Origin of the sequence: Pseudomonas nicosulfuronedens (assembly GCF_005877905.1) — a bacterium.
In the GTDB taxonomy this organism is placed as follows: Bacteria; Pseudomonadota; Gammaproteobacteria; order Pseudomonadales; family Pseudomonadaceae; genus Pseudomonas; species Pseudomonas nicosulfuronedens.
On sequence record NZ_SWDV01000047.1, the window covers coordinates 1 to 56557 of the forward strand.

Here is a 56557-nt window from a genome sequence, read left to right on the forward strand (position 1 = left end):
ACCGCCGGCGCCAACATGGACATCAGCGTCGCCAAGCGCTTCACCACCGCCGTCGGCGAAGGCATCAGCCTGTTCGCCAGGAAACTGGGCATGAAGCTCTTCGCCAACCAGGGCCCGGTGACGATCCAGGCGCAGAACGACGGCCTGGCAATGCTCGCTCGTCACGGGCTGGACATCGTCAGCACCGAAGACGAAATCCGCATCACCGCCAAACGCAAGATCACCCTCAATGCCGGCGGTACCTGCATCACCCTCGACCCGTACAGCATCGAACTGGGGACCCAGGGCGACTTCACCATCAAGGCCTCGCACTTCGACATGCGCGGGCCGGCGCGCATGCTCGCCACCCACCCGGACTACCCCAAGCTTGAGTCCACCCAGCGCATCAAGGTCCGCATCTCACGCGCCCCCACCGCCCCGCAATCGACCTGGGCGGGCATGCCTTACACCTTGTATGCCGACGGAGCCCCCCTGGAGAGCGGTGTACTGGACAAGACCGGCTTCCTCGCCTTCGACCATCAGGTCATCACCGGGCAGTACCGCCTGGAGCTGGCCAACGGCGTCAGTTACCGGATTCCAGTGCCCGAGGAGTACAGCAACCCGGAGCAGGGGCATCTGGCCAGTCGCGGCCTGCAAAATCACTCGTCTCAGCCAGCTTATCCCGAGGCAGGGCCAGCTTCGCTGCACACCGACCATCGAAATGACTATGCCGCGCTACTGAAGGACATCGCCAAACGAGCAGGAGAGCAATCATGATCCGGCGCGAAATCGTTACCCCACTGTCACTGCAGCACACCCAAGAGGTGATGTGCATCTCGCCCTGGTTTGTATGCAACACCGAATACATCCCGCGCCTGGCGACCTACAAACCGCTGATCAATGGCGAGGAAGCCTTCCGCGAGGTGCATGAAGCCATCGAAAAGGCGACGAAGACGGTGGATATCATCTGCTGGGGCTTCCAGCCGTCGATGTACTTCATTCGCGATGGCAAGTCTCCGAGCATCGGCGAGTTGCTGATGGCCAAGGCGCAGGACAAGGACAACCCGGTGCGTGTGCGAATCCTGGGATGGGAACTGCCCTCCAACTCCACCGGATATGTGGGCGAAGCCAACCTACCGGGCAAATTCCCGTATCTGTGGAACCGCGCAGGGCAGACCGCCACGAATGAACAATACGCCTATGATCGTCAGTGGTTCGTCGACTGTTCCGCAGCAGATGGTCGAGGAGTGAACTGGCCCAGGAATCGTCCCGTGTTCGTCAGTCGAGGCTTCGGCGCCATACAGCGAGCCGAAATCGCTTACCAGGCTGCGCTGCATAGCCTCGACCCGGACCTGAGTGCCGAGACGATCAGCCTCCTCGCGGCTTTGGTTACCCATCACCAGAAGACAGTGATCGTCGACTTTGAACTCCCCGAGCGCGCAGTGGGCTTCGTCATGGGCCATAACATGCTCGATGAATACTGGGACACCGACGCGCACTCTGCCTGGGGTCGTACGCCTTCCGACAAGCCCGCACCCAATCGCGGCCCTCGTGGTCGTCTGCCACGCCAGGATATTTCCAGCCGCGTCACCGGGCCGATACTGCGCGACCTGCACCACAACTTTGCTGAGGCCTGGCGGCGTGAAACAGACGAGGACCTTTTCGCCCAGCGCCAGGCGGCAACCGTCGCCAAACAACTGGCCCCCTGTAAAGAAGACCCGCTACTGATGGCTCAACTCCTGCGTACCCAGGCCCAGGAAGGCCGGCGCGATATCGAGCAGGTTTATCTGCAAGCCATCAATAACGCCACCCAGTTCATCTACATCGAAAACCAGTACTTCCGCTGGCCGCCTCTGGCCGATGCCATCCTCGAGGCCGCCAAGGTGCAGACCAACAACGGCCGCGAGCCCGGCGAGCACGGTGCGCTGCATCTGTTCGTGATCACCAATGACACCAACGATGGCATGGGGTCGGGCACCGTCAACACCCAACGCATGCTCGAGCGCTTGGGGCGCGAGGAAACCATTCCGGAGGTCACCAAGTTGCGCCGCGTCAAACAGGCCGAGGAGCGTGCCGCCGAATTGGAGCCAGCCTGGCACAACCGGCTCGAGCAGAAAGCCCTGGAGGCCGTCACCTCCCTGTCCGACGCACTTGGTGGCACCGCCTTGGGCGACAAAGCCAGGAGCGCACAGGAACAGGCCGAAGAAGCCGCACGGCAACGCGCAGCCGATCTCAAGGCGGAAATCGAACAGATCGAAAAGAACCCCGTCAACCGCCCACCGGAGCGCCCCGGCCTGAAAGTTCACGTCTGCTCGCTGGTGTCCGAGGACTCGCCCGCCGACGCCTGGGTGCCGGTGTACATCCACTCCAAGCTGATGATCGTCGACGACGTCTTCACCACCCACGGCTCGGCCAATATCAACACCCGCAGCATGCAGGTGGACAGCGAAATGAATATCGCCCACGAAAGGGCCGAGATCACCCAGGCCATGCGCCGACGGCTGTGGAATCTACATACCGCAGGGAAGGGCGCGCAGGATGATCCGAAGAAGGCGTTCCAAGAATGGGAGAGGATCATCAAAAACAATAAGGACTTTAAAAGCGATCAGAGGAATGGTGTGCCCGATGCCCCTATCGTCGAGTTCTATTACGACCAAGCCATCCTCAAGGACCTGGATTGATGCGTTGTCTACTGCTCCTCGCCAGCCTGCTGCTCCTCGCCGGCTGTGATGCCGGCAGCGCCGTCACTCCTCCGGAAAAGGAAATCACCGTGGACCCACTACCTCAGATTCGCGCCAACCTGGCTTTCACCTGCAAACACGAAGAGTTCCCCACGCCGACGGCGGACAGCGACCTGCTGTTCCACTATGCCCGCTGGTTGCAGAAGAACAACCAGCTTAAGGAGGACCTGACTGTGGATGTGCAGATCGAGCGGCTCTACCGCATTGCCGCCGAACACGGCCACGCCAAGGCCAATATCAACCTGCAGAACGGCTCCATGCAGGGCAAGTTCCGCGTGCGCAGCGCCGAGCACCTGCGCCTGACTGAAGAGTTGATCAAGGCCAAGGTCGCCACGGGTTACACCATCATCGCCATCTCACTGCAACAGGGGGCGCTGGGGCTGAAGGCAGACAAGGACATGGCCTTGCGGTACTACCGCAAGGCAGCCGATATGGGCAGTCCCGAGGGACAAGCTTATGTAGCTGACAAGTTGGCACCCACCGATAGGGCCCCAGATATTGCCCGACAGATGCGCCGCTGTGCCGCCGAGCAAGGCAACGGATCGGCCGCGAGCGACTTGGGAGTAAATCTTAAAAACAATAAAAGATTTCAGGAGGCTCTAGAGGCATTCCAACTCGGAGTGGCGGCGGGCGACGAAGGCTCGGCTTCCTTTCTGAATAGTGGATTTCGTAATCCCCTGCCTACCGACAGACTGAATTACCTCGGTCAACAGGAAGACCTCGAACGCGCCGACCGCTACGAAAAAATCTGGAGCATCCTCGCGGATTATTCCTACGCCTCTCCCAAAGTCCCCGAAATCAACGACATTCTCCCGCTGCCCCCGGCCAAGTTGCCGCCGTGGGACGGCAAACTGAAATGGCTGGAAGAACGCAAGGCCAATATCCCACCGCCCAAACCCAGCGAAGCGCTGATCCAGCAAATGGCCAAGGACAAACACCTCGACCCGGCCACCGGCCGCCCCACGCCCGAGTCGCCCCACTTCGTCCACCTCCCTTCATACCCCGTCCCGCCCATCTGCGTCAGCGGTGAAGCCTGCCCGCGCGACGGCTACTGGCAGGCCATGGACGTGTCCTTCTCTTGGATCACCGTCAAAGGCAAATCCCTTCAACGCTTCCAGCACGGCGACACCCTGCCGACGCTGGTGCTGGAGCGACGCGAAACCCGCCTGTGGCCGCTGCCGGACAAGGTCACCGTCGGCCCGAAACACGTCAGATGGATACTGCTCGGTGATGCCTAGGTACTGGATGCTGACTGGCTGGGTACTGCTGCTGTCCGCCTGCGACAGCGGCAGTGCATTGCCACTCCCCAAAGCGACCGTTGCGGTGGACCCGCTCCCCCAGATTCGCGCCAACCTGGCCTTCACCTGCAAACACGAAGAATTTCCCAAGCCCACGGCGGACACCGACACTTTGTTCCACTACGCCCGCTGGCTGGAAAAGAACAACCAGCTCAAGCGGGACCCAACGGTATATGCCGAGATCGAGCGGCTGTACCGCGTCGCCGCCGAAAACGGCCATGCCAAGGCCAATATCAACCTGCAGAACGGCAGCATGCGCGGTGACCACTACCACCTCACGGGCGAGGAACATCTGCGATTCAGTCAGCAACTGATAAAAGCCGGTGTAGCCACTGGTTATTACTTCGTGGCTATTTTCCTGAATCAGGGTGCCGCCGGTTTGCGGGAAGATCAGGAAATGGCCCTGCGCTACTACCGCAAGGCCGCCGATGAAGGCAGCGCCAATGCCCAGGCCTATGTGGCCGACAAGTTGGCGCCAAGCGATAGAGCCCCGGATATTGCCCGACAAATGCGCCGTTGTGCGGCCGAACAGGGGCAAGGCAATGCCGCCTCCGATCTTGGCTTCGATTTGAAGAATGAACAGCAGTATCAGAAAGCACTTGAGGCGTTCCAGCTTGGAGTTGTAGCCGGTAATGAAACTTCAGCCTATGCATTGGAACTAAGCTTCCGAAATTCAAGCACATCCCTACGCCAGCCCAAAGATCTTGAGCGCGCCGATCGGTATAAAACTATCTGGCGCATCCTCGCGCGATACTCCTACGCCTCCCCCAAAGTCCCCGAGATCAACGATATCGTCCCGCTGCCGCCAGCCAAGCTGCCGCCGTGGGACGGCAAGCTGCAATGGGTGGAAGAGCGCAAGGCCAATGTCCCGCCGCCCAAACCCAGCGAAGCGCTGATCGAACAACTGGCCAAGGCCAAGCAACTCAACCCCGCCACCGGGCGCCCCCTGCCTGAGTCGCCGAACTTCATGCGCCAGGCCTCCGACCTCACCTGCGAAAGCGATCAGGCTTGTCCGCTGGCGGGTTACTGGGTGGCGCAGAGTTACTGGAGCCAGGAAGTCCGCTACTTCAAACAGGGCGATATCCTGCCTCGCTGCTGGGGCAAGGACTTCGTACCGCGCATCTGGCCACTGCCGGACAAGATGGTGGACCGCGAATGGATCATCAAATGGGGCTATATCGGTGAGGCCTAGGTCCTCTCTGTTCGCGTGGCTGACCGTGGTCCTGCTGGGGTTGTTACTGCTGGGATGCAGCAACAGCCCCCAGCGCGTCGCACTACTGCCTTTGGACCGACTCGCTCAGATCCGTGCCGATTTGGCCTTCACCTGCCGCCATGAACGCTACCCCGAGCCCACGGCGGACACCGACACCCTGTTCCACTACGCCCGCTGGCTGGAAAAGAACAACCAGCTCAAGCGGGACCCGACGGTATATGCCGAGATCGAGCGGCTATACCGCGTCGCCGCCGAAAACGGTCACGCCAAGGCCAATATCAACCTGCAGAACGGCAGCATGCGCGGTGACCACTACCACCTCTCGGGCGAGGAGCATCTGCGATTCAGTCAGCAACTGATAAAAGCCGGTGTAGCCACTGGTTATTACTTCGTGGCTATTTTCCTGAATCAAGGCGCCGCTGGTTTGCGGCAAGACCAGGAAATGGCCCTGCGGTACTACCGCAAGGCGGCCGATGAAGGGAGCGCCAACGCCCAGGCCTATGTGGCTGAGAAGTTGGCGCCAAGCGATAGAGCCCCGGATGTTGCCCGCCAGATGCGTCGTTGTGCCGCCGAACAGGGCAATGGGCCTGCTGCTAGCGACCTCGGAGTAGATCTTAAAAATGAAAAAAGATTTGAGGAGGCTGTAGAGGCTTTCCAACTTGGAGTGGCAGCAGGAGATGAAACTTCCGCAGGTTGGTTGGGTGACGCTTTTCGTAATCCACCGCCTACCGACACTTTGAATTACCTTGGGTTAAAGGAAGACGCCGAACGCGCCGACCGCTACGAAAAAATCTGGAGCATCCTGGCCGACTACTCCTACGCTTCGCCTAAAGTCCCCGAGATCAACGACATAGTGCCGCTGCCGCCGGCCAAGCTGCCGCCGTGGGACGGCAAGCTGCAATGGGTGGAAGAGCGCAAGGCGAATGTCCCGCCGCCCAAACCCAGCGAAGCGCTGATCCAGCAACTGGCCAAGGACAAACACCTCGACTCGGCCACCGGCCGCCCCACGCGCGAGTCGCCCCACTTCGTCCACCTCCCTTCATACCCCGTCCCGCCCATCTGCGTCAGCGGCGAAGCCTGCCCGCGCGACGGCTACTGGCAGGCGATGGACGTGTCCTTCTCCTGGATCACCGTCAAAGGCCAACCCCTTCAGCGCTTCCAGCAAGGCGACACCCTGCCGACGCTGGTGCTGGAGCGACGCGAAACCCGCCTGTGGCCGCTGCCGGACAAGATCACCGTTGGCCCCAAGCACCTCAGGTGGGACAATACGCGGCGTTACCTGGCTGCTGGATGGTGGGGTACTGCTGCTATCCATCTGTAACAGTGGCACTGGGTCCGCGGGAACCACGGGTGGCCGGGCAGGGCGGTTTTCCGTACCATTGCCGCCCCTTCGAAGTCCCCGTTCCGAGTAGAAAAATGAAACCCGCCCGCTTGCGTGCCGATGTCCTGGCCGGACTCACCACGTCCTTCGCGCTGGTGCCCGAGTGCATCGCCTTTGCCCTGGTCGCCCACCTCAATCCGCTGATGGGCCTCTATGGCGCCTTCATCCTCTGCACCCTGACCGCGCTGTTCGGCGGCCGTCCCGGCATGGTGTCCGGTGCTGCCGGCTCGATGGCGGTGGTGATCGTTGCGCTGGTGGTGCAGCACGGTGTGCAGTACCTGTTGGCCACGGTGCTGCTGGGCGGGGTGGTGATGATGCTGTTCGGCCTGTTGCGCCTCGGCAAGCTGGTGCGGATGGTGCCGCACCCGGTGATGCTGGGTTTCGTCAACGGCCTGGCCATCGTCATCGCCATGGCTCAGCTCGAACACTTCAAGGACGGCGAGCACTGGCTCAGTGGCAACCCGCTGTACGTGATGGTGGGATTGGTGGCGCTGACCATGGCGGTGGTCTACGGGCTGCCGAAGCTGACCCGTGCGGTGCCGCCGGCGCTAGTGGCGATCCTCGGCGTCGGCCTCGCGGTGTACCTGCTCGGCCTGCCGACGCGCACCCTGGGCGATATGGCGCATATCGCCGGCGGCTTGCCGCCGTTCGCGCTGCCGGACATTCCCTGGAACCTGGAAACCCTGCGGATCATCGCGCCCTACGCCTTCCTCATGGCCATGGTCGGCATCCTGGAAACCCTGCTGACGCTCAACCTCACCGACGAGATCACCGAGACCCGTGGATTCCCGGACCGCGAGTGCGTGGCGCTGGGTGGTGCCAACATCGTCTCCGGGCTGTTCGGCGGCATGGGCGGCTGCGCGATGATCGGGCAGACGGTGATCAACCTCAGCTCCGGCGGCCGGGGGCGGCTCTCCGGCGTGGTCGCCGGGGTGATGATCCTGCTCTTTGTGCTGTTCCTCTCGCCGCTGATCGAGCGCATCCCGCTGGCGGCGCTGGTGGGGGTGATGTTCGTGGTGTCGCAGCAGACCTTCGCCTGGGCTTCGCTGCGGGTGCTGAACAAGGTGCCGCTGAGCGATGTGCTGGTGATCATCGCGGTGACCGCCATCACGGTCGCCACCGATCTGGCCACGGCGGTGTTCTGCGGCATCATCCTGGCGGCGCTGGACTTCGCCTGGAAGCATGCTCGCGAACTGTATGCGGACATCCATGACGAAGCTGACGGCAGCAAGCTGTACCGTGTGCATGGCACGCTGTTCTTCGCTTCCACCACGCCGTTTCTCAATCAGTTCGACCCGGCGAACGATCCGCTGCAGGTGACCCTGGACTGCGCGCACCTGAGCTTCGTCGACTACTCGGCCATCGCCGCGCTGATGACCCTGCGCGAGCGCTACAGCAAAGCCGGTAAGCATCTGCGCGTGGTGCATCTGTCCGAGCGTTGCAAGCAGTTGCTCAAGCGGGCGGGGATGCAGCACGCCTGAGCCTCGGCGCCCCCAGCGCAGCGTAGGGCGAATAACCTGGATCAGGTGATCCGCCGGCTGTCATCCGGCGGATAACGCTGGCGCGTCATGCGCCCTACGGAGCTGACTCTGGCGCCTTGACCTGTCGGAGCGATGCCCATCATTTCGTAGGCGGCGCTGACCGCATGGGTATCGCTGCGCTCCACCCATCCTGCTGTGCGTTCAGGCTTTGCCAGACGCCTTCCAGTGAATCGGCGTCCAGCAGCAACTGTCGGGCGGCACAGCGAATGCGCCGGGCCTGTTCTTCGGTTACGTTGCAGGAGCCCAGTTCGCGCAGCAGTTCGGCGGCAACTTCGTTGTTGAAGGAGCTGGTACGTACGGCGCGCAGGATACGGCTGTCGGCGTGTTGCATGAGGTTCTCCCGGGGAAACGAAAAAGCGGCGCAGCGCCCGGAGGCGCTGCGCCGGTCGATGCCTGAGGCTCAGAATTTCACCTTGATGCCAAGGATGCCTTCGTAGCTGCGGCCTTCACCATCGAAGGACTTCTGATATCCCAGCGATCCGGTGACGCTGGTCCGCTCGTTGAGCTGGTAGTCCACGCCCAGGTTCAGTTCGCCCCAGGTGCCATCCATGTCGGTGCCGAAGGGGATGTAGCCGTTGGCCGAGGAGAACTCGGTCTTGGCCTTGCCCTTGAACTCGTGCCAGACGCTCGGCCGGACCCAGGCGTTGGTGCGGTGGATGCGTCCCTGGTCGTCTTCGCGGAACCAGTCCTTGTCGAGCCGCACGCCGAGCCGGCCGGTGAGGGAGTCGACATCCTCGAAACGCACACCGGATGCGTCGTCGTGGCTGTCATCGAGCTTCAGCTTGCTGACGATCAACTGGGCCTGCGGCTCCAGGTGCAGGGTCTTGTCACGGTTGACCTTGAACGGATAGCCGGCCTCGAGCGAGGCGGTGACGCCGTGGCCACGGGTTTTCATCGATCCGGCGTCGTTGCCGCGGGCCTGCAGGTCGAAGCGGTTGAATTGCAGCACGCCATCGAGGTACCAGCCTTTGGGGCCGAAGTGTGTCCAGTAGCCACCGATTCCATAGGAGCGCAGGGTGTCGTCGCCGGCGTCCTGGCCATCGGTATGGTCGACGCTGCCCTTGATGCGCCCGGCCTGCAGCGAAAGACCGGCCTGGTCGGTGCTGCCGTCGGTGTCTTCGTTGCGGTAGAGATCGGCGCCGACCTGGAAGGCCTGGATGCGGTAGTCGTAGTCGGCGCCGCTGGACAGGCTGTCCTTGCCTTTCTGGTGGATCAGCCGGCCCCAGCCCAGGGAGGGGCCGTAGGTGTCGGTTTCTTCGCTGGGCAGCGGGTCGGTGGCATTGCGCCGCTCCTCGCCAACGCGCTCATGCAGGGTGTCGACCAGGGCACGGCTGTAGTTCAGCGCCATGGCGGGGAGCGCGCTGTACAGCGAGGTTTCGGCCCGGTAGTTGGGGACCTGCGGCGTCGGTGCCGGAGCGGTCGGCGTGACAGGGGCGAGAGGAGCGACCGGATTGCTCGGGTCGACAGGCGCGACGGGACCAACCGGATCAACCGGATCAACCGGATCAACCGGGCGGCCGGGATCGACAGGATCGACAGGGCTGACCGGATTCACCGGAGTTGCGTCCTTCGTCGAACGCAGGTACCAGGCCTCGCCGTTGCTGTCATCGAGGCTCGAGCGGTGCAGGGTGTACTCGTACGGACCGGCCTTGACCCGGTTGAGCAGCCGGAAGGCGTCGGCCTCAGTGGTGCCGCCATTCACCGCGTCCACAACCTTGATGCCGCTACCCTCGGTCAGCGCTCCGGGGCCGCCGGCATTCTTGATCCGCAGATTGCTGTCGCCAGTGGCCTTGCCGCCGTCGATCACCAGTTGATCGGAAGGCGAGTCGTCCTTGTAGAGGTAGGTATTCAGCGCGAGGGTGCCGTTGTCGCCGTGGTAGTCATTGACGCTCAGCCGCTTGTAGCCGCCCTCGGCACTGAAGTCGATCAGGCTGGCGTCGTTGCGCAGCACGCTCAGGTTCGAATCACCGGTGAGTTGCCAGAGGCTGGTGTCGCGAAGGGTGACGTCCGAGTGGCTGCCGGCGGCGGTCTTCGCCGTGCCGCTGACCAGCGAGGTCGAGAGGTCGAGGCGAGCGTTGCCAACGGCATCTTCGCTACGGCCGAGGCCTTGCCACTGGCCGGTACCCATGTCGGGGCTGGCGCTGCCGTCACTGGCCACAGAACGGTCGACATTCAGCCATTGGCCGCTGCCCCCGGCCAGGCTGTGGCTGAGGGCGATGTCGGCGACGCCGGCCGTGGCAAGGGTGGCGCCATCACGGTTGGAGAGGGTGGCGTGGTCCATGCTCACCTGGCCTGGAAGTGTTTCGGTTCCCTGCACATAGAGCGCTGCGGATTGCGCACCTTGTGCCGCCACCACGACGGATTCGGCATCGACGCTGCCACCCTGGCGCGCCACCACGCCATGGCCGAAGTCGCCCTGGGTATTCACGCTAACGCCATCCAGGCGGGCGGTGGCGGTGTTGTTGGCGAACACGCCCACAGCCTGTTCGCCCTGGGTGCTGACGGTGCTGTTGGTCGCGCTCAGTGCGCCGCCGGATTCGGCGCGCAGGCCGTGTGAGGCGATGCCCTGAGTGGCGATACTGCTGTCGCTCAGGTCCAGTGTGGCGGTTTCGTCCTTGTACTGGCGGCTGACCAGGGCGCCGGCGGCGTGGTCGCCTGTGGTCTGTACGGTGACGTGGCTGGCGGAGAGTCCGACGGCACCCGGCTTGGCCGAGCCGATGCCGGCGTAGAGGCCAACCGAGTATTCACCCTCGGTCTTCACACTGAGGTTGCCCAGGATCATGCTGCCGCCGTCGTCCACGGCGGCGCCGTAGGCCTGGGAGCCTTGCGTCAGCACGCTGGTGCCGTCGGCTACCAGCAGGGCGCCGGGATTGCGCGCTGCCAGGCCGTGGGGAAAGGTGAGGTTGCCCGCAGTTGGCGAGCCGTTGCCGGTGGTGGTGACCGAGCCGCCATGAACGATCACCGTGGCGCCCAGGTCGGCGACTATGCCCATGGCGTTGTCGTTGCCGTGGGTGGTGACGGTCAGGTTGCTGGCAGTGAGGGTCGAGCCCGGTACGGTGGTGGCAGCACTGCCGGCGGCCAGTGCGGTGGAGTAGTTGCCATGGGTGGTGATGCTGCCGTTGGCCAGGTTCGCGTCGGCGCCATCGCGAACCTGCACGCCGTAGCTGGTCTTGGGCGTGGTAAGCACGTCGCTGCCGGTCATCTGCAGGCTGGAGCCGGTGCCTTCCACCAGCACGCCGGGCGACCAGGGGCCGACGGCGCCGACGGGGGCGTCGACGGCAATGCTGCTGGCATCGACCGTGGCGCTGGCCCCGCCAGTGATGTTGAGACCGATGGAACGGTTGCCGTCGACGCTGACCGTAGAGTGACTGAGGAGGCCACTGGAGCCGGCGCCTTCGAGGGACACGCCGTGTCCGTAAGTCAGGCCGTGCACCTGCAGTGTGGCGTGGTCCAGCGCCACGCTGCCTCCGCCCATGGCGCGCGCGCCGGCGGCTGGGCTGGCGACACTACCGGTGCCGCTCACACTGGCGCTGGAGTGGTTCAGGGAAACATGGCTGCCGTTGCCTTCGGCGCGAGCGCCGCCGACGTTGGTGCCGGTTACGGCGAGGGCGGAATTGGAAAGCTCGATCTGGCTGCCGGACAAGGCATGCAGGGCGGCCGTCGTGGTTGTGCTGGTGGCGCTGCCGCTGGCGCTGATGTCGGCCGCGTCAAGCTTGATTCGTGCGCCGTCCTCGCTACGCGCAGCGCTGGCGCTGCCGGCGGCGATGTCGAGGGTCAGCCCTTGGGCATCAATGAGGGTGCCGCTGCCGCCGGCCAGCAGGCCGTGGCTGAGGCTCAGGGCCTTTTCGCCATCCACCGGGCTGGTGGCGGAGACCGCCGCACCGCTGGTGTGAACACGAGTGTCGCCGGTCAGGCTCACCTGCGCGCCGTTGCGAGCCCAGACACCGACCGAGCCCTTGCCGGAGGTCGTGATGGTGCCGCCGTCGATGTCGACGGTCGCATCGTCGACCAGCACGCCATGGCCGTTGCCGCCGGCGGTGGTCACGGCACTGTTGGTCAGTGTCGTCGAGGAGTCGCTGTCGATACGCAGGCCGTAGGCCGAGCCGCCGTTGGTATCCACGCGGATGCCGTCGGCAGACAGCGAGCTGCCCCCACTCACCTGTACACCATGGGCACCACCGGTGGTGGTACTGCGGGCGCCGGAGGTGGTGATGGCAACGTTGTCCAGTCGGGCCTGGGCGACGTTCTCCAGCGCAATGCCGGTCGCTCCCCAGGACGTTGTGCTGACGGAACCGCCGTGCATGTCCAGTTGACCCTGGCTGACGAGGCCGCGGTTGTTGTTGCCCTTGGCGCCGCCACCGACCAGGACCTGGGTGTCGGTCAGGTGTGCCGCGCCGTTGGCGTCCACCCGCAAGCCGGTGAGGTCGTTGGTCGTGATGGCGACGCTGGCGGCAGTTTTCGGGTCGAGGACGATGCTGCTGCCGCTGAGCGTCAGGGTGTCGCCCGAGGAGACCCGTGCGCCGGTCTGGCCTTTGGCCGTGGCTGCGGTAACGGCGCTGGTCTCGATGCGGCCCTGGTTGAAGCTGACATTGCCGCTGGTCTTGATGCCGAAGCTGTCACTGGCGCTCAGTTTCACAGTGGTTTCGGCCAGGGAACCGGTGATGACGCCAACGCCACCGGCCAGCGTCACATTGATCGGTGGCGGCGCGCCGAGCAGGGCGCGACTGGCGTAGACCGTCGGTGCCTCGCGGGCGGCCTCCAGGGCGAGGTCGAGGTAGGACGGCAACGCGGGCTCGATGACTACGCCGGCCTCGGAGGGCTGGTTGAGGTCGTCGGTGTCGGCCTCGGTGACGCTGTCCTCGGCTTCGGCTTCGATCACCCGTAGGCTGAACAGACTGGCGAGGACGAGGCTGATAGCCTGGGCCAGACGGGATCGGCGCAGCTGCGCCAGGGCAGAATCGGTCGTGACGGTCGATGGGTAGCGGGGGGTGGATTTCATGGTGCAACTCCATAGCGGGACTATGGAGCGAGCATCGGGTCAGCGTCGGGGCGCTCCCATCGTGGGCGCCTGATTGCTCTGTAGTGGTTGCACTAGAAGCGGGCGTTTCCCTTGGGGAGCTTGAGTTGGATCAAGGCGGCGATGTCCGATTCGGCATCGCCATCCAGCAGTAGTTCGCCATGCAGCAGGCGACAAAGGCGGTGTGCCAGATGAATTCGCGCCTGGTCGGCCATCCCCGTCAGTGGTAGCTGTAGGGGGGTGCCATGGTTGCTGCGGATAGTCAGTCGCCACTCGACTTCGGCACCGGGCAGGGAGGTGCCGTGGGCGCTGACTTTCAGGTCTTGCAGGCCTGCCTTGTGCAACGCGCGCAGCAACACCACCAGCAGGCGCTGGTAGCGCCCCCGGTCGATCCAGGCCCAAAGGGCCTCCGTGTCGGGCTCGAATGGCTGCTGCGGCTCGCTGGCTTGCAGGGCGTCCTGGGTCAGGCGGTTGAGCTCCTCCGGGCGAGGCATCATCAACGGGGTGCCCCGGTCGAGTTCGATCAGCTCCATCAGTACTTCGAGCTTGTCGCGCATTTTCTCCAGGTGCTGGGGCACCTCTCCCAGTTTGGGGTCGTTGGCGTGATCCATTCGGAGTGCGCCGACCAGATTGGCGACAGCCTTCAGCTCCTGCAGCAGGTCACGGCCTGAAGAAAGGAGGAACGCCGCCCGGCTGACGAACAGCGACTCCAGGTAGATCCTGGCCTCCTGCAGGCGCTCCACCAGTTGTTCACTTTCGGTGACGTTCACGTAGTAGCAGAGCACACCGAGCATTGAGCCGGAGTCCTCGCGTATCGGCACTCCGATCAGCCGATAGGTTCGCGCTTCTCCTTCGATCTCACCGGAAACCACCAGGGAAAATGGCACGCCTAGGGCTGCGCCTTCGAGAAATTCGCGCTGGTACCGGGCCAGCTGCTTCGGGTCGACGATGGCCACCTGGGAAATCGACAAGCCGATCAGCGCGGCCTTGCTCCGGCCGTGCTGCTCAGCGTAGGACTGGTTGCAGGTCAGCAGTACGCCATCGATGCTCCACAGGCTGGCGGCATTGGGCAGCAGGCCGAGCAGCTGCTCGATGCCCTCCACCTTGCTCATTCCGTGCAGGGGGCGTTGGGCGAGTTGGAGGACCTGCTGGTCGCTCAGCAGGCCACGGACCTGTGCAGTGGCAATCAGGTCGATCAGTGAGTCGGTGTGGGTCTTCTCCAGCAGGCGGGTCTTGTAGGTGCTCACCGTGCGGTCGCTGATCGCCAGTTCGTCGGCAATGTCCTTGATCCGGTAACCCTGAGCCAGGTACTGCAGCACGGTCAGTTCGCGCGGTGTGATGACTTCCCCCGGAGCAAGATCGGCGGCTGAAGCACTGCTCTGGCGTGCCGGAAAGACCTTGCGACCGCTGAGCACCAGTTTCACCGCGTCGTCCAGTTCAGCGGGCTGGTCGCCCTTGTGCACATAGCCACTCGCACCGGCCTGCTGGCTGAGTTCGTGGTAGTGCGCGCCTGAACGCTGGGTGAACACCAGTGCCTTCTGCCGCGTCTTGCCGCTGCGCAGGCGTTGCAGCAGCTCCAGGCCGCCCAGGCGTGGCAGGTCCAGATCGAGCAGCAACAGATCCGGGTGCAGACGTTGCACCAGGGCCAGGGCCTCGCGGCCGTCACCGGTTTCGCCGACGACTTCGTGGCCGGCTTGCGTCAGGCGCTGGCGTAATGCCTCGCGGACGAAGGGCTGTGGGTCGGCGACGACGATGCGGCTCATCCGTGGCTTCCTGCGGGTCGTTTCTCGCAGAGAAGGGTAGCCCAGCTCAGCGACTGCACAGGAGCGGGGCGAACAGAAGGGCGGCGAGGTACAGGCCAAGGCCGAACACCAGGTGCGTGAGCAAACTGTGCAGGCGAGTCTTTGCAGGGTTGGCGCTGTTCGCGGCGGCGATACCCAGGCCGAACGCCGGTTGCATGACGAAGAAGGGAAGCACCACGGTGGCCAGGCCGAACAACAGGGCGGGCGCCGGCGTAGGGTGGCAACGCCAAGGGGCATCGACGGCGACCAGTGCCAGTGCGAACAGCAGGCCGGTCAGGTAGTGGACGAGCCAGCCCAGCGCGCGCTCGCCGGCGACAGGGGCTGCCTTGCCGATGGGTGCATGACGAAACTGCCCGCGCGGCATGTGGCCGATCCAGCGCCCGAGCAGGGCGTAATCCAGTGAGGGAACGCCGAGCAGGTGCTTGCGCAGGACGGTCCAGCCATCCATCAGCAGGGTGGCGCCAATGCCGATGCCGGCGATGTGCAGCAGAAGCGTGAGGGAGTGGGGCATGGCTGTTTCCTTCGGGTAGTCGATGGAAGCAGCATCCCGGTTCAAGTGGGCTTGAGGTCAAGCACCCCGTGCCTGCCGTTCGCTCAACGCGGAGCCGAGCACATAGAACACCCCGCCGCCGATGATGAACGCGCCGAGCATGACGAATACCCAGTGCGGCGCGAACAGTGCCAGGAAACAGCCCACCAGGATCGGCCCGAAGGCACCGCCGAGATTGGCCAGGTTCTGCGTGCCGTAGTACACGCCGCGCAGGTGCGGCGGCGCGATGCGGTCGATGAACATGTACTCGGCGGGGATCACGATGATTTCGCCCAGGGTGAACACCACCATCGCCAGCCCCCAGTGCCAGAGGCTGTGGGACAGGCCGAAACCGACGATGCCGAGCACGAACAGTCCCAGGCCGACGATCAGCCAGCGCTGCAGGTGCTCATTGCCGATGCGCTTGCCCAGCAGGTACTGCAGGGCGATCACGGTCACGGCGTTGACCCCCAGCAGGGTCTGGATCACCTGGTAGGCGTACTCCGCGGTGCCGGTGGCCACCAGGTACTGCGACAGGTAGGCGGAGAACTGGCCGAACACCACGGCGGTGAGCACGCCACCGAGGGTGAAGTACATCAGCCGATGGTCCTTCGCCAGCACGCCGATCACGGCGATGAACGACGGTGGCGCGACACCTTCCGCCGGGCGCATGTCCCGGTCCCCGTAACGCAGGAAGGCCAGCAGGAACAGGCCACCCAGCACTGCGGATACCACAAAGGGCACGTGGGCGTGCCACTGCGCCAGGGCTGCGCCGATGAAGGGGCCAATGGCATAGGCGAGGTTGATCAGGGTATAGCGGATGGAGAAGGCGCGGCCCTGTTCGCCGGCCGGCAGCAGGCGTCCGAAGATGGTCTTCACCACCACGTCGGTGACCGAATAGGCGAAGTTGAAACCCAGCAGGAACAGGAAGAACAGCCACAGCTGGGTGGTCAGCAGCATGCCGGCGAAGGCGGCGACGAAGCAGGTGCCGAAGCCGAGGATCAGTCGGAAGCCGGGCATCCGGTCGATCAGGAAGCCGCCGTAGAGGCTGAGCAGCGAACCGCCGAACAGGGCGCCGCCCATGATCAGGCCGATGCGGCTGACGGGCAGGTCGAACTGGGTCGAGAGGTAGATCACCAGGTAGGGCAGGGTAATGGCGCGGCCCAGGGTGAGCAGGAAGGTACCGCAGAGCAGCAGGTTGACCTGTAGCGGGTAACGCTTGAGCGCGGCGAGCATTCCTTGCCTCGGCTGTCGATGGGAGCGGGTAGGCTCCCGATCCTATCAGCACCAGCTTGGTGCATGGCAAGCGCCGGAGGCTCTGGTGAGCCTCCAGCGTGCCCGCTGGGTCAGCTGCTGCCGTGCTTGCCCTGCGCCTTCAGTTCGGCGACGGTCTTGCCGCCTACACCCCAGGCGTCGGTGGCGATTTCCTGGATCACCACATAGGTGGTCGACGGCGGCTTGCGCAGCACGCGCTCCAGCAGTTCGGTGACGCCTTCGATGAGCTGGCGGCGCTCGTCGGCGGTCACGCCTTCGTCGGTGACCTGGATATTTACGTAGGGCATGGCGGTTCTCCGTTGTTGTTGTAAAGGTTGGCTTACCAGACGCCGGTGGTGGAGCCACCGTCGACGTTGAGGATGGTTCCGCTGACGAAGGTCGAGTCGGTCAGGTAGAGCACCGCGTCGACGATATCCTGCGGGTTGCCAATCTTGCCACTGGGCGAGAGGCCGCGCAGGAAGGCGCGGGTACCTTCGTCGTCGGGATGCAACGGGGTTTCGATGATCCCCGGCGCCACGGCGTTGACCTGTACGTGGGACGCCGCCAGCTCCAGGGCCAGGCCACGCACCGCGCTGTTCAGGCCGCCCTTGATCAGCACCGGCAGCAGCGCCGGGACTTTTACGTTGGGTTGCATGGCGATGGAGGCGGTAATGCTGATGATGTGTCCCGAGCGGTTGGCTGCCATGTGCTGCGCGGCGGCCTGGGAGGGGTAGAAGAAACCCTTGAGGTTGGTGTCGACGATGGTGTCGAGCTCTTCCTCGGTGTAATCGCCCACCGGCTTGGCGATGAAGATACCGGCATTGTTGATCAGGATGTCCACCTGGCCGAAAGCCTCGATGGCCTGGGCGAACAGGCGCCGGGCGGTGTCCGGCTTGGCGATGTCGCCGGCCACGCCGAGGAAGTTGTGCGGGTTGCCCAGCCGGGCGGCGGCTTCCTCCAGGCGGGCCTGGGTGCGGGCGTTGCCGACCACGTTGTAGCCGCGTTCCAGGTACGCGCGGGCGATGGCGAAGCCGAGGCCGCTGGAGGCGCCGGTGACGATGACGGTCTTGCTCATGGTGATTGCTCCGATAGTGGGGCGGGGCGGTGTGCCCGCGTCTTGGAGGTCAATCTAGGTTGCAATCAATGATTGAAAAATAAGGCTGATGGCATTTGAATTGATACCTCATGTAATCAATCGAGCTGCGCCATGCCCCGCCATTTCGACGACCTGCAACTGGGCAGCATCGAGCTGTTCTGCCTCGCTGCGGAGACTGGCAGCTTCACTGCCGCCGCCAACGAGGCGGGCATCACCCCGGCTGCGGTAAGCCGATCGGTGGCGCGACTGGAAGAGCGCCTGGGCGTTCGCCTGTTCGTTCGCACGACGCGGCAGATGCGCCTGACCGATGACGGCCGCAGTTATTTCGAGCAATGCCGCCAGGCGCTGACCCAACTGGTGGATGCCGAGCGCGCAGTCAGCGGCGGCCAGAGCATCGCCTCCGGGCGCCTGCGCATCAGCGTGCCCACACCCTACGCGCATTACCGGTTGTTTCCCCGGCTGCCGGAATTCCGCCGGAGATTCCCGCAGGTGCAGGTGGAGGTGCATGTCAGCAATCGCAATATCGACTTCGCCAACGAGGGGTACGACCTGGCGATCCGTGGCCGCGATCCGGCGGACTCCAGTCTGGTGGCGCGGCGCCTGGAAGACGCCGAGTTGGTGGTGGTTGCCACGCCGGATTACCTCGAGCGCGCGGGCATACCGCAAACGCCGGACGATCTTGCCGGGCACGAGTGCATCCAGTTCGAGCTGCCCAGTACCGGCCGGCGCGTGCCCTGGTCCTTCCGGGTCAACGGCAAGCTGGTGGAGAACGAGACGACCGGTAGCCTCACGGTGCTGGAGGACTACCTGGCCACAGCGACCCTCGCGAAGTGCGGTGGCGGGCTGATGCAGGCCTACCGCTTCACCGTGCAGGAAGAACTGGAGCGGGGCGAGTTGGTGGAAGTGCTGAAGGACTACGGGCAGACGACGCGGCCCTTCCTGCTGATCTACCCCCACGCACGCCATGTGCCGTCGCGGGTACGGGCTTTCATCGACTTCATGCTTCAGGTCCGCGCGTAGGGGCGGACTTTGTCCGCGATTGGCCTGCCCTGTGCCGTGCGGTTCGCGAGCAAGCTCGCTCCTACAGGGTCTGCAGTGTGCGCTCCTTGTAGGAGCGAGCTTGCTCGCGAACAGAAGGTAAGGCGCATCTGGCGCATAACCTGTTCCAGGTTATGCGCCCTACGAAACTTCAGGCTCGCGCGTAGGAGCGGACTTTGTCCGCGATCGATTCATCACATCCTCCGATGTCGCGTGGAGCTGGGCAAACCCATCGCGGACAGAGTCTGCTCCTACGCAGTACCCAGCCGTGGTGTAGCTGTTTGAAGGATGTGTCGGCTTCGCAAGACAGGTCTGTAAATAACAAATAAGATACGAAGTATTCGCATTTACAAAGAATTTACATCTGCATACACTTTGGCTCCCCGTCGGCGTCCACCACGCCGGCATTCGCCAACCCGAGTCATTGCGCCGCCAGAGTGCAAAACCTCGCACCGAAGGATCCTTCAGCAGATGAAAGACGTAGCGTCGGGAGCGCTCCTGCTCAGTCTCTCCACTTTTGCTCTCTCCGCAGTGGCGGCCCCCGTGGCCATCAACCTGCCCAAGCAGCCCCTGGCCGCTTCCCTGGAGCAATTGCAATCCGCAACCGGAATGCGGATTTCCTATGATCGTGCCCAGATCGCCAAGGTTGGCGCGCCGGCACTCAAGGGCAACATGGAGCCGAGCGAGGCACTCGATCGTCTGCTGGCGGACAGTGGCCTGCAAGGCACGGTCAATGGCAATAACGCGCAGGTCAGCGGTACCGCACGCGGAGCGTCGGGCACTGACAGCGTCGACCTGGGCGCCACCGAGATCGTCGGCGCCGCCAGCGTGGCGCCGGGCACCACCGAAGGCACCGGTTCCTACACCACCGGCGTGATGCAGACTTCCACCAAGCTGAACATGACCGTCCGCGAAACGCCGCAGTCGGTCAGTGTGGTCACCCGCCAGCAGATGGAGGACCAGAACATGCAGGACCTCGACGACGCGATCCGCGGCGTCACCGGCATGACCGTGCAGCAGTACGGCCCGGCCCGCGTGAGCTACGCGGCGCGCGGCTTTGACGTCGACAACATCATGTACGACGGCCTGGCCACCAGCATTTCCACCTACACCCAGGACGTCATCAGCGCCGCCGACCTGGCGATGTTCGACCGCGTCGAAGTGGTGCGAGGCGCCACCGGCCTGATGCAGGGCGCCGGCAACCCGGCTGCTGCCGTCAACATGGTGCGCAAGCGTCCGACCCAGGACTTCCACATGAGCCTGGAAGGCAGTGCCGGTTCCTGGGACCGCTACCGCAGCCAGGTCGACGTATCCGGCCCGCTGAACAGCGAAGGTACCCTGCGTGGTCGCGCGGTGGCCGCCTACGAGACCCGCGACAGCTTCCAGGACGTAGTCAGCGGCGAGCGCGGCGTGCTCTACGGCATCACCGAGGCCGACCTGAACCCGGACACCACCCTGACCCTGGGCGCGTCCTACCAGAACGACAACAAGAACGACAACTGGGTGGGCCTGCCGGCGCCGCTGGGTGGTCGTCACCTGGACCTCAAGCGCTCCGACTACTACGGCGCCGACTGGTCCTACTGGGATACCACCACCACCCACCTGTTCGGCGACGTGGTGCACCGCTTCGACAATGGCTGGCAGATGAAGGTCGCCGCCGACAAGCTGTGGGCGCGCATCGAGATGCTCGGCCTGTACAACAGCTGCTACTACACCGAAGGCTGCCCGACCATGACCATGGGGCCGGGTCAATACTCCTACACCGACGACCATCAGAGCTACGACGCCTTCGCCAACGGCCCGTTCCAGGCCTTCGGTCGCGAGCATGAACTGGTGTTCGGCGGCAGCTACCGCGAAGAGCGCTTCGACGGCCACGGCGGCTGGGGCGACCTGACCTACAACGACGGCTCGCCGGTGACCCCGTTCGACCCGACGAAGTGGGACCCGAGTTCGGTGCAGAAGCCGAACATCGACATGAGCCTCTGGAACATGAAGCTCGACCAGGAGCAGAAGGGCGCGTACGTCACCACCCGCCTGAACGTCGCCGACCCGCTGAAGGTCATCCTCGGTGGCCGGCTGGACTGGTACGAAGCCGACCCGCACAACGACACCGGCACCCAGAAGGTCACTCGCAACGTCACCCGCTACGCCGGTGTGGTCTACGACCTGAACGACGTCTACTCGGTCTATGCCAGCTACACCGACATCTTCAAGCCGCAGAGCAACTTCGACGCCAGTGGCAGCCTGCTCGACCCGATCACCGGCAAGAACTACGAGATCGGCCTGAAGGGCGAGCACTTCGGCGGTGCGCTGAACACCCAGCTGGCGATCTTCCAGATCGACCAGGAAAACCGCGCCACCGACGACACCAGCGGCCCCTCGCCGTGCCCCAGCTCGCCGACCTCGATCTACTGCTCGCGCGCCTCGGGCAAGGTCCGCAGCCAGGGCGTGGACATGGAAGTCAGCGGTGCCATCACCGAGAACTGGCAGGCCATGGCCGGCTACACCTACGTCGACGCCAAGTACAAGCACGACAGCAACGAGGACAACGTCGGCAAGCAGTTCGACCCCAGCAAGCCGCGCCACCTGTTCAAGCTCGCCACCAGCTACACCCTGCCGGGTGAACTGCACCAATGGCGCGTGGGCGGCAACCTGGTGACCCAGAGCCAGACCGAGGACACCACCACCGGCTTCCAGCAGGGCGGCTACACGGTGACCAACGCCATGCTCGGCTACAAGGTCAACGAGAACATCGATACCCGGGTGAACTTCAACAACATCTTCGACAAGTACTATTACAGCGGCATCAGCTTCGGCAACCTGAACTACGGCGAGCCGCGCAACCTGATGTTCACGGTCAAGTACTCGATGTGACCCGTTTGGCCTGAACGAAAAAGCCCCGCATAGCGGGGCTTTTTCATGCCTTCGATTTCACTGCGAAGTCTATGGCGTCCGGTCCCTTCGTAGGATGGCGTGGAGCGAAGCGATACCCATCGATTGGCCGGCAACTCCGCTGATGGGTATCGCAGGCTCCACCCATCCTACGACTGCATTTCCATGGATATTTCGCGGCAGGCTGAAGTGCCGGCGCATAACCTGTTCCAGGTTATGCACCCTACGTATCTGCAAGGAGGGGTCAGGCGCGGCCTTCGGCCTTCTCGAACAGATCGAGCAAATCGCGCAGCGTGCTTTCCAGGTACTCGCCCGCACGGTAAGCCGGCTTGAGCGCATCGCCACCCGCCACCACATCCTGCGGCCGTTCGATGAAATGGCCCACCGGCTGGAAGTCGCCATCGAGCGCCAGCACTACCGGAATCAGGATGCGATCCAGCTCCATGCGTTCGCGAAGGTCATCTTCGGCACGACCCTTGGTGATCACCGCCAGCTCCACTCGCGGTTGCAGGCGCTGCAGATGGTCCATCACGGTGACGTTGATCTGGCAGTCCGGGCACCACATCTCGCCGGCGATCAGCAAACGGTAGTGGCCTTCGACGGCCTGGATGCGGCGCAGGGTATCGGCGCTGATCGTGCCGGGCTCGGCCAGCAACTGCTGGACCTTGCGCACGCCGGCGATCTCGCCGGCCAGGCCGTGGGCGACGAAGGCGTCGAAGCCTTCACCGATGGAGAAGAGTTCCTCATAGGAGGCCATGGGGATTTCCTTGAAGCGGGTGATGGCTCATCCCAGCAGAAATCCCCGTGGCGGGCAATCAGCTCTTGGCGGTCTGCGCCTTGGCGGCCGCGAGGTAGGGCGCCAGGCGCCGGCCCATTTCCTCGCCCAGCGCCTGCAGGCCGCTGAGCGGGCGGACCATCACCTCGAACTCGACGATCTTGCCGTCTTCGTCGAAGCGGATCATGTCGATGCCCTTGAGGTCCTTGCCGTTCACCGTGGCGCTGAACTCCAGCACCACGTTCAGGCCGTCGCCGGTGGCCAGCTCGCGGTGGTAGGTGAAGTTCTCGAACACCTGCAGCACGGTGTTGAGGATGGTCGAGACCACCGGGGCGCCGGGGTAGGGCGAGTGCGCCATGGGCGAGCGGAACACCGCGTTGGGTGCCAGCAGTTGCGGCAGGTTCGACAGGTTCTTGGCGGCCACCATCTGGTGCCAGCTGGCCAGCGAAGCGGCGGCCTGGGGGTGCAGGTTCAGTGCGGTCACGGGAATAGCTCCTGAGCTTCTTGTTGTTCGCTCAGGACGATACGGCCGGTTCGGCAAGTCGCTCAATGATCGGAAATGACAGAAGACTGATCCTGGCGTACAGGGCTCTCAGTGCGTGGCCGGGCTGATCAGGTAGCTCACCAGCTGCGGATCGTCCCCCGGCTCGATGCTCTGCACCGGACGCGGCAGGTCGGCGAACACGGCTTTCCAGAAGGCCGCCGCCACCTCATCCTGGGAATAGAAGCGCACCAGCCAAGGGCCGGGATTTCCCAGCAGCACCTGGTTGGCCAGGGCGCGGCCAATCCCCATGCGACGGTACTTCTTCAGCACGAACAGGTCCGACAGCTCCAGCGCGTCGATGCCCGGCAACTCACTGCCTTCCACCAGCAGGAAGCCGGCGATGAAGCCGTCGGCGAGGATCAGGTTGGCGCTCCACTCCGGCTCGCTCCAGTAGCGCGCCAGGTGTTCCTCGTGAATGTAGAAGCGGCCGTCGACTTCCACGTCTTCGTCTTCCCAGTCCGATGACTCATAGGCGTAGTACTGGTAGAGGTTGCGGATCAGGTCCTGGTGTTCAGGGCCGGTCTGCACCAGCTGGATGGACAGATCGTTCATGGTCGGGAGGCTCGCGGGAAGGCGGAAGAGGGCGCGTGACCGCCATTGTCGCCCATTCCCGTGGTAATGCCAGTGGCAGACGGGTTTGAACCACGCCTGGGCAGGGTGCGATGATGCAGGCGCCTCCACCTTCGAGACCCCGCCGTGCGAACCGATAGCCGCCTCTCGCGTATGCTCCACGTGCTGCTGCACATGGCCCGCGATGACCAGCCCGTGACCTCCGAGCGCATCGCCCAGATGCTCGGTACCAACCCTGCGGTGGTGCGGCGGACCATGGGCGGCCTGCGCGAAGCGGGCTACGTGCGTTCAGAGAAGGGCCATGGCGGCGGCTGGACGCTGGACTGCGACTTGGCCCAGGTCACGCTGCTGGATGTCTACCGCGCGGTGGGCAGCGAGCGCCTGTTCGCCATGGGTTTCGACAACGTGCACCCGGATTGCCTGGTGGAAAAGGTGGTCAATGACGCACTGCAGGACGCCATGGAACAGGCCACCGCTATCCTCCTGGAGCGCCTGGGCGCCGTGTCCCTGGCCGATCTCGCCGAACGCTTCACCATGCTCTACCCGAAAGACCACTGAGGGTTTCTGGCTGAAGTGCCGGTCGATGACCGGCGTTGACCCGGCTTGCCTAATCAAGTTACTTTAAAAGTAACGAAAGATTCGAAGCGTCACGTACAATCCCACCAGGAACCCTCCCATGACCGACCTCCTGAACTCGCCGCTGGCCGGCGCGCTGTGGACCTGCCTTGCGCTGGCCATTGCCGCATCCGCCCTGTCCATGACCGTCACCCAGACTGAACTGTTCGCGCCACTGCGCGGGCTGGCCTGGAAAGTCCACCCGCAGGTCGGCCACCTGTTCCAATGCTTCTACTGCTTCAGCCACTGGGTGGTGATCGCCGGCACCCTGGTCTACCGTCCGGTAGTGATCGCCAGTGGCTGGGCGCCGGTCGACTGGCTGGTGGCGACCTTCTTCACCATCGCCCTGACCGCGATGTTCTGCGGGCTGCTGTTCAAGGTGTTCCTCACCGCCATGGCCAAGGCCGTGAGCGAGCGGGAGCTGAAGAAGCTGTTCGCAGGCGAGTGAAACGCAAGGGAATCTGCATGAACCACTCCGAACTGATGGCCCCTTTCCACGACCCCGACGCCGCCGCGCGCTACGCGGAAAACCCGCCGCGTTTCGTGCCCGGCCTGTTCGATCTGCACCGCATGGCGGCGATCCTGCTGGCCGAGCAGGCGCCGCACGACGGCCATTTGCTGGTGCTTGGCGCGGGCGGCGGCATGGAGCTGCGAGCCTTCGCCGAGGCACAGCCGGCCTGGCGCTTCACCGGCGTCGACCCTTCCGCCGAGATGCTCGCCGTGGCGGCCCAGATGCTCGGGTCGAACGCCCAGCGCGCCGACCTGCTGCAGGGCTATGTCGAAGACGCACCAGAGGGCCCGTTCGACGGTGGCGCCTGCCTGCTGACCCTGCACTTCCTGCCCGAGCCGGAGCGCCTGCGGGTGTTGCGGGAGATCCATTCCCGGCTCAGGCCAGGCTCTGCCTTCGTCATGGCGCATCTTTGCGTACCGCAGGGCGCTGGCGAGCGGGCGCGCTGGCTGTCGCGCTATGCCGAGTTCGCCGTCAGCGCCGGCATGGAACCCGCCAATGCGCAGCAGGCTCGCAGTGCCGTGGATGCGTACCTGAACATCCTCACACCCGAGCAGGATGAAGCGCTGCTCTGGGAAGCAGGATTCAGCCGCATCGAGGCCTTCTATGTCGGCTTCGCCTTCCGCGGCTGGGTCGCGCTCGCCTGAAGGACTCTGCAAGGACGATCTCAAGGGTTCGGTCTGCTAGGCTGGTGTCCCGTTTTGCGCTGGACGCCAGTCGATGCAGGTTCCTTCCACCCACGTCATCCACCAGACCGAGCACTGGCTGCTCAATCACCATCTGGCGTCTGCCTTGCCGGGCTACCTGATGCTCGGCTCGAAGCGGCCGGTGGAATCCCTGGCCGACCTGCCGGAGGCCGCGTTGGCGGAAATGGGCGTGTTGATGGCGAAAGTCCAGCGCATCCTCGAAGAGACCCTGCAACCCAAATGGCTGTACATCGGCCGTTTCGGCCATTCACCGGGCTTCCCCATCCACTTCCATTTCATCCCGGTATACGCCTGGGTAGAGGAACTGTTCTGGGCCGATGCGCGCTACCGTTCGCTCACCCAGTTCGCTCATGTCGAAGACGCCGCCACCCAGACCGACGGCGCCGAGCTGACCCTGTTCGTCTGGCGCGAGTTCGGCGAAGCGCCCGTGCCGCCCGCGGTGCAGGGGCCGCCGGTCGAGCAGGTGATCGAGTGCTTACGCAGGCGTTTCGTCCAGCCCCAGTGACGCCAGCAACCAGTCATGGAACAGCTGCGCCGCCGGTGACAGCTGGCGGTGGCGCAGGGATACCAGGTATTCGCCGCGCTCGGTGACCATGGCCAGATCAGTCACCCTTTGCATCTCGCCGTTAGCCACTGCTTCGTCGGCCATGAAGCCCCAGGCCAGGCCGATGCCCATGCCCTGTTGCACGGCGCGGTAGGCGAGGGTGAGCTGGTTGAACACCGGGTCGCTTTCGGCCGGCTGGTAGTCCTTGCCGAAGTGGCCGAACCAGTCGTGCCAGTCCAGGCAGCTCCAGGCCGAGGTATCCAGCTGCACCAGCGGGGCGGCGGCGAGCTGCTCGAGGGTGGTGATGCGGGTGGCATCGAAGTCCGGCCGGGCGACGGGGTAGACCACTTCCGGCAGCACGAAGCGGCTGTCCAGGGTGGTCCAGTCGCCCCCGCCGTAGAGGATGCCCAGGTCGAAATCCACCAGGCTGGCTTCGTCCATCTCGTTGATCGCGTGAACATGCACCGCAATGCCCGGATGCGCCTTGTTGAACTCGATCAGCCTGGGAAACAGCCAGAACTGCGCCATGGCATGGGTCGCCAGTACCGACACGGCGTTGCTCTGGTGAACGTTGCGGATGCGCCGCACGCTGTGTTGCAGACGGTCGAGGAGCATGTCGACGGTACCCAGCAGTTCGACGCCGGCAGCGGTGAGGGTGACGCCACGGGGTTTGCGCTCGAACAGCGGCACCTTGAGGCTGTCTTCCAGCGCGCGCATCTGCTTGCTTACCGCGCTCTGGGTGAGGAACAGCTCGGTGGCGGCCTGGGTGAAGCTGCCATAGCGGCCCACGGCCTCGAAGGTGATGAGGGTTTCCAGAGGCGGCAGGGTGCGCAGGTAACGGCTGATGGCGGCTCTCCGGTGAAAGGTCTTAGGTATTCCTACGGGGAATGTCTCGGTGCGGATTTATCCTTGGTCAGAACCTATCACAACCGCTACCGTGGCGGCTCTTTATGGGCATTCACCGAAGTATCGAGGTTGTTGGAATGAAGCGCGGGGTGGTCTACGCAGGCATGGCAGGGGCAATCTGGGGCGGGGTGATTCTCGCGCCGTCGCTGGTGCCGGAGTTCAACCCGCTGTTGATCAGTTCCGTGCGCTTTGCGCTGTATGGCGCCATCTCGCTGCTGATTGCCTTGCCGGTGGCACTGGGCCTGATGCGCCGGGTCAGCCGCGACGACCTGATGATACTGATACGCCTGTCCCTGGCCGGCAACCTGTTGTACTTCGCGCTGCTCTCGGCAGCGGTGCAGTTCGCCGGGGTGGCGGCAGCCTCGCTGATCAACGGCATCATGCCGCTGGCGATCGCCTACCAGAGCCGTTCCGAGCAGGATTCGCTGCCGCTGTCGCGGATGAAGTTGCCACTGGTGCTGGTCGCGCTGGGCATCCTCTGCATCAACCTGGATCCAACGGCCTTGATGGCCTCCGGCAGCACGCCGGGCGAACGCATCCTCGGCATTGTCTGCGGCTTCTGTGGCGTCGCCTGCTGGTCCTGGTACGCCAGCGCCAACGCGCGCTACCTGAAGGCCAGTCACTTCAACAGCCACGAGTGGTCGACCCTGATCGGCGTGGTCACTGGCGCGATGGCGGTGGTGCTGGCGGGCTTGGGCGTGCTGATCGCACCCCAGGCGGTGCCCTCGGGCATTTCCTCGGAGCGCTGGATGGTGTTCCTTTGGGTGTCACTGTTCCTTGCCGTGTTCGGTTCGTGGGTCGCCAATGGCCTGTGGAACGCTGCCACGCGGCGCCTGCCGATGAGCCTGGGCGGCCAGCTGATCGTCTTCGAGACGCTGTTCGCCTGCGCCTATGCCTACATCAACGAGCAGCGGCTGCCGGGTCCGGTGGAGGCGCTGGCCATCGTCCTGCTTACCGTCGGAGTGCTTTGGGCCATCGGTCTGCACCGTGCGCCGGCAGAGGCTCCGGCACGCGCCATGGAGTCCTGATTCAGGCCGTGGGGCTGCCTTCCAGGCGCGGGCTCCAGTCCTCCACTGCGCCGTTCTCCAGGCGTCTGGACAGGGTGCGGCGCCAGTTCGGCGGCAAAGGCAGTTCCAGGCATTCACGCAGCACATCGGCGTCCACGCGTTTGTTGAACAGCACGGTGGATAGCCGCTTCAGCGACCACTCGGCATGGGGCCGCTCGACCAGTTCCAGTATTGCGCCGGCGGCCACCGCGCCTTCCTCCAGGACGCGGTAGTACCAGCCGGTACGCCCGGACTCCTGCACCCGCAGGGCCATCTGCGCCACCTCGAAACGGTCGTTGAGCTTCCAGCAGGGCATGCGCCCCTGGGACACCTCCAGCAAGGCCGTGCCAGCACGGATGCGGTCGCCCAGGCAGATATCCGCTTCGGTCCAGCCGGTGGTGCTGAAGTTCTCGCCGAATGCGCCGGGCCGGCCCAGCAGCCGATGCTCGCCCAGCTCGGTGGCCCAGTCCGCATAGTGCTCGCGGGGATAGTGGTGGATGGCCTTTTCGATGCCGCCGTGCACGCGCAGGTCGCCTTGCTCGTCGTTCTCCAGCCCCAGCGTGGTCACCGCCAGACTGGCCTGACGCGCTTGCTTGGCGATGGCGCTGCGCGAGCCTGGGCGAGTGAAGGGCACGGCTTTGCCGGTGAGGAGGGCGTCGAGGGAAACGGCGGGCAGGCTCATGACGGGATTCTCGGGCTCGGAAATGGTATCGACCAAAAACTACCTGGACAAAATCTGCCAGGACGGTAGGCTTTGTCAATGTTTCGATTCGATACTAAGTACTCTTCCCGTTCAATTTCGCGAGAGCCCGCCATGCAGAAATACCGCCTCATCGTCCGGCGCCACGGCCAGTTGCTTGGCCATTTCGATTCCGACCAGCCCTGGGCGAAGGAGGCGGTGGGCAGCATCGCCTGTTGCCTGGGGGAGCTGGGCTACGGCCTGGAACTGCTGGTGGCCGACAGCGAGCGCCGGCTGCTGGAAAGCTCGCCGTCGGGCATCAAGGTGCTGGCCAGCGAGCCGCTGTATCGGCCGATGCCGCTGGAAAGCCTCTGACGTGTTATCCGCCCTACAAGAGCGGGCTCCGCGTCTGGGGCCGGGCCCTGCGTAGGATGGCGTGGGGCGCGGCTATGCCCATCGATGCACATTGACCGGACTGTAGGAGCGAGCTTGCTCGCGAACCATTTTCCCGACGAATCCGGCGTCAAGCGGTTCGCGAGCAAGCTCGCTCCTACGAGATCAAGAGCCCGGCAGAGCCGGTCGCTCACCCCAGTTTTTGCGCCAGTTCGCCGATGAACTGCCGCAGCCACTCGTGGTGCGGCTTGTTGTGTCGCGCGATGTCCCAGACCATGAAGCAGCGGAACGATGGCACCGGGAAGGGAACCGGGCTGACGCTCAGGTCGGTCATCGCCGCATAGCTTTCGGCGGCGAAGCTGGGGATGGTCGCGATCACTTCGCTGCTCATCAGCGTCGTCAGCGCGCCGCTGAAGTGGGTGAAGGAAGCGGTGACGCGCCGGGCATAACCGGCGGCCTCGAACAGGTCGTCGATGAAGCCGCGCCGGCCATCGTAGGACACCCGCACGTGATTGGCGGCGAAGTACTCCTCCAGGGCGATGGGCTCGTCCGCCGCCCGGCCGCGAGGGCGGAACAGGCAGGAGTAGGACGAGGAGAACAGCACCTGGGACGAGTAGCTGGTGTTGAAGTCCTTGGGCTCGCTACAGATCACCAGGTCCATGTCCGGGTCCTGCAGGGACTGTTTCCACAGCGAACTGTTGCTCTGGTGAAAGGCGAAGCTCACACCCAGGCCGTCTGCTGCGGCAGCGTTGACGATGCGCGGCGCAAGGTAGGCCTCGATATCGTCGGACAGGCCGATGTTGAACACGTAGCTGGAGTCGTGGGCGGAGAAATCCGGCTCGTTGCCCAGCACGCCGGAGATCGAGGTCAGCGCCTCGGCGATCTTGGGCGCCAGTTCCATGGCCTTGCGCGTGGGCTGCATGCCGGAGGCGGTGCGGATGAACAGCTCGTCGCCGAAATGCTCGCGCAGCCGGCGCAGTGCCGAGCTGACCGCGCCCTGGGTCACATGCAGCATGGCCGAGGCGCGGGTGGCGCTGCGCTCGGTCATCAGGCAATGGAAGGTGAGCAGCAGGTTCAGGTCGATCCGCGCGATATTACGTACGTTAATCCGGCTCATATTTCCTAATCGTTTGCCCTGCGGTCGTGGGGCTTCCTAGTCTGGCGTCCACACAACCATAACAAGGGATGGAGAATCCTGTGGACGCGATTTCGCAAAGCTTGGGTGCTAGCAGCATCCGTACCAGGGGCGGGCAGTCGGACATCCGCAAGCGGGCCATGGCGGTCGGCATCGGCAACTTCATGGAGTGGTTCGACTTCGCCATCTATGGCTACTTCGCCGCCGTCATCGGCATGCTGTTCTTCCCCTCCAGCGCGCCGGGCGTGTCGCTGCTCTCGTCGCTGGCGGTGTTCGCCGTGGGCTTCCTCTCGCGGCCCTTCGGCGCGTTGATCCTCGGCCCCATCGGCGACCGTTTCGGCCGCCGCGCGGTGCTGATCATCACGGTGTTCGGCATGGGCGTGTGCACCACCATCATCGGTCTGTTGCCCTCCTATGAGGCAATCGGCATCGCCGCGCCGATCCTGCTGATCGCCATGCGCTTCATCCAGGGCATGATGGTCGGCGGCGAGTGGTCCAGCGCCGGCATCTACATTGTCGAGAGCGCACCGTCGAACCGCCGCGCCACCGCGGCCAGTGTGATCACCGGCACGGCCGGGCTGGCCTTCCTGTTCGGCACTTTCACCGCCGCGAGCATTTCCTCGGCGCTGGACGATGCGCAGCTGGCGGCCTGGGGTTGGCGCCTGCCGTTCGTGGCGTCCATCGTGATGACCGGTATCGCCGTGTTCATCCGCCGCAAGCTGGGTGATACCCCGGTGTACGAGGAAATGGTGCGCCAGCGTGATTCGCACAAGGCTCAAGCGCCGAGCAAAGCCGTGCGCCGCCGTGCCTTCATCACCACCTTCGCCTTCTCTGCGCTGTTCGGTGTGTCGCTCTACTACTTCATCACCTACGCCAACAACCACCTGGTCAGCACCGTCGGCATGCCGCGCAGCAGTGCGCTGTGGCTGTGCAGCATCGCGCTGGTGGTCTACGTCATCGTCAACCCGTTGATCGGCCGTCTGAGCGACAGCATCGGCCGACGCAAGCTGCTGCTGGCCGCGGCGGCTGCGCTGACGCTGCTGGCCTATCCGATCTTCCTGCTGCTCAACACCGGCCACCCGCTGGCGATTCTCCTCGGCCTGACAGTGATGGGCGTGCTGGTGGCGATCACGGCGGTCATGGACGTGGTGCTGCTGGTGGAAGTCTTCCCGGCATCGATCCGCTCCACCGGCGCTGCGCTCGGCCACAACCTGGCGCTGGCCATTCTCGCCGGCCCCGGTCCCTTCATCGCCGCCGCGCTGATCCGCCAGACCGGCGATGCGAATCTCCCTGCGGCCTATCTCGCGGCGGTGTCCCTGGTGTGCCTGGTGGTGCTGTGGAAGACCCTGCCGGAAACCCGCGACAACGACATCAGCCGCTTCTAGGTCTTCAATCCAGGAAATTCAGGAGTCCCCATGACCCGTGTAGCAATCATCCAGGCCGCCTCCATTCCCTACGAGCCCATGGCCAGCGTCGAAAAGGCCGCCGGCATCCTGCGCCGCGTGGCGGAGCAGGGCGCGAAGCTGGCGGTATTCCCCGAGGCCTACATCGGCGGCTACCCCAAAGGCGCGGCTTTTGGCAGCGTGGTGGGCAACCGCAGCGCCGCCGGGCGCGATCTCTACCAGCGCTACGTCGAGGGCGCCGTGGCGCTGGACGGTCCGGAGCTGGCGGCGCTCGCCGAGAGCGTCGAGCAGACCGGCGTGACCACGGTGGTCGGTATCATCGAACGCTACGGCCGCACTTTGTACTGCACCGCCGTGACCCTGGTGCCCGGGCGCGGCATCGCCGGTTACCACCGCAAGCTGATGCCCACCGGACAGGAACGCCTGATCTGGGGTTTCGGCGACGGTTCGACCATCGAGCCGGTGGACACCGAGTTCGGGGTGCTGGGCAGCGTCATCTGCTGGGAGAACTACATGCCAGCGCTGCGCCAGGCCATGTATGCGCAGGGCGTGCAGCTGTACTGCGCGCCGACGGCGGATGATCGCCCGTCCTGGGCTGCGTCCATGCAGCACATTGCACTGGAAGGCCGGGTGTTCGTGCTCTCGGCATGCCAGGCGATCCGCCTCGGCGAGTACCCGCAGCAACACCGCGAGGCGTTCGGCCTGACGCACCAGGAAGACGACTACGTGATGCGTGGCGGCAGCATGATTGTCAGCCCGCTGGGCGAGGTGCTGGCCGGGCCGGTGTTCGACTGCGAGACCGAGCTGTATGCGGACCTCGACATGGGCCAGCTCAGCCAGGGCAACCTCGACTTCGACGTCTGCGGCCACTATGCGCGGCCGGACGTGTTCGAGCTCAAGGTCAATACCGCACCCCTGCGCGCGGTGACTTTCGAGGGTTGATGGCGATAGCCCGGCACCGACGGGGGCCGGGCTTGCTTTGCTCAGCGCCCCACGCGCTGCTGCAGATGCCCCGGATAGCGCTCACCGACGATCTCGATTTCGCGCAATGCCGCTTCGATGGCGCCTAGGTCGGTGGCGTCCAGCACCCGTGAGGCCGCGCCGAGGTTTTCTTCCAGCCGATGCAGCCTGGTGGTGCCGGGGATCGGCACGATCCACGGCTGCTGGGCCAGTAGCCAGGCAATGGCGATCTGCGCGCGGGTCGCGCCCTTGCTCTCGGCGATGCGCCCGAGCACCTCGATCAGGCCCGCGTTGGCCTTGCGGTTTTCCTCCGAAAAGCGTGGCACGACGTTGCGGAAATCGTTGGCCGAAAACTGCGTACGCTCGTCGATGGCGCCGGTGAGGAAGCCCTTGCCCAGTGGGCTGAAAGGCACGAAGCCGATACCCAGTTCGGCCAGCAGCGGGAGGATTTCCTTTTCCGGCTCGCGCCACCACAGCGAGTACTCGCTCTGCAGCGCCGCCACCGGCTGCACCGCATGGGCGCGGCGAATGGATTGCGGGCCGGCTTCGGAGAGCCCGAAGTGCTTCACCTTGCCTTCGCGGATCAGTTCGCCGACGGTGCCGGCGACGTCTTCCATCGGTACGTTCGGGTCGACGCGGTGCTGGTAGAAGAGGTCGATGCAGTCGGTCTTCAGGCGCTTGAGCGAGGCTTCCGCCACGGCGCGGATGTTCTCCGGACGGCTGTCCAGGCCGAGGGTAACGTCACCGTCCTTGAAGCCGAACTTGGTGGCGATCACCACCTGATCGCGCACCGGCGCCAGGGCTTCGCCCAGCAGCTCCTCGTTGGCGAAGGGGCCGTAGGCCTCGGCGGTGTCGAAGAAGGTCACGCCGCTATCGAAAGCCGTGCGTAACAAACGGATGCCATCGTAGCGGTCGACCGCAGGCCCGTAGCCATAGCTCAGTCCCATGCAGCCCAGACCCAGTGCCGATACCTGCAGGCCATTCTGGCCCAGTGCGCGCTTGTCCATCGAAGTCTCTCCAACTGAAAGTCAGTCCTGAAGCGGGAAGGGCAGGATTGCCCGGCGAAACGTCTGGAATGGACTTTACTCAAGGACTTCGCGGGTGATTAGACGGGCAAAAGCGCATTCGCCTATGAGCCTGGCTCATGGGTTATCGCCGGGCATTCATGAGGTTGCCTCATAGGTCCAAACGCGTTTTGCCCCTTAATCGCAGGTCCGGCACGGCCTAGCATGGTCCATCAGTTCACTGGCCAAGCGGAGAACACCATGAACGAACCAGCCTCCACCGCCCACAAGGCTTTCGGCGACATCGCCCCGGCGCTGGCCGACTACACCGACCAGGTGCTGTTCGGCGATGTCTGGGAGCGCCCCGGCCTCTCGCCACGCGACCGCAGCCTGGTCACCGTCTCCAGCCTGGTGGCGCGCTATCAGGCCAACGAACTCCATTTCCACCTGGGCAAGGCGCTGGACAACGGCTTGACCCGCGAGGAGCTGATCGAGGCCATCACCCATCTGGCTTTCTATTCCGGCTGGCCCACTGCCTCAACTGCGCTGGGCGTTGCCCGCCGCGTGTTTGCCGAGCGCGACGCCGCCTGAGGAGTACTCCATGCAATACCGTTACCTGGGCCGTAGTGCCCTGAAAGTCTCGCCCCTGTGCCTGGGCGCGATGATGTTCGGCGGCGAAACCGATGAGCCAACCTCGCGGCGCATCATCGACAAGGCCTTCGAGCAGGGCGTCAATTTCCTCGACACGGCTGACGTCTATCACAAGGGTCGCTCCGAAGAGGTCGTCGGACGCGCAGTAGCCGCCCACCGGGATGACTGGGTGATCGCCAGCAAGTTCGGCAACGCCCTGGGCGATGGCCCGAACCATCGCGGCCAGTCGCGCAAGTGGATCTACCAGTCGGTGGAAGACAGCCTTCGCCGGCTGGGCACCGACTACCTGGACATCCTCTACTTCCACCGCACCGACGTCGATGCGCCGCTGGAAGAAGGGCTGCGCGCAGTGGGTGAGCTGATCCGCCAGGGCAAGGTGCGTTACTACGGTCTGTCCAACTTCCGTGGCTGGCGTATCGCCGAGGTGGTGCGCCTGGCCGACCAGCTGGGCATGGACCGACCGATCTGCAGCGAACCGTTGTACAACCTGGTGGACCGCACCGCAGAGGTCGAACAACTGCCCGTCGCCGGCCACTACGGCATCGGCGTGGTGCCCTACAGCCCGCTGGCCCGTGGCGTGCTTACCGGCAAGTACCGGTCCGGCGCCGAACCGCCCGCGGATTCCCGCGTCGGCCGTGGCGACAAGCGCATCCAGCAGACCGAATGGCGGCCCGAATCCCTGCAGATTGCCCAGCGCATCGCTGAACACGCCGTCGTCCGTGGTACCACCCCGGCTGCCTTCGCCCTGGCCTGGGTGCTGAACAATCCCCTGGTCAGCTCGCTGATCGCGGGGCCGCGTACGGAAGAGCACTGGGACGGTTACCTGCCGGCGCTGGACTTCGAACTGACCGCCGAAGACGAAGCCTTCGTGAACAGCCTGGTGCCGCCCGGCCATGCCTCCACGCCCGGCTATAGCGATCCTGCCTATCCCGTCGAAGGCCGCCCGGCCCGTTGAACCCACCCTTTGAACCGATCCATTCGCAGTGTCAGGAGCAATGCCGATGAAGACCCTTGGATATGCCGCGCAGAACCCGCAGGACCCGCTCGCGCCCTTCACCTTCGAGCGTCGTGCATTGCGCGACAATGACGTGGCGATGGACGTCCTTTACTGCGGTGTCTGCCACTCCGACCTGCACCAGGCCCGCAATGACTGGGGCTTCAGTCGCTATCCGATGGTGCCGGGCCACGAGATCGTCGGCCGGGTGACCGCAGTCGGCTCGAAGGTCACCCGCTACCAGGTCGGTGACGCCGTGGCGGTGGGCTGCATGGTGGATTCTTGCCAGGTGTGCGATCAGTGCCGCAAGGGCGAGGAGCAGCTGTGCCGCGAAGGCAATACCCAGACCTACAACGACCGCGATCGCGTGACCCGCGAAGCAACTCAGGGCGGCTATTCCAAGCAACTGGTGGTGCGCGAGGACTTCGTCCTGCGTGTGCCGGACGGCCTGGACCTGAGCAAGGCGGCGCCGCTGCTATGCGCCGGTATCACCACCTATTCGCCGCTGCGCACCTGGAACGTCGGGCCGGGCAGCCGCGTGGGCGTGGTCGGTCTCGGCGGCCTGGGGCATATGGCGGTGAAGCTGGCGGTCGGCCTGGGTGCCACCGTCACTGTGCTCAGCCGCACGGCGGACAAGCGCATTGACGCGCTGGATTTGGGTGCCGACGCGCTGCTGGTGTCGTCCGATGCGCAGGCGATGAAGGCCGCGGCCAACAGCTTCGACCTGATCATCGACACCGTGCCGGTGAAACATGACCTCAAGCCCTACATGCCGCTGCTCGATGTGGACGGCACCCTGGTGCTGGTGGGGCAGGTCGGTCCCATCGACGAATTCAGCAGCATCCCGCTGCTGCTCGGCCGTCGGCGCATCGCCGGCTCGCCCATCGGCGGAATCGCCGAGACCCAGGAAATGCTCGATTTCTGCGGCAAGAAGAACATCCTGCCGGAGTGCGAGATGATCCGCATGGACGAGATCAACCATGCCTTCGAGCGCATGGAACGCTCCGACGTGCGCTACCGCTTCGTCATCGACCTGGCCACTCTCTGAGTGGTGTAAGCCGGGCGCGTGATGCGCCCGGCTTTCAATCCTGATGACGCAGTGCGTCCACCAGCACCGTGAAGGCGCGGGATTTCTGCCGCCGGCTCGGGTAGTAGAGGTGGTAGCCGGGGAAGGTCGGGCACCAGTCTTCCAGCACCTGCTCCAGGCGCCCGGCGGCGACGTGCTCGGTGACCATGTCGGCGGGCAGGTAGGCGAGGCCGAAGCCATCCAGCGCCGCGCGAAGGATGTGCGGGCTGCTGTTGAAGGTCAGCTGGCCTTCGACTCGTGCCTTCACTTCGTGACCGTCCTTGGCGAACTCCCAGGCCATCAGTCCGCCGTAGGTCGGCAGGCGCAGGTTCAGGCAGTCGTGGCCGGCCAGCGCCGGTACATCCAGCGGGCGGCCCTTGCGGGTGAGGTAGGCGGGGCTGGCGACCACTGCCATACACAGGTCCGGGGCGATACGGACGGCGATCATGTCCTTGGCCACCTGATCGCCCAGGCGTACGCCAGCGTCGAAGCGTTCGGCGGCGATATCGGTCAGGCCGTAGTCGATGCTCACCTCGACCTTGATGTCCGGATAATCCGGCAACACTTTCGCCAGCTTCGGCCAGAGCACGGTGCTGGCCGCGTGTTCAGCGGCGGTGATGCGCAGGGTGCCGACCGGCTTGTCGCGAAAGTCGCTGAGGGCCGCCAGCTCGGCTTCGATCTCCTCGAAGCGCGGAGCCAGGGTATTGAGCAGGCGCTCGCCGGCCTCGGTGGGCGAGACGCTGCGAGTGGTGCGGCTGAGCAGGCGCAGGCCGAGGCGGGTTTCCAGCGCGCGGATGGTGTGGCTCAGCGCCGACTGGGAAACCCCCAGTTGCGCCGCTGCCTTGGTGAAGCTGCCTTCGCGCGCCACGGTGACGAAGGCGATCAGGTCGTTGAAGTTTTCCCTTGGCATTTCGGCTCCGCTGCATCCAGCGCGGCGGGGAGCCGCGCCGGGGCAGTGTATCCGATGGCTACAAGGTGACCACGACTTTGCCGAACTGCTGGTTGGATTCCAGGTAGCGGTAAGCCTCGACTATCTCGTCGAAGGTGAAGGTACGGGCGATCACCGGGTGCAGCGAGCCGTCTGCGAGGCCGGCGTAAATGAACGCTGCGGCTTCGCGCAGGCGCAGCGGATCTTCCAGCACTTCGTAGACGCGATAGCCACGCAGGACCAGCGAACGGCTCAGCACTTCGAACAGCGGGAAGGGCGTGGGCTCGGGGCTCAGGCTGCCGTACTCGATGAGGATGCCGCCCTCGGACATGGCCGCAGTCAGTGGCTCGAAGATCGGACCGCCCACCGGGTCGAACACCACCCGTGCGCCGACCTTGCCGGTGATCTCGAGCAGGCGCGCGCGCAGGTTCTCCTCTTCGCTGGCGATGACTTCTTCTGCGCCGGCCTGAAGCAAGGCTTCACGTTTGGCCGAGGTGCGGGTCACCGCGATGGGCACCGCGCCCACGCTACGGGCGATCTGGATGGCGGCCAGGCCGACGCTGCTCGAGGCGGCGGTGATGACGACGACGTCTCCCTCGCGCAGCCCGGCCACCTGGACCAGTGCGCCATAGGCGGTGAGGTATTGCATCCAGGTGGCGGCGGCGTCACTCCAGGCCTGTCCCGGCGGGTTCTTTACCAGGCGAGCTTGCGGGACCACCAGGCGCTCTGCGTGGGTCGGATCCTGCTGCATCGAGGTCGGTGGCAGGACGCTCACTGCATCCCCCGGCAGGAACCCCTGCACCGCGCTGCCTACTGCTTCGACTACGCCTGTGGCTTCCAGCCCCAGCCCGGAGGGGAATTGCGGGCTCTCGATGTAGCGGTCAGTGCGCAGCAGCGATTCGGCGCGATTCAGCCCCAGGGCCTTGACCCGAATGCGCACTTCATCCGCGCCGGGTTGGCGAACGTCCACCGGTTCGATGCGCAGGACTTCCGGGCCGCCGAACTGGTGGAAACGAATGGCGCGGGTCTTGGTGTTTTCCATGTGATGCTCCCAGTCGAAAGTGATTTGACGTAAAGCGACTATCAGTCATGGGATTCGCTGGTTAAATGGCGTATAGAAACAGTTGGTCGAAATCAGGAGTTTCGAATGGATCGTCTGACCAGCATGGAAGTCTTCGTCCGCGCGGTGGACCTCGGGTCCTTCGCGGCGGCGGCAGATGCCCTGGAAATGTCCGCCCCCATGGTGGGCAAGCACGTGCGCTTTCTCGAAGAGCGTCTGGGCGCGCAGTTGCTGATGCGCAGCACGCGCCGGCAGAGCCTGACCGAAGCGGGGAGGATCTACTACGAGCGCTGCCGCACCCTGCTGGCCGATGCCGAGGCGGCGGACATCCTCGCCGCCGGAGAGGTAACCGAGCCCCGAGGTCGGCTGCGGGTGGCCATGCCCGTGCATTTTGGCCGGCGCTGTGTGGCGCCGGTCCTGCTGGAGCTGGCGCAGCGCTATCCGCAACTGGAGCTGGACCTGCGCTTCAGTGACCGCCTGGCGGATCTGGCGGAGGAGCAGATCGACCTGGCGATCCGCACCGGCGAGCCGCAACCCAGGGACGGCATCATCGCGCGGCGCATCGGCCGACAGCGCATGGTGGTGTGTGCTGCGCCGGCGTATCTGGAGGAGCACGGGCGGCCGGAGAATATCGAAGCGCTAGCCGAGCATCGGGTCCTGGTCTACCACCGTTCCGGACGCATCAATCCCTGGTTGTTCCCACGCGACGGGCAGGGGCCGGTGGAGTTCGCGCCGAACTCGCGGCTGCGTTTCGATGACCTGGCGGCCATTGCCGATGCGGCGGTACGTGGAATGGGACTGGCGTGGCTGCCGTACTGGCTGGTACGCGAAGTCATCGAGGAAGGTGCGCTGGAGGAGTTGCTGCCGGGGCAGCCGGGTTTCCTCTACGACGTCCATGCCACCTGGCTGCAGACCGCCCAGCTGCCACGCAAGGTGCGGTTGGCGATCGATGCGCTGGTCGAGGTGATACCTGGGCGGGTAATGCCGGCGCAGGAATAGGGCGGCCTTGGCGGCCGCCCGGGGCATCACTTGGCTGGGATGAGTTGCAGCACGCGGTCGCGGCCGCCTTCGGCGAGCAGGTAGCCGCCCTTGCCGTCGGGCACGATGGACTGCGGCGCCTTGAGGAAGGACAGGATGGTGCGCGGTTCGCCCTTGCCGTCCCACAGCAGCAGGCGGGCGCGGTGAGTGGAGTCTTCGCTGATCCACAAACCGCGCTGGTCGCACATCAGGAAGGTGGGCTGGTTCAGGCCGGCGAGCAGCACCGGGTCCTTGCCGTCGTCGCTGAATTGGTGCACGACGCCTTTCTTCTTCTCGGTGTAGAGCAGCCTGCCGTCAGTGCAGCGGGTGACGGATTCGGTTTCCTGCAGCTTGTCGCGGAGCACCGTCAGCTCGCCATCGCTCCAGCGGTAGCGCAGCAGCCGGCCGTTTTCGCCACGGTCCTCGATGGCATAGAGGTTTTCGCCGTCGTCCCACAGGCCTTGTACCGACTGGCCCATGAACAGGTCGGTGATCTTGCCGTCCTTGAGCATCTGCACCGGCCTGCCGTCGGACTCCTGGCTGAACACCCAGCCGCCCCGGGCGGCGATCATGCCATCGGGCTTGGACAGCCCATCGACCATGACCCGGCGCTGGCCATCGGCGGCGATGCGCAGGATGTTGCCTTTGTCCTTCTTCAGCTCCTGGCTGACCAGCAGGCTTCCATCGGGCAGCGGAACCAGCGACGCGGCCTTCTGCACGTTCTTGTGCAGGACGGCGACGGACCAGTCATCGGTGGCCTGCACCGGATAGAAGCCTTGCCAGGCAAAGAAGGCAAGGGCGGCAACGACGATGGAGCCAGTGCCGGTCAGGACAAGGCGAACCAGCGAGCGACGGGGCGAACGCACAGAAGACTGGGGCATGTAGCGGCTGCCAAAACTGAAGGTGGGCAACACTGGGGCGATCCCTTTGGATTTATGCCTTCCTGGCATCCAGCGTGCAGCCGGGCATGGTAACCAGACAGTTCATCGGCGGGCTAGGGCGAAACGGTGTGATCGACATCACGTCGAGCAATGGAGCAAAACCGGGCCAATCGTCGTATAGCCGACACTATTGGGACGAATGTGCAGCGAATTGGCGGGTATTGCCTGGGCAGTTTGCGGTGTTTTGTCGCGTTTGTGCTGATTTACAGGTCATGCGGGAGAACTGGGAAGACGGGCTGATGGCCAATGGCCTACAATTCCTGCGTCCTTTGCTGAGGACAATCCAGACGGCTGTTGCGGACAGGAAGTCCGCAACAGCCGTTTTCTTTTCCGCCTCTCACTGCGCCGGGCGTATCGCCTGAACCGCTTCCAGCTTCTGCAGCTTCAAGGGAGCTCCACGCAGGAAGGTGCCAACCTGACTGGCATCCATCGGCTTGCCGAACAGGTAACCCTGCGCGCAATCGCATTCCAATTGCTGCAGCTGACGAAGCTGCGCGGCGTTCTCCACGCCCTCGACGATTACCTTGAGGCCCAGTTCGCGACCCAGCGCGAGAGCGTTGCGCAGCACGATCAGTCGGCGCGGGTCGCCGTTGTTCACGTCGGCGACCAGGTGGCGGTCGAGCTTCATCTCGGTAAACGGCAGCTCCATCAGGCGCTGCAGGGTCGAGTGGCCACAGCCGAAGTCGTCGATGGCCAGGCCGCAGCCGAGCAGACGCAGGCGCAGCACATTCTCGAGGCTCAGCGGCGGTGCGTGCAGCGGCGAGCTCTCGGTCAGCTCGAAGGTGATACGCCGGGGATCGAAGTCCAACGCTCGCAGGTTGCGCTCTACGGCGGCGGCAAAGTCGGTCTGGGCGATCTGCTCGGCTTCCAGGTTGAAGGACAGCTTCAGCTCGTTGTTCCCCAGGCACCGCAGGGCCTCGACGGCCTGGGTCATCAGTTCGAAGAGCATGCTGTCGAGCTTGCCGGCACGCCGCAGCCCCGGCAGGAACTCGCTGGGGAGCAGAACGCTTCCGTCCTCCCGTTGCCAGCGCGCCAGCACCTCGAATCCATAAACCTGCGCAGTAGCCACGGAGACCTTGGGTTGCAGGTGGGCACGCAGACGTCCGTGGGAGGACAGATTGGCCGCTTCGACTTCGTCGTCTGCAGCGGCCTCGTTCAGGGGCAGGCCAAGCTGCGCTTCCCGGGGTTGGAAGTCGGCGAGCAGGGCGCGCAGACGCTCCAGTGTCCCGGCTTCGTTGCCCAGCCAGAACACCTTCATGCCCTGCAACTGCAGCAGGTGGGAGAGGGCGCTCCAGGTGCCCGGCGCCATCTCCCCGCTGACGACCACGCCATGGGCCAGGCGTTCGCGAGCCACGGTCTGGAGAAACTCCAGGCGTGATACCGGGTCGATGCGTACATCGCAGATCAGCAGATGGACTCCCCCCTGGCTGCGCAGCCGATCCAGCGCGAAGGCATTGCTGGAGACCTCGGACAGGAAGCTGTAGCCCAGGTGATGCAGTGCAGTAACGGCGGTGGAGCGGTGCAGGCCGGAAGCCTGGAGTACCAGCGCGGAGAGCGGAGGCATGGATTTTTCTCATGAAAGAGTGGCCTGCCGCATTCTCGAAAACGGCGCACTTCCTGTGAGGCAGAGGATTCCATTCTTTCTGTCAGGGAAATCCCATCCGTGATTTCCGCAAGCGTTCCTTGCAGCCCCCGCCAGCTCTGGCCTGAGCCTTCCCGAGCAGTCACCAGGGTGAAACCCGCGGTCGACCCTCGCTGTCCCGCATGTTAGGGTCGCTGTGCTCCCTTTCACGTCCGCGCCGGCTACCCACGGCCGTGCGGCACGCCCTGAACATGGAGAAATGGCTCATGTCACGTCCCGTACCACGGGGACCTGTCGACACGGCCATGGTCCCGCATAGCGAGGCCTCAGCCACTGCGCTGCTGATCCTCTGGCTCAGCCGACCTCAGCAGACCGCACTGTTCCTGGATGTCGACGGAACCCTCCTGGACATCGCCGAATCCCCCGGCGCGGTCGTCGTACCGCCCGGGCTGCTCGATGCCCTCACACAGCTGCATCGCCGACTCGACGGTGCCCTGGCCCTGATCAGCGGCCGCCCGGTCGAAGAGCTCGACCGGCTCCTGCAACCCTTGCGCCTCGCCGCCAGCGGCGGCCATGGCGCGCACTGGCGCGAAAGCGGCGACAGCCCCTTGCGCCGCACCACCAAGGACCTGCCTGCCTGCTTGCGAATGCAGTTGACCGCCCTGGCGAGCCGGCATGTCGGAATCCATGCCGAAGACAAGGGCAGCAGCTACGCGCTGCACTTCCGCTCCGCGCCCTCGCTGGCCGCCGATTTGCGTGCCGAGTTGCAGGCATTGCTGCGTGCGCCGGAAGGCGCAGGGCTGCGGTTGCTCAATGGCAAACAGGTCTACGAAGTCGTCCCCGAAGGCGTCGACAAGGCCCAGGCGATCCAGCGGCTGCTGGAGACGCCTGACTTTTCCGGACGTCTGCCGCTGTACATCGGCGACGACGTCACCGACGAACCCGCCATCGCGCTGATGCCGGAACTGGGCGGCCTGGGCCTCTCGGTCGGGCGTGCCTTGCCCGGCGCCAGCGCGGTGTTCCGCGACGCGGAGCAAGTCCGTGAAGCACTCATGCAAGCAGCAGGAGGACCTCAGCGATGACGAACCCACAGGAAGGCGCCCTGGAACTGGGCCTGATCGGCAACTGCCGGGTGGCCGCGCTGGTCAACCCGCAGGCGCGGCTGGTCTGGTGGTGCTATCCGAACTTCGACAGCGATCCAGCCTTTTCCCGGCTGCTGGCCGGTGATGACGAGAAAGGCTTTGCCGACGTGGTGCTGGAGAATCAGGTCAGCAGCACGTCCGACTACCAGCGCAATACCGCGATCATCACCACCGTGCTACGAGATGACAGCGGCGGGGCGGTGCGCATCACGGACTTCGCTCCGCGCTTCCTGCAGCACGGCGACATCTACCGGCCAGCACAGCTGTGCCGGCTGATCGAGCCCATCGAGGGCATGCCAAAGATCACCTTGCGCGTGCGCCCGACCCACGGCTACGGCAAGCCCAGCCAGGGCTCCAGCGGCTCGGGGCATATCCGCTACCTGGATGGCGACGAGCTGCTGCGTCTGACCACTGATGCGCCCCTGGGGTATATCCAGCACGAAACGCCGTTCGCGCTACGGCATCCTGTGAGCCTGGTGATCGGCCTCGACGAGGCACTGGGCAACGCACCCGGCGAAGTGGTGCGCGATTACCTCAAGCGCACGCAGAACCACTGGCACGACTGGGTGCGCGGGCTGGCCATCTGCTTCGAATGGCAACAGGTGGTGATCCGCTCGGCCATCACCCTGAAACTGTGCAACTTCGAAGACACCGGTGCGATCATCGCCGCCGCCACCACTTCGGTGCCGGAGGCGCCCGATTCGCAGCGCAACTGGGACTACCGCTATTGCTGGCTGCGCGATGCCTACTTCGTGATCCTTGCCCTCAACCGCCTGGGTGCCACTCGGACCATGGAGGGCTATATCGATTTCATCACCACCGTGGCCAGCGGTGATGGCGAACTCAAGCCGCTGTACGGAATCATTCCAAACCTGGACCTCACCGAGCGTATCGAGCCGGACCTCGCCGGCTTCCTCAACCACGCCCCGGTGCGCGTCGGCAACCAGGCGGTGGAGCAGAACCAGCACGACGTGTTCGGCTCGGTGGCGCTGGCGGTGTTGCAGAGTTTCGTCGACGAGCGCCTGCCCAACCCCAGTCGCGAAGGCATGCTGCAACTGCTCGAATCCCTGGCGCGCCATGCCGAACGAACCGCTTTCGAGCCGGATGCCGGCATCTGGGAGTACCGTGGGCGCAAACGCATCCACACCCATTCTGCGCTGCTCTGCTGGGTCGCCTGTGACCGCGTCGGGCACATCGCCCGGCGCATGGGGCAGGAGCGGACTGCCAGTGACTGGATGGAGCGGGCTGCCAGACTGCGCGAGCGCATCCTGGCCGAAGCCTGGAGCGAGAAGAAGCAAAGCTTCACCGGTGCTTTCGGCCACGATGATCTCGACGCCAGCGTGCTGTTGATGAACGAACTGGGGATCATCGCGGCCGACGATCCGCGTTTCATCGCCACCGTCGAGTGCATCGGCCGCGAGCTGAACGTCAACGGGCAGATGCTGCGCTACGCCGCGGCGGATGACTTCGGCGTGCCGGAAACTGCCTTCCTGGTGGTAAAGTTCTGGTACCTCGACGCGCTGGCCGCCATTGGCCGTATGGACGAGGCGCGCCGGCTGTTCGAAGAGCTGATAGCCGCACGCAACCACTACGGGCTGCTCTCCGAAGACCTGCACCCGCACACCGGCGAGCTGTGGGGCAATATCCCGCAGACTTACTCCATGGCGGGATTGATCAACTCCGCGATGCGTCTGTCGATCGGCTGGGAGGAGGGACTATGTCGCGCCTCGTGGTGATCTCCAACCGGGTCGGGCTGCCCGATGGCAACGGCCCGGCGCCCGGTGGCCTGGCGGTGGCGGTGGAGGCCGCCATGCGCAACCGCGAAGGCATCTGGTTCGGCTGGAGCGGGCGGAAGGCCGAGGAGCCGGGGCCGCCCGCCACCGTCCAGCGCGACAACCTGCGCTATGTCCTCACCGACCTGCATCCGCAGGACTTCGACGAGTATTACAACGGCTTTGCCAACCGGGTGCTCTGGCCGATCCTGCATTACCGGGTGGACCTCGCCGAGTTCAATGAAGCGGAGTTCGGCGGCTACCAGCGCGTCAACGAGTTCTTCGCCGAGCGCCTCAGCCCGCTGCTGGAAGAGGACGACGTGCTCTGGGTCCACGACTACCACCTGATTCCCCTGGCTCTGGCCTTGAGGCGGCGCGGGCATGCCAATCGCATCGGCTTCTTCCTGCATATCCCGATGCCGCCGGCCGACCTCATCACCGCGCTGCCGCACCACGACGAACTGCTCCGCGCGCTCACCGAGTACAACCTGATCGGCTTCCAGACCGAGAACGACGCCAGCAACTTCGCTCGTTATCTCACACGTGTGGTGGGGGCGGCGACGCCCGATGGGCGCCGTTATCACCTGGAGGACCAGCACTTTCGCGTCGGCGTGTTCCCGGTGGGGGTGGATGCCTCCGGCTTCCGCCGTCTGGCCGAAGAAGCCTCGCTGAGCCAGGCCGCCGAAGACCTGCGGGAGAGTCTGGGCGGCCGAGCGCTGATGGTCGGCGTGGACCGGCTCGACTATTCCAAGGGCATCGTTAATCGCCTCGATGGCTACGAGCGCTTTCTGGAATGCCATCCGCAGTGGCACAACCGGGTGACCTGCCTGCAGATATCCCCCGGCAGCCGCCAGGACATCCCCGAGTACGCCGATATCGACGCTGCCGTCAGCGCGCGGGTCGGACATATCAACGGGCGCTTCGGCGCCGTGTCCTGGGTGCCGCTGCGCTACGTGGCGCGCAACCACCAGCGCGCGGACATCGCCATGGTCATGCGCCATGCGCGGATCGGCCTGGTGACGCCATTGCGCGACGGCATGAACCTGGTCGCCAAGGAGTTCGTCGCCGCCCAGGACCCGGACGATCCTGGCGTGCTGATCCTTTCCCAGTTTGCCGGCGCCGCAGCCGAGCTGGGCGGCGCGCTGATCATCAACCCCCATGATCGAGGCGCCCTGGCCGAGGCCATGGCACAAGCGCTGCGCATGCCGCTCAAGGAGCGCCAGGCGCGCCACCGGGACATGTATGCCGTGCTGGAGGCCAATGACATCCGCTTCTGGGGGCCCAGCTTCATCGACGCGCTGACGCGGCCGGGCAGGGCGCTGAACTGGTTGTCGAACCATTACCTCAGCCACTGAAATGCAAAACCCCGCCATGGCGGGGTTTTCATCATGCATTCAGTCGTTCAGGGCGCCGGCTTCTTGCTCTCGGACTTCGCCCATTGCGATTTCCGCTCGACCTTCACTGCCAGTTGGCCAACGGGGATTTCCTGGATTTCGCCACCCTGGGAGAGGAAAGCGGCAATCTTTTCATCGAGCTCCGAACGTTCGCGAATCAGCTGTGAATCAGTCATGAAGTCACCTTTGCGTTGGGCGCCAAACCGGCCCCGCCAGCCTACACGTCTTTTGCGTATTTGGCCGGGATAGCTCGACCATTTGTCAAAATCACCACTGGTCGTGAAAAAAAGCTATGAATTAGCGCCAAACCTTGTATTCTGCATGGGCTGCCTGCCCAGTAACGAGTTCCGCGACTTGATGTTCTTCTACAAGATGCTCCATCTCCTCGGCACCTCTTCACTACGCATTCAGCTCATCGCCGGTCGGCTTTCGGCCGGCCTTTAGCATTCTTTTAGGAGACAACATCATGTCCGATCGTCAAAACGGCATCGTCAAGTGGTTCAACGCTGAGAAGGGCTTCGGCTTCATCACCCCGGAAAGCGGCCCGGACGTATTCGTTCACTTCCGTCAGATCGAAGGCAACGGCTACAAGTCCCTCGACGAAGGCCAGAAGGTCAGCTTCGTTGTGACTGCCGGCCAGAAAGGCCCGCAAGCTGAACAAGTTCGCGCTGTCTAATCGACATCGCTGACAAGAAAGCCCCGCTTCGGCGGGGCTTTTTTTTGCCTGCGATTTTGTCCCGATGTCCTTTTGTGCGTGCAAACAAAAACGCCCGGTGCAGTGCACCGGGCGTTTTCGTGGCTGGGCGCTAAGCGCTCAGGTCACTCCTGCTGCGGGTCGAACTGCTTGTCGCGGATCAGCAGGGCGGGGATCACACCGCAGATGAAGTACGCCGCGCCCATCACCAGGAAGCCCACGCCAATGGACATCTGCGTGGCGAGGAAGCCGATCACTGCCGGGGCGATGGCTGCGCCGATACGACCGATGTTGTACGCACCGCCGACTGCTGTGCCACGGAAGGCGGCGGCAAAGCTCTCGGTCATGTAGGTGGCGTTCACGCCGTAGGGAATGCCGTAGAGGAAGCCGAACACCACCAGCATCCAGAGAATGTTCTCCGGGCTGTGGAACAGCACGATCACCGGCAGGAATACGGCGGTGCCCAGGGCGCCGAAGGAGAACACGGTACGGCGGCCGAACCAGTCGGCGGCGACGCCGGCCAGTACCTTGCCGAGGATCATCGCCGCGTAGGTGCCGACCAGGTACGAGGTCATGGCCTTGAAGTTCATGCCCATCTCGGTTTCCAGGTACGACGGCATCCAGTTGTTCACGCCGTAATAGCCGAACTGCAGGAAGCCGGCGGTCAGCGCCCAGAACAGGAACATGCGGCTGGCCTTCGGATCGCTGAAGATCTGGCGGAAGGCGTTCTGGCGCGGAACGGCGGCGACGCTGCTCGACTGGCCGGCAGTCTTGCGCTGCTGGCGTTCTGCCTGCGCCTGGACCCAGGCAGCGGGCTCGGGGATCAGCTTGCGCATGGCCACGGCCAGCACCACCGGGATGATGGCGATGTAGAACAGGTAGCGCCAACCGTGGTCCGGCAGGATCCAGCCGGCCAGCAGGGTGGCGACGATGTAGCCCACCGACCAGCCGGCTTGCAGGGTGCCCAGCACGGTGGTGCGGTACTTGGTCGGCACGTATTCGGCCATCAGCGTGTTGCAGGCCACGTACAGGGCGCCCAGGCCGAGGGAGGCGACGAAGCGCGCGGCAGCAAACTGCCAGTAATTGTGAGTCAGTCCGAGGACCGCGGTGCCGACGGAGAACAGCACGATGGTCCAGACCACGGTCTTGACCCGGCCGAAGCGATCGCACGCCCAGCCGCCGTAGATACCGCCGAAGGCCATGCCGGCCAGGGTGACGCTGCCCAGGCTGCCGGCCTGGAGGTTGCTCAGGCCGAACTCGGCCTTGAGGCTGGTGAGGCTGTAGGAGAGCAGCATCAGGTCCGCGCCATCGATCAGCAGGCCGATGAAGCAGAAGGCGAAGACGAGTACCCAGGTCTTGCTCTGGGTGGCGGCGGTTGCAGCCGTCGCGGAAGCAGTGTTTTCCATGAACGAATTACCTGTTGTAGTTGTTGGCGGACCGGTGTGCCGATCCTCGGTAAGCGTGTGGCAGGTGCTTTGAGTCGGCGGCGCGAGGTGCGTGGCCACGCGCCGCCTGATGGGGTGGTCAGGCCTGGGCTTCGCGGATCATGTTGCGGGCGATGATCACCTGCTGGATCTGCGTGGTGCCCTCGTAGAGCCGGAACAGACGCACGTCGCGGTAGAAGCGCTCGATGGCGTACTCGCTGACGTAACCGGCGCCGCCATGGATCTGCACGCAGCGGTCAGCGACGCGGCCGCACATCTCGGTGGCGAACATCTTGGCGCAGGAGGCTTCGGTGCTGACGTTGCGGCCCTCATCGCGCTTGCGTGCGGCGTCCAGCACCATGCAACGGGCGGCGTAGATCTCGGCCTTGCTGTCGGCGAGCATCGCCTGGATCAGCTGGAACTCGGCGATCGGCTGGCCGAACTGCTTGCGTTCCAGGGCGTATTGCAGTGCGTCGGCGAGCATGCGCTCGGCGGCGCCGACGCTCAGCGCGGCAATGTGCAGGCGGCCCTTGTCGAGCACCTTCATGGCGGTCTTGAAGCCCACGCCCTCGACGCCGCCGATGAGCTGGCCGGCCGGGATGCGTACGTTGTCGAAGATCACATCGCTGGTGTGCGCGCCTTTCTGGCCCATCTTGTGGTCCGGCTTGCCCAGGGAAATGCCCGGCGTGCCGCGCTCGACAATGAAAGCACTGATGCCGCCGGAACCCTTGATCGTCGGGTTGGTGCGGGCCATCACGGTATAGATGCCGGCGTGCGGGGCGTTGGTGATGAAGCGCTTGGTGCCGTTGAGCACATAGAAGTCACCATCGCGCACAGCGGTGGTCTTCAGCGAGGCGGCGTCGGAGCCGGAGTCCGGCTCGGTCAGGCAGAAGGCGCTGAGCAGTTCGCCGCTGGCGAGTTTCGGCAGGTAGTGGGCTTTCTGCTCCGGCGTGCCGTCGATCAGGATGCCGATGGAGCCGATGCCGTTGTTGGTGCCGATGTAGGAGCGGAAGGCGGGGGAGGTGCGGCCGAGTTCGAAGGTGATGTTCACCTCTTCTTCCATGGTCACGCCCAGGCCGCCGAAGTCTTCGGGGATGGTCAGGCCGAACAGGCCCATCTCGCGCATCTGCTCGATGATGTCCTGCGGGATGGCGTCGGTCTCGGCGACCTCGTTCTCCCGCGGGATCAGCACTTCGCCGACAAACTGGTGGATGGAGTCCAGAAGTATCTGCAGCGTTTCTGGGTCTCGGATCATGTGCACTCCTCACAAGGCCCGCGAGCGGGCCAGTCTGGCGAGGCACCGTCACCCGAGATTCAGCGAGCGGCGGCACCTATGTTGTTGACCATGTTGATCAGGCGGGGCCCGATGTCGTCCTCGAGCTTCTCGCGGGTCAGCTGGAAGCTCGGACCGCCGCAGTTGAAGGCCAGCAGGCCGTACTGCGGGTGTACCAAGGGCACGGCGACGGAGTTGACGTCGCGGTGCCATTCACCGATCGACAGGCAGTAGCCGTAATCGGTGTAGTCCCTGAAGGCGCGGTCCAGACCCTTGCGGATGGCCGGCCAGGTATCCGGTTCGCGTTCGCGAATGTGCTCGAGCAGGAACTCCCGCTCGTTCTCCGGCATCGCCGCGAGGCACGCGCGGCCCACCGAGCTCGCCGCCAGCGGCAGGTAACTGCCGATCTGCCGGCGCATCGTCATGTTTCCCTGTCCCTGGACCACGTCCAGGTACACCATCTGCAGACGGTCGCGGGCAGCCATGGCCACCGCCGCCTGGGCGTGGTTGGCCAGTTCCTCCATCAGCGGATGGGCCACCGCGCGGATCGACAGGTTCGACAGCATTGCGTAGCCGAAGCCGAGCACGCCGACGTCGAGCTGGTACTTGCCCGAATGCATCTCGCGCTTGAGGCAACCCAGGCGCATCAGGGTGTTGGTCAGGCGCGTCACCGTCGGCTTGGGCAGGTCGGTCTTGCGAGCCAGGTCCTGGTTGCTCAGCACGTTTTCCCGTGGCGTGAAGCAGCGCAGGATCTCCAGGCCGCGAGCCAGGGCCGTGACGAACTGGCCGCTGTTTTCCTCTTCGCTCAGTGCCGTGGCCGGGTCGTACAGACCCCGTTCCAGCAGGCCGATCTCACCTTCGTTTTTCGTCGGCGCAGCCGAATCCATCTCCGTCTTGTTGCGGCGCATGGTAGAACCCCTATTCACGGAAAATCAATAAAATAAAATTCAGTTTCGTCAGACGAAATTGTAATGGGTCTGGACTGGTTAGTACAGACGTGCCGGTAAAAATTTCAGATGCAGCGATTTCACTGGCTTTGAAGGGGTAATCGATCATCACCGTTTACAGCCAGGATTCGGTGTCTCTATGATGAAATCGAAATACGGAATCTAGTTTCGTCAGACGAAACAATAAGAGGTCTTCGCTGTCATGAGTACCAACGTGGTTCATCTCGATATCCGGGCCGATGGCGTGGCGGTTGTCCGCATCGACCGCCCGGAAGCCAAGAATGCCTTGAACGCCGCCGTGCGCCAGCAACTGGCCGAGCACTTCCGCGCCCTGAGCGACAACCACGAGGTTCGCGCGGTGGTGCTGACCGGCGGTGAGGAGTGCTTCGTCGCCGGCGCCGATATTCGCGAGTTCGCCCAGGCCAGTCCCATCGAGATGTATCGCCGCCATACCGAGTTGTTGTGGGAAGCCATTTCCCGCTGTCCGAAACCGGTGATCGCTGCGGTCAATGGCTTCGCCCTGGGCGGCGGCTGCGAGCTGGCGATGCACTGCGACATCATCGTCGCCGGTGAGTCGGCGCGCTTCGGCCAGCCGGAAGTGAAGCTCGGCCTGATGCCCGGCGCCGGCGGTACCCAGCGGCTGATCCGTGCGGTAGGCAAGTTCCAGGCGATGCGCATTGCCCTGACCGGCTGCCTGATCAAGGCGCCGGAAGCCCTGGCCATCGGCATGCTCAGCGAAGTGGTGGAAGACGCCCGCACGTTGCCGCGTGCGTTGGAGCTGGCCGCCGAGATCGCCGCACTGCCGCCGCTGGCCGTGGCGCAGATCAAGGAAGTGATGCTGGCCGGCGCCGACCTGCCGCTGGACAGCGCCCTGACCCTGGAGCGCAAGGCCTTCCAGCTGTTGTTCGACTCGAAGGATCAGAAGGAGGGCGCCGCCGCCTTCCTGGAAAAACGCAAAGCCAGCTTCCTGGGGGAATGAGCATGACCCTTTCTTTTGGTATCAAGCGCATTGAACGCATGGCCATCGTCGGTACCGGCGTCATGGGCAGCGGCATCGCCCAGATCGCCGCCCAGGCCGGCATCCAGGTGAAACTCTTCGATGCCCGTGATGGCGCGGCACAAGCCGCCCGCGACAGCCTCGGGCGTACCCTCGCCAAGCTGGCGGAGAAGGGCAAGATCACTGCCGCAGAGGCCGATGCGACCCTGGGCCGCCTGTTGGTCGCCGGGGCCCTGAGCGAGCTGGCAGATTCCGATCTGGTGGTCGAAGCGATCATCGAACGGCTGGACGCCAAGCAGGCGCTGCTGGCCGAGCTGGAAGCGGTGGTCAGCGCTGACTGCATCCTCGCCACCAATACCTCGTCGCTGTCGGTCACCAGCATCGCCCGAGGCTGCCAGCATCCCGAGCGGGTGGCGGGCTTCCACTTCTTCAACCCGGTGCCGCTGATGAAGGTGGTCGAGGTGATCGACGGCCTGGCCAGCGATCCGCAGGTCGGCGACAGCCTGGTGGAGCTGGCCGCGCGCATGGGCCATCGCGGTATCCGCGCCAAGGACACCCCCGGCTTCATCATCAACCACGCCGGCCGCGCCTACAGCACCGAAGCCCTGCAGATGCTCAAGGAAGCCATCGCCGAACCGGCCGACATCGACCGCATCCTGCGCGAGGGTCTGGGGTTCCGCATGGGGCCGCTGGAGCTGTTCGACCTCACTGCGCTGGACGTGTCCCACCCGGTGATCGAGTCCATCTACAACCAGTTCTACCAGGAGCCGCGTTACCGCCCGGCGGCGCTGACCCGGCAGATGCTCGAGGCCGGTTTCGTCGGCCGCAAGGTCGGTCGCGGTTTCTATCGTTATGAAGACGGCAGGATGATCGACCCGCCGGCGCCGCAACCGGTGCCGAGCGTTGCAGCACTGCCGCCCGTGTGGATCGGCGCGGAAAACGACCAGGACCGTGAAGTGCTCGGCGAGCTGCTGAAGACACTCGGCGCGACCCTGGAGCAGGGCGCCCAGCCGAGCAGCGAAGCGCTGTGCCTGCTGGCCCCTTACGGGATCGACGCCACCAGCGCGTGCCAGCGTTTCGGTACTGATCCTTCCCGCACAGTCTGCGTCGACCTGCTGCTGGACCTGCAACGCCACCGCTGCCTGATGCAGAACCCGGCGACCGCTCCAGCCATGCGCGATGCCGCCCATGCGCTGCTGGCGGCTGACGGTGTAGGCGTCACAGTCATCAATGACAGCGTTGGCTTCGTTGCCCAGCGCGTGCTGGCGCTGATCGTCAACCTGGCCGGCGACATCGTCCAGCAGCGTATCGCCAGCGTCGACGACGTCGATGAAGGCGTGCGCCGTGGCCTGGGCTACCCGCACGGTCCGCTGGCCTGGGGCGACAGCGTTGGCCCGGCGCGCCTGCTGAACATCCTCGAACGCATGACCGACCTTACCGGCGACGCCCGCTACCGCCCCGGCCCGTGGCTGCGCCGCCGCGCCGCGCTGGGCCTGTCGCTGCGCCACGCCGAGCCTGCGCTGGGCTGAAGCCCGGCGCCTAGTTGATTCAAGGAGACACCGATGCTCAATGCTTATATCTACGCCGGCCTGCGTACCCCCTTCGGCCGACACGGCGGTGCCCTGGCGCCGGTACGCCCGGACGACCTGATCGCTCAGGTGATCCGCGAACTGCTGGCCCGCGCCCAGGTGCCGGGCGACGCCATCGAGGATGTGATCCTCGGCAACACCAACCAGGCCGGTGAAGACAGCCGCAACATCGCCCGCCATGCTGCGCTGCTCGCCGGCCTGCCGGTGACCGTGCCGGGCCAGACGGTGAACCGCCTGTGCGCCAGCGGGCTGGCCGCGGTGATCGATGCGGCGCGTGCCGTCACCTGTGGTGAAGGTGAGCTGTTCGTCGCCGGCGGGGTGGAAAGCATGTCCCGCGCGCCCTTCGTCATGGCCAAGGCCGAAGCCGCCTACAGCCGCGACCTGACGGTGTTCGACAGCACCATCGGCGCACGCTTCCCCAACCCGAAGATCGTCGCCGGGTTCGGCAACGACAGCATGCCGGAGACTGGCGACAACGTAGCCCGCGAGTTCGGCATCAGCCGCGAACAGGCCGACCGTTTTGCCGCCCGTTCCCAGGCGTGCTTCGAAGCCGCTCGTCAGGCCGGTTTCTTCGCCGGGGAAATCCTCCCGGTCAGCGTGCCCACCGGGCGCAAGACGCCGCCGAATGTCGTGGAGCAGGACGAACATCCGCGTCCGTCTTCCGATGAAGCCGCACTGGCGCGCCTGAAGCCGCTCTCCGAAGGCGGCGTGGTCACCGCCGGCAACGCCTCCGGTGTCAACGATGGTGCGGCCGCGCTGCTGATCGGCTCGGCCGCTGCGGGCGAGCGCCACGGCCTCAAGCCGCTGGCGCGGATTCTCTCGGCGGCGGCCGTCGGCGTGGAGCCACGCATCATGGGCGTCGGCCCGGTGGAGGCGATCAACAAGGCGCTCCAGCGCGCCGAGCTGACCCTGGCCGACATGGACATCATCGAGATCAACGAAGCCTTTGCCTCTCAGGTGCTCGGCTGCCTGCACGGCCTGGGCGTGGACTTCGACGACGCGCGGGTCAACCCCAATGGCGGCGCCATCGCCGTCGGCCACCCGCTGGGCGCTTCCGGCGCGCGGTTGGCGCTGAGTGTGGCGCGACAACTGCAGCGCAGCGGTCAACGCTATGCGGTGATCAGCCTGTGCATTGGCGTGGGCCAGGGGCTCGCCATGGTTATCGAGCGCGCCTGAGCGCGCCAGTGAGGATGTGAAGATGGGTGCTTTGAGCGGATACCGCGTACTCGACCTCAGCCGCGTGCTGGCCGGCCCCTGGTGCGGCCAGGTGCTGGCCGACCTGGGTGCGGAAGTGATCAAGATCGAACGGCCCGGCGTAGGGGATGACACCCGTGGCTGGGGCCCGCCCTACATGAAGGCAGCCGATGGCTCGGACAGCAGCGAGGCGGCGTACTACCAGTCCACCAACCGCAACAAGCTGTCGGTGGCGCTGAACCTGGCGACGGAGGAGGGGCAGGCGCTGGTGCGCGCCCTGGCCGGCGAGTGCGATGTGCTGATCGAGAACTACAAGGCCGGTTCGCTGGCCAAGTACGGGCTGGACTACGACAGCCTGTCGAAGGTCAATCCGCGCCTGGTCTACTGCTCCATCACCGGCTTCGGCCAGACCGGCCCGCGTGCCGAGGAGCCCGGCTACGACTTCATCATCCAGGGCATGGGCGGGCTGATGAGCATTACCGGCGAGAAGGATGGTGTACCCGGCGCCGGTCCGCAGAAAGTCGGTGTCGCTGTATCCGACGTGATGACCGGCCTGTATTCGGTGGTCGCCATCCAGGCCGCGCTGCTGGCCCGCGAGAAGACCGGCCGCGGCCAGCACTGCGACATGGCGCTGCTGGACGTGCAGGTCGCCATGCTCGGCAACCAGAGCCAGAACTACCTCGCCACTGGCCGCTCGCCGGGCCGCCAGGGCAATGCCCACGTCAACATCGTGCCGTACCAGGTGTTCAGCGCGCAGGACATGGACTTCATCATCGCCTGCGGCAACGACAGCCAGTTCGTCTCGCTGTGCGACGCCATCGGCCTGCCGGAATTGCCCAAGGACCCGCGTTTCACCCGCAATGCCGACCGCGTGCGCAACCGCGACATCATCGTCGGCAAGCTCGCCGAGCACTTCCAGGGCGAAACCGCCGACAACTGGGTGAAACGCATCCACGCGATGAAGGTGCCGGTCGGCGTGATCAACGACATCGGCCGCGCGCTGGACGAGCCGCAGGTGGTCGCCCGCGACATGCTGGTGGAGATTCCTCACGCGCAGAACCCCGCGTTCCGCATGGTCGGCAGCCCGTTGAAACTCTCCGAGACGCCGGTGGAATACCAGCGCCCGGCGCCCATGCTCGGCGAGCACACCGACGAGGTGCTCAAGCGCCGCCTCGGTCTGGACGATGCGCGTTTGGCGCAGCTGAAGACCGAGGGTGTGATCGAGCAGCTCGGTGAGGCCTGACGCCCCTGGCCTGAATCCGTTCGCGAGCAAGCTCGCTCCTACGAAGAGCAAATCGGTACACACCTGTAGGAGCGAGCTTGCTCGCGAATCCAAACCCATCGCGGCGCCGATGCATGCTGGCGCCAGCCAAGGAATATCCCTGATGAAAGTACTGGTCGCGGTAAAACGCGTGGTCGACTACAACGTCAAGGTCCGCGTCAAGGCGGACCACTCCGGCGTTGATCTGGCCAACGTCAAGATGTCCATGAACCCCTTCTGCGAAATCGCCGTGGAAGAGGCCGTACGCCTGAAAGAGAAAGGCGTCGCCAGCGAGATCGTGGTGGTCTCGGTTGGCCCGAGTGGCGCGCAGGAGCAATTGCGCACCGCTTTGGCGCTGGGTGCCGACCGCGCCGTGTTGGTCGAGAGCAACGACGAGCTGAACTCGCTGGCGGTCGCCAAGGCCCTGAAAGCCCTGGTCGACAAAGAGCAGCCGCAGCTGGTCATCCTCGGCAAGCAGGCCATCGACAGCGACAACAACCAGACCGGCCAGATGCTGGCGGCGCTGACCGGCTATGCCCAGGGCACCTTCGCCTCCAGGGTCGAAGTCGCGGGCTCCAAGGTCAACGTCACCCGTGAAATCGACGGCGGCCTGCAGACCGTTGCCCTGAACCTGCCGGCCATCGTCACCACCGACCTGCGCCTGAATGAGCCGCGCTACGCGTCGCTGCCCAACATCATGAAGGCGAAGAAGAAGCCACTGGAATTCCTCCCTCCGGACGTGCTGGGCATCTCCACGGCCTCTACCGTGAAGACCCTCAAGGTGGAAGCGCCCGCCGCACGTAGCGCCGGCATCAAGGTGAAGTCGGTGGCCGAACTGGTCGAAAAACTGAAGAACGAAGCGAAGGTGATCTGATGGCTGTCCTGGTTGTTGCAGAACATTCCAATGGTGCGCTGGGCGCCGCGACACTGAATACCGTAGCCGCCGCGCAGAAGATCGGTGGTGACATCGCTGTCCTGGTCGCTGGCCAGAACGTCGGTGGCGTGGCCGAAGCCGCTGCCAAGATCGCTGGTGTTTCCAAGGTGCTGGTCGCCGACAATGC

Annotated in this window: 52 protein-coding genes; 30 read left to right on the forward strand and 22 right to left on the reverse strand. The window is 64.8% G+C overall.

Features of this window, described 5'->3' with window-relative positions; translation table 11 throughout:
• The 6 genes from FAS41_RS26985 to FAS41_RS27010 all read left to right on the forward strand — a co-directional run.
• On the forward strand, positions 1-756 hold a 756-nt coding region (locus FAS41_RS26985; protein ID WP_138526414.1), incomplete at its 5' end, for a DUF2345 domain-containing protein.
• Entirely contained in the window at positions 753-2660 is a 1908-nt protein-coding gene (locus FAS41_RS26990; protein ID WP_138526415.1) for a phospholipase D-like domain-containing protein, read from the forward strand. The genes FAS41_RS26985 and FAS41_RS26990, both read left to right, overlap by 4 nt.
• Positions 2660-3958, forward strand: a complete 1299-nt coding sequence (locus FAS41_RS26995; RefSeq protein ID WP_138526416.1) for an SEL1-like repeat protein — start codon at positions 2660-2662, stop codon at positions 3956-3958. Before FAS41_RS26990 ends, FAS41_RS26995 begins: the two co-directional genes overlap by 1 nt.
• Before the next feature lie 7 nt (positions 3959-3965).
• A complete protein-coding gene (locus tag FAS41_RS27000) occupies positions 3966-5210 on the forward strand; it encodes an SEL1-like repeat protein (RefSeq protein WP_246084947.1) in 1245 nt (414 codons plus the stop codon).
• 25 nt (positions 5211-5235) lie between these two features.
• The gene (locus tag FAS41_RS27005) at positions 5236-6552 is read left to right on the forward strand and encodes an SEL1-like repeat protein (RefSeq protein WP_425049047.1); all 1317 of its coding nucleotides are present in this window, start codon (positions 5236-5238) and stop codon (positions 6550-6552) included.
• A gap of 95 nt (positions 6553-6647) precedes the next feature.
• The gene (locus tag FAS41_RS27010) at positions 6648-8093 is read left to right on the forward strand and encodes a SulP family inorganic anion transporter (RefSeq protein WP_138526417.1); all 1446 of its coding nucleotides are present in this window, start codon (positions 6648-6650) and stop codon (positions 8091-8093) included.
• A gap of 139 nt (positions 8094-8232) precedes the next feature.
• On the opposite strand, the gene FAS41_RS27015 is transcribed toward FAS41_RS27010, so the two are convergent.
• The 7 genes from FAS41_RS27015 to FAS41_RS27045 form a co-directional block, all read right to left on the reverse strand.
• Entirely contained in the window at positions 8233-8484 is a 252-nt protein-coding gene (locus FAS41_RS27015) for a hypothetical protein (RefSeq protein WP_138526418.1), read from the reverse strand.
• Between the two features lie 69 nt (positions 8485-8553).
• Positions 8554-13152, reverse strand: coding sequence for an autotransporter outer membrane beta-barrel domain-containing protein (locus tag FAS41_RS27020; protein WP_138526419.1), 4599 nt, complete (start codon positions 13150-13152; stop codon positions 8554-8556).
• Positions 13153-13244: 92 nt separating this feature from the next.
• On the reverse strand, positions 13245-14933 hold the full coding sequence (locus tag FAS41_RS27025; RefSeq protein ID WP_138526420.1) for a response regulator: 1689 nt from the start codon (positions 14931-14933) through the stop codon (positions 13245-13247).
• 46 nt (positions 14934-14979) lie between these two features.
• Entirely contained in the window at positions 14980-15483 is a 504-nt protein-coding gene (locus FAS41_RS27030; RefSeq protein WP_138526421.1) for a DUF2938 domain-containing protein, read from the reverse strand.
• 57 nt (positions 15484-15540) lie between these two features.
• On the reverse strand, positions 15541-16737 hold the full coding sequence (locus FAS41_RS27035; RefSeq protein WP_138526422.1) for an MFS transporter: 1197 nt from the start codon (positions 16735-16737) through the stop codon (positions 15541-15543).
• A 110-nt stretch (positions 16738-16847) separates the two neighbouring features.
• Positions 16848-17063 (reverse strand): tautomerase family protein, encoded by a 216-nt coding sequence (locus FAS41_RS27040; protein WP_138216719.1) that lies wholly within the window; start codon positions 17061-17063, stop codon positions 16848-16850.
• Positions 17064-17095: 32 nt separating this feature from the next.
• On the reverse strand, positions 17096-17830 hold the full coding sequence (locus FAS41_RS27045; RefSeq protein WP_138526423.1) for an SDR family NAD(P)-dependent oxidoreductase: 735 nt from the start codon (positions 17828-17830) through the stop codon (positions 17096-17098).
• 132 nt (positions 17831-17962) lie between these two features.
• Between FAS41_RS27045 and FAS41_RS27050 the strand changes: the two genes are divergently transcribed.
• Positions 17963-18871 carry a LysR family transcriptional regulator gene (locus FAS41_RS27050; RefSeq protein WP_138526424.1) on the forward strand — a complete coding sequence of 303 codons (909 nt, stop codon included), beginning with the start codon at positions 17963-17965 and terminating at the stop codon, positions 18869-18871.
• 489 nt (positions 18872-19360) lie between these two features.
• On the forward strand, positions 19361-21763 hold the full coding sequence (locus FAS41_RS27055) for a TonB-dependent siderophore receptor (RefSeq protein ID WP_138526425.1): 2403 nt from the start codon (positions 19361-19363) through the stop codon (positions 21761-21763).
• Positions 21764-22025: 262 nt separating this feature from the next.
• On the opposite strand, the gene FAS41_RS27060 is transcribed toward FAS41_RS27055, so the two are convergent.
• From FAS41_RS27060 to FAS41_RS27070, 3 genes are all read right to left on the reverse strand, one after another.
• Complete coding sequence (locus FAS41_RS27060) at positions 22026-22538, reverse strand: thioredoxin family protein (RefSeq protein ID WP_138526426.1); 513 nt, start codon at positions 22536-22538, stop codon at positions 22026-22028.
• Positions 22539-22596: 58 nt separating this feature from the next.
• A complete protein-coding gene (locus FAS41_RS27065; protein ID WP_045207256.1) occupies positions 22597-23040 on the reverse strand; it encodes a nuclear transport factor 2 family protein in 444 nt (147 codons plus the stop codon).
• A 108-nt stretch (positions 23041-23148) separates the two neighbouring features.
• Positions 23149-23652, reverse strand: a complete 504-nt coding sequence (locus FAS41_RS27070) for a GNAT family N-acetyltransferase (RefSeq protein ID WP_138526427.1) — start codon at positions 23650-23652, stop codon at positions 23149-23151.
• A gap of 144 nt (positions 23653-23796) precedes the next feature.
• On the opposite strand from FAS41_RS27070, the gene FAS41_RS27075 reads away from it, so the two are divergent.
• From FAS41_RS27075 to FAS41_RS27090, 4 genes are all read left to right on the forward strand, one after another.
• Positions 23797-24228 (forward strand): Rrf2 family transcriptional regulator, encoded by a 432-nt coding sequence (locus FAS41_RS27075; RefSeq protein WP_138526428.1) that lies wholly within the window; start codon positions 23797-23799, stop codon positions 24226-24228.
• A gap of 118 nt (positions 24229-24346) precedes the next feature.
• Entirely contained in the window at positions 24347-24733 is a 387-nt protein-coding gene (locus FAS41_RS27080) for a DUF1360 domain-containing protein (RefSeq protein WP_138526429.1), read from the forward strand.
• Between the two features lie 17 nt (positions 24734-24750).
• A complete protein-coding gene (locus tag FAS41_RS27085; RefSeq protein WP_138526430.1) occupies positions 24751-25440 on the forward strand; it encodes a class I SAM-dependent methyltransferase in 690 nt (229 codons plus the stop codon).
• 73 nt (positions 25441-25513) lie between these two features.
• On the forward strand, positions 25514-26005 hold the full coding sequence (locus FAS41_RS27090; protein ID WP_138526431.1) for an HIT family protein: 492 nt from the start codon (positions 25514-25516) through the stop codon (positions 26003-26005).
• Here FAS41_RS27090 and FAS41_RS27095 read toward each other — a convergent pair.
• On the reverse strand, positions 25976-26890 hold the full coding sequence (locus FAS41_RS27095) for a LysR substrate-binding domain-containing protein (protein ID WP_138526432.1): 915 nt from the start codon (positions 26888-26890) through the stop codon (positions 25976-25978). The genes FAS41_RS27090 and FAS41_RS27095 overlap by 30 nt on opposite strands.
• A 137-nt stretch (positions 26891-27027) precedes the next feature.
• On the opposite strand from FAS41_RS27095, the gene FAS41_RS27100 reads away from it, so the two are divergent.
• The gene (locus FAS41_RS27100) at positions 27028-27978 is read left to right on the forward strand and encodes a DMT family transporter (protein WP_138526433.1); all 951 of its coding nucleotides are present in this window, start codon (positions 27028-27030) and stop codon (positions 27976-27978) included.
• Position 27979: 1 nt separating this feature from the next.
• Here the strand turns inward: FAS41_RS27100 and FAS41_RS27105 are convergent, their stop codons facing one another.
• Positions 27980-28678 carry an MOSC domain-containing protein gene (locus FAS41_RS27105; RefSeq protein WP_138526434.1) on the reverse strand — a complete coding sequence of 233 codons (699 nt, stop codon included), beginning with the start codon at positions 28676-28678 and terminating at the stop codon, positions 27980-27982.
• A gap of 132 nt (positions 28679-28810) precedes the next feature.
• On the opposite strand from FAS41_RS27105, the gene FAS41_RS27110 reads away from it, so the two are divergent.
• A complete protein-coding gene (locus FAS41_RS27110; protein WP_138526435.1) occupies positions 28811-29050 on the forward strand; it encodes a cytoplasmic protein in 240 nt (79 codons plus the stop codon).
• Between the two features lie 208 nt (positions 29051-29258).
• Here FAS41_RS27110 and FAS41_RS27115 read toward each other — a convergent pair whose 3' ends face one another.
• Positions 29259-30185, reverse strand: coding sequence for a LysR family transcriptional regulator (locus FAS41_RS27115; RefSeq protein ID WP_138526436.1), 927 nt, complete (start codon positions 30183-30185; stop codon positions 29259-29261).
• A gap of 80 nt (positions 30186-30265) precedes the next feature.
• Between FAS41_RS27115 and FAS41_RS27120 the strand changes: the two genes are divergently transcribed.
• On the forward strand, positions 30266-31588 hold the full coding sequence (locus FAS41_RS27120) for an MFS transporter (RefSeq protein WP_138526437.1): 1323 nt from the start codon (positions 30266-30268) through the stop codon (positions 31586-31588).
• Between the two features lie 30 nt (positions 31589-31618).
• Positions 31619-32548 (forward strand): carbon-nitrogen hydrolase family protein, encoded by a 930-nt coding sequence (locus FAS41_RS27125; protein ID WP_088421703.1) that lies wholly within the window; start codon positions 31619-31621, stop codon positions 32546-32548.
• A 41-nt stretch (positions 32549-32589) separates the two neighbouring features.
• Here the strand turns inward: FAS41_RS27125 and FAS41_RS27130 are convergent, their stop codons facing one another.
• The gene (locus FAS41_RS27130) at positions 32590-33573 is read right to left on the reverse strand and encodes an aldo/keto reductase (protein ID WP_138526438.1); all 984 of its coding nucleotides are present in this window, start codon (positions 33571-33573) and stop codon (positions 32590-32592) included.
• Positions 33574-33831: 258 nt separating this feature from the next.
• Between FAS41_RS27130 and FAS41_RS27135 the strand changes: the two genes are divergently transcribed.
• Genes FAS41_RS27135 through FAS41_RS27145 form a run of 3 tightly spaced genes read left to right on the forward strand, consistent with a single transcriptional unit; the run spans position 33832 to position 36263 of the window.
• On the forward strand, positions 33832-34161 hold the full coding sequence (locus tag FAS41_RS27135) for a carboxymuconolactone decarboxylase family protein (RefSeq protein WP_138526439.1): 330 nt from the start codon (positions 33832-33834) through the stop codon (positions 34159-34161).
• Positions 34162-34171: 10 nt separating this feature from the next.
• Positions 34172-35176, forward strand: a complete 1005-nt coding sequence (locus tag FAS41_RS27140) for an aldo/keto reductase (protein WP_138526440.1) — start codon at positions 34172-34174, stop codon at positions 35174-35176.
• Between the two features lie 46 nt (positions 35177-35222).
• On the forward strand, positions 35223-36263 hold the full coding sequence (locus FAS41_RS27145) for an NAD(P)-dependent alcohol dehydrogenase (protein WP_138526441.1): 1041 nt from the start codon (positions 35223-35225) through the stop codon (positions 36261-36263).
• 34 nt (positions 36264-36297) lie between these two features.
• Here FAS41_RS27145 and FAS41_RS27150 read toward each other — a convergent pair whose 3' ends face one another.
• Together FAS41_RS27150 and FAS41_RS27155 are read right to left on the reverse strand one after the other, a co-directional pair.
• Entirely contained in the window at positions 36298-37191 is an 894-nt protein-coding gene (locus tag FAS41_RS27150) for a LysR family transcriptional regulator (protein WP_138526442.1), read from the reverse strand.
• A 58-nt stretch (positions 37192-37249) separates the two neighbouring features.
• Positions 37250-38251 carry a zinc-dependent alcohol dehydrogenase family protein gene (locus tag FAS41_RS27155; protein WP_138526443.1) on the reverse strand — a complete coding sequence of 334 codons (1002 nt, stop codon included), beginning with the start codon at positions 38249-38251 and terminating at the stop codon, positions 37250-37252.
• A gap of 105 nt (positions 38252-38356) precedes the next feature.
• Here FAS41_RS27155 and FAS41_RS27160 point away from each other — a divergent pair, with 105 nt between their 5' ends.
• Positions 38357-39268 carry a LysR family transcriptional regulator gene (locus FAS41_RS27160; protein ID WP_138526444.1) on the forward strand — a complete coding sequence of 304 codons (912 nt, stop codon included), beginning with the start codon at positions 38357-38359 and terminating at the stop codon, positions 39266-39268.
• 26 nt (positions 39269-39294) lie between these two features.
• On the opposite strand, the gene FAS41_RS27165 is transcribed toward FAS41_RS27160, so the two are convergent.
• Positions 39295-40167: an SMP-30/gluconolactonase/LRE family protein gene (locus FAS41_RS27165; RefSeq protein ID WP_138526445.1), complete on the reverse strand. Its 873-nt coding sequence runs from the start codon at positions 40165-40167 to the stop codon at positions 39295-39297.
• Positions 40168-40564: 397 nt separating this feature from the next.
• On the reverse strand, positions 40565-41791 hold the full coding sequence (locus tag FAS41_RS27170) for an EAL domain-containing response regulator (RefSeq protein ID WP_138526446.1): 1227 nt from the start codon (positions 41789-41791) through the stop codon (positions 40565-40567).
• A gap of 284 nt (positions 41792-42075) precedes the next feature.
• Between FAS41_RS27170 and otsB the strand changes: the two genes are divergently transcribed.
• The 3 genes from otsB to otsA are packed head-to-tail and all read left to right on the forward strand — an operon-like array spanning position 42076 to position 46078.
• A complete protein-coding gene (otsB, locus tag FAS41_RS27175; protein ID WP_246084949.1) occupies positions 42076-42891 on the forward strand; it encodes a trehalose-phosphatase in 816 nt (271 codons plus the stop codon).
• The gene (locus FAS41_RS27180; RefSeq protein ID WP_138526447.1) at positions 42888-44687 is read left to right on the forward strand and encodes a glycoside hydrolase family 15 protein; all 1800 of its coding nucleotides are present in this window, start codon (positions 42888-42890) and stop codon (positions 44685-44687) included. Before otsB ends, FAS41_RS27180 begins: the two co-directional genes overlap by 4 nt.
• On the forward strand, positions 44669-46078 hold the full coding sequence (otsA, locus tag FAS41_RS27185) for an alpha,alpha-trehalose-phosphate synthase (UDP-forming) (RefSeq protein ID WP_138526448.1): 1410 nt from the start codon (positions 44669-44671) through the stop codon (positions 46076-46078). The genes FAS41_RS27180 and otsA overlap by 19 nt, the downstream gene beginning before the upstream one ends.
• Positions 46079-46125: 47 nt before the next feature.
• On the opposite strand, the gene FAS41_RS30910 is transcribed toward otsA, so the two are convergent.
• Positions 46126-46293: a hypothetical protein gene (locus FAS41_RS30910; protein WP_171049561.1), complete on the reverse strand. Its 168-nt coding sequence runs from the start codon at positions 46291-46293 to the stop codon at positions 46126-46128.
• 290 nt (positions 46294-46583) lie between these two features.
• Between FAS41_RS30910 and FAS41_RS27190 the strand changes: the two genes are divergently transcribed.
• Positions 46584-46793, forward strand: a complete 210-nt coding sequence (locus tag FAS41_RS27190) for a cold-shock protein (protein ID WP_017518411.1) — start codon at positions 46584-46586, stop codon at positions 46791-46793.
• A 143-nt stretch (positions 46794-46936) separates the two neighbouring features.
• On the opposite strand, the gene FAS41_RS27195 is transcribed toward FAS41_RS27190, so the two are convergent.
• From FAS41_RS27195 to FAS41_RS27205, 3 genes are all read right to left on the reverse strand, one after another.
• The gene (locus FAS41_RS27195) at positions 46937-48217 is read right to left on the reverse strand and encodes an MFS transporter (RefSeq protein WP_126624768.1); all 1281 of its coding nucleotides are present in this window, start codon (positions 48215-48217) and stop codon (positions 46937-46939) included.
• A gap of 118 nt (positions 48218-48335) precedes the next feature.
• Positions 48336-49490, reverse strand: coding sequence for an acyl-CoA dehydrogenase family protein (locus FAS41_RS27200; protein ID WP_126624769.1), 1155 nt, complete (start codon positions 49488-49490; stop codon positions 48336-48338).
• Positions 49491-49549: 59 nt separating this feature from the next.
• A complete protein-coding gene (locus FAS41_RS27205) occupies positions 49550-50416 on the reverse strand; it encodes an IclR family transcriptional regulator (protein ID WP_138526449.1) in 867 nt (288 codons plus the stop codon).
• A 241-nt stretch (positions 50417-50657) separates the two neighbouring features.
• On the opposite strand from FAS41_RS27205, the gene FAS41_RS27210 reads away from it, so the two are divergent.
• The 6 genes from FAS41_RS27210 to FAS41_RS27235 form a co-directional block, all read left to right on the forward strand.
• The gene (locus FAS41_RS27210) at positions 50658-51434 is read left to right on the forward strand and encodes an enoyl-CoA hydratase (RefSeq protein WP_126624771.1); all 777 of its coding nucleotides are present in this window, start codon (positions 50658-50660) and stop codon (positions 51432-51434) included.
• Entirely contained in the window at positions 51431-52981 is a 1551-nt protein-coding gene (locus FAS41_RS27215; RefSeq protein WP_126624772.1) for a 3-hydroxyacyl-CoA dehydrogenase, read from the forward strand. Before FAS41_RS27210 ends, FAS41_RS27215 begins: the two co-directional genes overlap by 4 nt.
• 33 nt (positions 52982-53014) lie before the next feature.
• A complete protein-coding gene (locus FAS41_RS27220; RefSeq protein ID WP_126624773.1) occupies positions 53015-54217 on the forward strand; it encodes a 3-oxoadipyl-CoA thiolase in 1203 nt (400 codons plus the stop codon).
• Positions 54218-54239: 22 nt separating this feature from the next.
• The gene (locus FAS41_RS27225; protein ID WP_126624774.1) at positions 54240-55478 is read left to right on the forward strand and encodes a CaiB/BaiF CoA transferase family protein; all 1239 of its coding nucleotides are present in this window, start codon (positions 54240-54242) and stop codon (positions 55476-55478) included.
• A gap of 142 nt (positions 55479-55620) precedes the next feature.
• On the forward strand, positions 55621-56370 hold the full coding sequence (locus FAS41_RS27230) for an electron transfer flavoprotein subunit beta/FixA family protein (protein ID WP_126624775.1): 750 nt from the start codon (positions 55621-55623) through the stop codon (positions 56368-56370).
• The coding region (locus tag FAS41_RS27235) for an adenine nucleotide alpha hydrolase family protein (protein ID WP_484297936.1) at positions 56370-56557 on the forward strand (188 nt) is incomplete at its 3' end. The genes FAS41_RS27230 and FAS41_RS27235, both read left to right, overlap by 1 nt.

What these genes read in the sequence shown, in the direction of transcription:
- FAS41_RS26990 (WP_138526415.1), top strand. Translation starts at nt 753, where the DNA reads ATGATCCGGCGCGAAATCGTTACCCCACTGTCACTGCAGCACACCCAA.
- FAS41_RS26995 (WP_138526416.1), top strand. Translation starts at nt 2,660, where the DNA reads ATGCGTTGTCTACTGCTCCTCGCCAGCCTGCTGCTCCTCGCCGGCTGT.
- FAS41_RS27000 (WP_246084947.1), top strand. Translation starts at nt 3,966, where the DNA reads ATGCTGACTGGCTGGGTACTGCTGCTGTCCGCCTGCGACAGCGGCAGT.
- FAS41_RS27010 (WP_138526417.1), top strand. Translation starts at nt 6,648, where the DNA reads ATGAAACCCGCCCGCTTGCGTGCCGATGTCCTGGCCGGACTCACCACG.
- FAS41_RS27015 (WP_138526418.1), bottom strand. Translation starts at nt 8,484, where the DNA reads ATGCAACACGCCGACAGCCGTATCCTGCGCGCCGTACGTACCAGCTCC.
- FAS41_RS27020 (WP_138526419.1), bottom strand. Translation starts at nt 13,152, where the DNA reads ATGAAATCCACCCCCCGCTACCCATCGACCGTCACGACCGATTCTGCC.
- FAS41_RS27025 (WP_138526420.1), bottom strand. Translation starts at nt 14,933, where the DNA reads ATGAGCCGCATCGTCGTCGCCGACCCACAGCCCTTCGTCCGCGAGGCA.
- FAS41_RS27030 (WP_138526421.1), bottom strand. Translation starts at nt 15,483, where the DNA reads ATGCCCCACTCCCTCACGCTTCTGCTGCACATCGCCGGCATCGGCATT.
- FAS41_RS27035 (WP_138526422.1), bottom strand. Translation starts at nt 16,737, where the DNA reads ATGCTCGCCGCGCTCAAGCGTTACCCGCTACAGGTCAACCTGCTGCTC.
- FAS41_RS27040 (WP_138216719.1), bottom strand. Translation starts at nt 17,063, where the DNA reads ATGCCCTACGTAAATATCCAGGTCACCGACGAAGGCGTGACCGCCGAC.
- FAS41_RS27045 (WP_138526423.1), bottom strand. Translation starts at nt 17,830, where the DNA reads ATGAGCAAGACCGTCATCGTCACCGGCGCCTCCAGCGGCCTCGGCTTC.
- FAS41_RS27050 (WP_138526424.1), top strand. Translation starts at nt 17,963, where the DNA reads ATGCCCCGCCATTTCGACGACCTGCAACTGGGCAGCATCGAGCTGTTC.
- FAS41_RS27055 (WP_138526425.1), top strand. Translation starts at nt 19,361, where the DNA reads ATGAAAGACGTAGCGTCGGGAGCGCTCCTGCTCAGTCTCTCCACTTTT.
- FAS41_RS27060 (WP_138526426.1), bottom strand. Translation starts at nt 22,538, where the DNA reads ATGGCCTCCTATGAGGAACTCTTCTCCATCGGTGAAGGCTTCGACGCC.
- FAS41_RS27070 (WP_138526427.1), bottom strand. Translation starts at nt 23,652, where the DNA reads ATGAACGATCTGTCCATCCAGCTGGTGCAGACCGGCCCTGAACACCAG.
- FAS41_RS27080 (WP_138526429.1), top strand. Translation starts at nt 24,347, where the DNA reads ATGACCGACCTCCTGAACTCGCCGCTGGCCGGCGCGCTGTGGACCTGC.
- FAS41_RS27085 (WP_138526430.1), top strand. Translation starts at nt 24,751, where the DNA reads ATGAACCACTCCGAACTGATGGCCCCTTTCCACGACCCCGACGCCGCC.
- FAS41_RS27090 (WP_138526431.1), top strand. Translation starts at nt 25,514, where the DNA reads ATGCAGGTTCCTTCCACCCACGTCATCCACCAGACCGAGCACTGGCTG.
- FAS41_RS27100 (WP_138526433.1), top strand. Translation starts at nt 27,028, where the DNA reads ATGAAGCGCGGGGTGGTCTACGCAGGCATGGCAGGGGCAATCTGGGGC.
- FAS41_RS27105 (WP_138526434.1), bottom strand. Translation starts at nt 28,678, where the DNA reads ATGAGCCTGCCCGCCGTTTCCCTCGACGCCCTCCTCACCGGCAAAGCC.
- FAS41_RS27110 (WP_138526435.1), top strand. Translation starts at nt 28,811, where the DNA reads ATGCAGAAATACCGCCTCATCGTCCGGCGCCACGGCCAGTTGCTTGGC.
- FAS41_RS27115 (WP_138526436.1), bottom strand. Translation starts at nt 30,185, where the DNA reads ATGAGCCGGATTAACGTACGTAATATCGCGCGGATCGACCTGAACCTG.
- FAS41_RS27125 (WP_088421703.1), top strand. Translation starts at nt 31,619, where the DNA reads ATGACCCGTGTAGCAATCATCCAGGCCGCCTCCATTCCCTACGAGCCC.
- FAS41_RS27130 (WP_138526438.1), bottom strand. Translation starts at nt 33,573, where the DNA reads ATGGACAAGCGCGCACTGGGCCAGAATGGCCTGCAGGTATCGGCACTG.
- FAS41_RS27135 (WP_138526439.1), top strand. Translation starts at nt 33,832, where the DNA reads ATGAACGAACCAGCCTCCACCGCCCACAAGGCTTTCGGCGACATCGCC.
- FAS41_RS27140 (WP_138526440.1), top strand. Translation starts at nt 34,172, where the DNA reads ATGCAATACCGTTACCTGGGCCGTAGTGCCCTGAAAGTCTCGCCCCTG.
- FAS41_RS27145 (WP_138526441.1), top strand. Translation starts at nt 35,223, where the DNA reads ATGAAGACCCTTGGATATGCCGCGCAGAACCCGCAGGACCCGCTCGCG.
- FAS41_RS27150 (WP_138526442.1), bottom strand. Translation starts at nt 37,191, where the DNA reads ATGCCAAGGGAAAACTTCAACGACCTGATCGCCTTCGTCACCGTGGCG.
- FAS41_RS27155 (WP_138526443.1), bottom strand. Translation starts at nt 38,251, where the DNA reads ATGGAAAACACCAAGACCCGCGCCATTCGTTTCCACCAGTTCGGCGGC.
- FAS41_RS27160 (WP_138526444.1), top strand. Translation starts at nt 38,357, where the DNA reads ATGGATCGTCTGACCAGCATGGAAGTCTTCGTCCGCGCGGTGGACCTC.
- FAS41_RS27165 (WP_138526445.1), bottom strand. Translation starts at nt 40,167, where the DNA reads ATGCCCCAGTCTTCTGTGCGTTCGCCCCGTCGCTCGCTGGTTCGCCTT.
- FAS41_RS27170 (WP_138526446.1), bottom strand. Translation starts at nt 41,791, where the DNA reads ATGCCTCCGCTCTCCGCGCTGGTACTCCAGGCTTCCGGCCTGCACCGC.
- otsB (WP_246084949.1), top strand. Translation starts at nt 42,076, where the DNA reads ATGTCACGTCCCGTACCACGGGGACCTGTCGACACGGCCATGGTCCCG.
- FAS41_RS27180 (WP_138526447.1), top strand. Translation starts at nt 42,888, where the DNA reads ATGACGAACCCACAGGAAGGCGCCCTGGAACTGGGCCTGATCGGCAAC.
- otsA (WP_138526448.1), top strand. Translation starts at nt 44,669, where the DNA reads ATGTCGCGCCTCGTGGTGATCTCCAACCGGGTCGGGCTGCCCGATGGC.
- FAS41_RS30910 (WP_171049561.1), bottom strand. Translation starts at nt 46,293, where the DNA reads ATGACTGATTCACAGCTGATTCGCGAACGTTCGGAGCTCGATGAAAAG.
- FAS41_RS27190 (WP_017518411.1), top strand. Translation starts at nt 46,584, where the DNA reads ATGTCCGATCGTCAAAACGGCATCGTCAAGTGGTTCAACGCTGAGAAG.
- FAS41_RS27195 (WP_126624768.1), bottom strand. Translation starts at nt 48,217, where the DNA reads ATGGAAAACACTGCTTCCGCGACGGCTGCAACCGCCGCCACCCAGAGC.
- FAS41_RS27200 (WP_126624769.1), bottom strand. Translation starts at nt 49,490, where the DNA reads ATGATCCGAGACCCAGAAACGCTGCAGATACTTCTGGACTCCATCCAC.
- FAS41_RS27205 (WP_138526449.1), bottom strand. Translation starts at nt 50,416, where the DNA reads ATGCGCCGCAACAAGACGGAGATGGATTCGGCTGCGCCGACGAAAAAC.
- FAS41_RS27210 (WP_126624771.1), top strand. Translation starts at nt 50,658, where the DNA reads ATGAGTACCAACGTGGTTCATCTCGATATCCGGGCCGATGGCGTGGCG.
- FAS41_RS27215 (WP_126624772.1), top strand. Translation starts at nt 51,431, where the DNA reads ATGAGCATGACCCTTTCTTTTGGTATCAAGCGCATTGAACGCATGGCC.
- FAS41_RS27220 (WP_126624773.1), top strand. Translation starts at nt 53,015, where the DNA reads ATGCTCAATGCTTATATCTACGCCGGCCTGCGTACCCCCTTCGGCCGA.
- FAS41_RS27225 (WP_126624774.1), top strand. Translation starts at nt 54,240, where the DNA reads ATGGGTGCTTTGAGCGGATACCGCGTACTCGACCTCAGCCGCGTGCTG.
- FAS41_RS27230 (WP_126624775.1), top strand. Translation starts at nt 55,621, where the DNA reads ATGAAAGTACTGGTCGCGGTAAAACGCGTGGTCGACTACAACGTCAAG.